General features: G+C 71.5%; 46 protein-coding genes (2 of these 46 running past the window's edge). 32 read left to right on the top strand and 14 right to left on the bottom strand.

All coding sequences use genetic code 11. The annotated features are described in order from the left end of the window. From I3V78_RS10925 to I3V78_RS10915, 3 genes are all read right to left on the bottom strand, one after another. Positions 1–2,552, bottom strand: the 5' portion of a protein-coding gene (locus I3V78_RS10925) for a Kelch repeat-containing protein (RefSeq protein WP_239576384.1). The gene continues 244 nt to the left of window position 1, outside the view; only the first 2,552 of its 2,796 coding nucleotides appear in the window; the start codon lies at positions 2,550–2,552; its stop codon lies off the left edge, out of view. A 187-nt stretch (positions 2,553–2,739) separates the two neighbouring features. Further along, the gene (locus I3V78_RS10920) at positions 2,740–3,132 is read right to left on the bottom strand and encodes a DUF2750 domain-containing protein (RefSeq protein ID WP_204486855.1); all 393 of its coding nucleotides are present in this window, start codon (positions 3,130–3,132) and stop codon (positions 2,740–2,742) included. Then, positions 3,122–4,114, bottom strand: a complete 993-nt coding sequence (locus tag I3V78_RS10915) for an FAD-dependent oxidoreductase (RefSeq protein WP_204486853.1) — start codon at positions 4,112–4,114, stop codon at positions 3,122–3,124. The genes I3V78_RS10920 and I3V78_RS10915 overlap by 11 nt, the downstream gene beginning before the upstream one ends. A gap of 171 nt (positions 4,115–4,285) precedes the next feature. On the opposite strand from I3V78_RS10915, the gene I3V78_RS10910 reads away from it, so the two are divergent. The 5 genes from I3V78_RS10910 to I3V78_RS10890 all read left to right on the top strand — a co-directional run bounded on the left by I3V78_RS10910 (position 4,286) and on the right by I3V78_RS10890 (position 8,793). Next, positions 4,286–4,669, top strand: a complete 384-nt coding sequence (locus tag I3V78_RS10910) for an Hpt domain-containing protein (protein WP_204486851.1) — start codon at positions 4,286–4,288, stop codon at positions 4,667–4,669. A 17-nt stretch (positions 4,670–4,686) separates the two neighbouring features. Then, positions 4,687–4,965: a DUF485 domain-containing protein gene (locus tag I3V78_RS10905; protein ID WP_204486849.1), complete on the top strand. Its 279-nt coding sequence runs from the start codon at positions 4,687–4,689 to the stop codon at positions 4,963–4,965. Between the two features lie 28 nt (positions 4,966–4,993). Then, on the top strand, positions 4,994–6,565 hold the full coding sequence (locus tag I3V78_RS10900) for a sodium:solute symporter family transporter (RefSeq protein WP_204486847.1): 1,572 nt from the start codon (positions 4,994–4,996) through the stop codon (positions 6,563–6,565). Between the two features lie 19 nt (positions 6,566–6,584). Beyond that, positions 6,585–8,066: an MDR family MFS transporter gene (locus tag I3V78_RS10895; protein ID WP_204486845.1), complete on the top strand. Its 1,482-nt coding sequence runs from the start codon at positions 6,585–6,587 to the stop codon at positions 8,064–8,066. A 124-nt stretch (positions 8,067–8,190) separates the two neighbouring features. Then, entirely contained in the window at positions 8,191–8,793 is a 603-nt protein-coding gene (locus I3V78_RS10890; RefSeq protein WP_204486843.1) for an RNA methyltransferase, read from the top strand. A gap of 9 nt (positions 8,794–8,802) precedes the next feature. On the opposite strand, the gene I3V78_RS10885 is transcribed toward I3V78_RS10890, so the two are convergent. Further along, the gene (locus I3V78_RS10885) at positions 8,803–9,984 is read right to left on the bottom strand and encodes a GNAT family N-acetyltransferase (RefSeq protein WP_204486841.1); all 1,182 of its coding nucleotides are present in this window, start codon (positions 9,982–9,984) and stop codon (positions 8,803–8,805) included. Between the two features lie 63 nt (positions 9,985–10,047). On the opposite strand from I3V78_RS10885, the gene htpG reads away from it, so the two are divergent. The 4 genes from htpG (at position 10,048) to I3V78_RS10865 (ending at position 16,825) form a co-directional block, all read left to right on the top strand. Further along, complete coding sequence (gene htpG / locus I3V78_RS10880) at positions 10,048–11,985, top strand: molecular chaperone HtpG (RefSeq protein ID WP_204486839.1); 1,938 nt, start codon at positions 10,048–10,050, stop codon at positions 11,983–11,985. Between the two features lie 33 nt (positions 11,986–12,018). Continuing rightward, entirely contained in the window at positions 12,019–13,605 is a 1,587-nt protein-coding gene (locus tag I3V78_RS10875) for an N-6 DNA methylase (protein ID WP_204486837.1), read from the top strand. A gap of 90 nt (positions 13,606–13,695) precedes the next feature. Next, positions 13,696–14,139 carry a DMT family transporter gene (locus I3V78_RS10870; protein WP_204486835.1) on the top strand — a complete coding sequence of 148 codons (444 nt, stop codon included), beginning with the start codon at positions 13,696–13,698 and terminating at the stop codon, positions 14,137–14,139. Positions 14,140–14,293: 154 nt separating this feature from the next. Beyond that, complete coding sequence (locus I3V78_RS10865; protein ID WP_204486832.1) at positions 14,294–16,825, top strand: putative metal-binding motif-containing protein; 2,532 nt, start codon at positions 14,294–14,296, stop codon at positions 16,823–16,825. Between the two features lie 10 nt (positions 16,826–16,835). On the opposite strand, the gene I3V78_RS10860 is transcribed toward I3V78_RS10865, so the two are convergent. The 3 genes from I3V78_RS10860 to I3V78_RS10850 are packed head-to-tail and all read right to left on the bottom strand — an operon-like array spanning position 16,836 to position 20,584. Further along, complete coding sequence (locus I3V78_RS10860) at positions 16,836–17,513, bottom strand: phospholipase D-like domain-containing protein (protein ID WP_204486830.1); 678 nt, start codon at positions 17,511–17,513, stop codon at positions 16,836–16,838. Positions 17,514–17,535: 22 nt separating this feature from the next. Continuing rightward, positions 17,536–19,821, bottom strand: a complete 2,286-nt coding sequence (locus I3V78_RS10855; protein ID WP_204486828.1) for a glutamine amidotransferase — start codon at positions 19,819–19,821, stop codon at positions 17,536–17,538. A gap of 4 nt (positions 19,822–19,825) precedes the next feature. Further along, on the bottom strand, positions 19,826–20,584 hold the full coding sequence (locus I3V78_RS10850) for a DUF4159 domain-containing protein (protein WP_204486826.1): 759 nt from the start codon (positions 20,582–20,584) through the stop codon (positions 19,826–19,828). A 55-nt stretch (positions 20,585–20,639) separates the two neighbouring features. On the opposite strand from I3V78_RS10850, the gene I3V78_RS10845 reads away from it, so the two are divergent. The 4 genes from I3V78_RS10845 (at position 20,640) to I3V78_RS10830 (ending at position 24,155) form a co-directional block, all read left to right on the top strand. Further along, positions 20,640–20,900, top strand: a complete 261-nt coding sequence (locus tag I3V78_RS10845) for a molecular chaperone DnaJ (RefSeq protein WP_204486824.1) — start codon at positions 20,640–20,642, stop codon at positions 20,898–20,900. 9 nt (positions 20,901–20,909) lie between these two features. Further along, the gene (locus tag I3V78_RS10840; RefSeq protein ID WP_204486822.1) at positions 20,910–21,623 is read left to right on the top strand and encodes a hypothetical protein; all 714 of its coding nucleotides are present in this window, start codon (positions 20,910–20,912) and stop codon (positions 21,621–21,623) included. An 84-nt stretch (positions 21,624–21,707) separates the two neighbouring features. After that, positions 21,708–22,565: a hypothetical protein gene (locus tag I3V78_RS10835; RefSeq protein WP_204486819.1), complete on the top strand. Its 858-nt coding sequence runs from the start codon at positions 21,708–21,710 to the stop codon at positions 22,563–22,565. 24 nt (positions 22,566–22,589) lie between these two features. After that, positions 22,590–24,155 (top strand): beta-ketoacyl synthase N-terminal-like domain-containing protein, encoded by a 1,566-nt coding sequence (locus I3V78_RS10830; RefSeq protein WP_204486817.1) that lies wholly within the window; start codon positions 22,590–22,592, stop codon positions 24,153–24,155. Between the two features lie 40 nt (positions 24,156–24,195). On the opposite strand, the gene I3V78_RS10825 is transcribed toward I3V78_RS10830, so the two are convergent. Continuing rightward, a complete protein-coding gene (locus tag I3V78_RS10825; RefSeq protein WP_204486815.1) occupies positions 24,196–24,921 on the bottom strand; it encodes a DUF6683 family protein in 726 nt (241 codons plus the stop codon). A gap of 163 nt (positions 24,922–25,084) precedes the next feature. Between I3V78_RS10825 and I3V78_RS10820 the strand changes: the two genes are divergently transcribed. The 3 genes from I3V78_RS10820 (at position 25,085) to I3V78_RS10810 (ending at position 27,951) form a co-directional block, all read left to right on the top strand. Beyond that, complete coding sequence (locus tag I3V78_RS10820) at positions 25,085–26,632, top strand: MBL fold metallo-hydrolase (RefSeq protein WP_204486813.1); 1,548 nt, start codon at positions 25,085–25,087, stop codon at positions 26,630–26,632. A gap of 116 nt (positions 26,633–26,748) precedes the next feature. Beyond that, positions 26,749–26,964 (top strand): hypothetical protein, encoded by a 216-nt coding sequence (locus I3V78_RS10815; RefSeq protein WP_204486810.1) that lies wholly within the window; start codon positions 26,749–26,751, stop codon positions 26,962–26,964. Between the two features lie 102 nt (positions 26,965–27,066). Next, complete coding sequence (locus I3V78_RS10810; RefSeq protein WP_204486807.1) at positions 27,067–27,951, top strand: nucleotidyltransferase; 885 nt, start codon at positions 27,067–27,069, stop codon at positions 27,949–27,951. 24 nt (positions 27,952–27,975) lie between these two features. On the opposite strand, the gene I3V78_RS10805 is transcribed toward I3V78_RS10810, so the two are convergent. Then, positions 27,976–29,073: a sigma-70 family RNA polymerase sigma factor gene (locus tag I3V78_RS10805; protein WP_204486805.1), complete on the bottom strand. Its 1,098-nt coding sequence runs from the start codon at positions 29,071–29,073 to the stop codon at positions 27,976–27,978. Between the two features lie 69 nt (positions 29,074–29,142). Here I3V78_RS10805 and I3V78_RS10800 point away from each other — a divergent pair, with 69 nt between their 5' ends. Further along, on the top strand, positions 29,143–31,575 hold the full coding sequence (locus tag I3V78_RS10800; protein ID WP_204486802.1) for a DEAD/DEAH box helicase: 2,433 nt from the start codon (positions 29,143–29,145) through the stop codon (positions 31,573–31,575). 12 nt (positions 31,576–31,587) lie between these two features. Here I3V78_RS10800 and I3V78_RS10795 read toward each other — a convergent pair whose 3' ends face one another. After that, a complete protein-coding gene (locus I3V78_RS10795; RefSeq protein WP_204486800.1) occupies positions 31,588–32,091 on the bottom strand; it encodes a helix-turn-helix domain-containing protein in 504 nt (167 codons plus the stop codon). A gap of 64 nt (positions 32,092–32,155) precedes the next feature. Here I3V78_RS10795 and I3V78_RS10790 point away from each other — a divergent pair, with 64 nt between their 5' ends. The 8 genes from I3V78_RS10790 to I3V78_RS10755 all read left to right on the top strand — a co-directional run bounded on the left by I3V78_RS10790 (position 32,156) and on the right by I3V78_RS10755 (position 42,775). Next, positions 32,156–33,388 carry a Glu/Leu/Phe/Val family dehydrogenase gene (locus I3V78_RS10790; RefSeq protein WP_204486798.1) on the top strand — a complete coding sequence of 411 codons (1,233 nt, stop codon included), beginning with the start codon at positions 32,156–32,158 and terminating at the stop codon, positions 33,386–33,388. Positions 33,389–33,460: 72 nt separating this feature from the next. Beyond that, a complete protein-coding gene (ilvA, locus tag I3V78_RS10785; RefSeq protein WP_204486796.1) occupies positions 33,461–34,675 on the top strand; it encodes a threonine ammonia-lyase in 1,215 nt (404 codons plus the stop codon). 1 nt (position 34,676) lies between these two features. Beyond that, positions 34,677–36,146, top strand: a complete 1,470-nt coding sequence (locus tag I3V78_RS10780; RefSeq protein ID WP_204486794.1) for a hypothetical protein — start codon at positions 34,677–34,679, stop codon at positions 36,144–36,146. 66 nt (positions 36,147–36,212) lie between these two features. After that, positions 36,213–38,015 carry a serine/threonine-protein kinase gene (locus I3V78_RS10775; protein ID WP_204486792.1) on the top strand — a complete coding sequence of 601 codons (1,803 nt, stop codon included), beginning with the start codon at positions 36,213–36,215 and terminating at the stop codon, positions 38,013–38,015. 59 nt (positions 38,016–38,074) lie between these two features. Further along, positions 38,075–39,007: a DUF2381 family protein gene (locus I3V78_RS10770; RefSeq protein ID WP_204486790.1), complete on the top strand. Its 933-nt coding sequence runs from the start codon at positions 38,075–38,077 to the stop codon at positions 39,005–39,007. A gap of 142 nt (positions 39,008–39,149) precedes the next feature. Then, the gene (locus tag I3V78_RS10765; RefSeq protein WP_204486787.1) at positions 39,150–40,778 is read left to right on the top strand and encodes a vWA domain-containing protein; all 1,629 of its coding nucleotides are present in this window, start codon (positions 39,150–39,152) and stop codon (positions 40,776–40,778) included. Positions 40,779–41,021: 243 nt separating this feature from the next. After that, the gene (locus I3V78_RS10760; protein ID WP_204486785.1) at positions 41,022–41,573 is read left to right on the top strand and encodes a hypothetical protein; all 552 of its coding nucleotides are present in this window, start codon (positions 41,022–41,024) and stop codon (positions 41,571–41,573) included. Between the two features lie 140 nt (positions 41,574–41,713). Then, positions 41,714–42,775 carry a helix-turn-helix transcriptional regulator gene (locus tag I3V78_RS10755; protein ID WP_204486783.1) on the top strand — a complete coding sequence of 354 codons (1,062 nt, stop codon included), beginning with the start codon at positions 41,714–41,716 and terminating at the stop codon, positions 42,773–42,775. Here I3V78_RS10755 and I3V78_RS10750 read toward each other — a convergent pair. Both I3V78_RS10750 and I3V78_RS10745 read right to left on the bottom strand, forming a co-directional pair. Continuing rightward, positions 42,772–43,449, bottom strand: coding sequence for an iron-containing redox enzyme family protein (locus I3V78_RS10750; protein WP_204486781.1), 678 nt, complete (start codon positions 43,447–43,449; stop codon positions 42,772–42,774). The genes I3V78_RS10755 and I3V78_RS10750 overlap by 4 nt on opposite strands. Positions 43,450–43,529: 80 nt before the next feature. After that, positions 43,530–44,333, bottom strand: coding sequence for a GNAT family N-acetyltransferase (locus tag I3V78_RS10745; RefSeq protein WP_204486779.1), 804 nt, complete (start codon positions 44,331–44,333; stop codon positions 43,530–43,532). A 174-nt stretch (positions 44,334–44,507) separates the two neighbouring features. Here I3V78_RS10745 and I3V78_RS10740 point away from each other — a divergent pair, with 174 nt between their 5' ends. The 6 genes from I3V78_RS10740 to I3V78_RS10715 all read left to right on the top strand — a co-directional run bounded on the left by I3V78_RS10740 (position 44,508) and on the right by I3V78_RS10715 (position 54,886). Beyond that, a complete protein-coding gene (locus I3V78_RS10740) occupies positions 44,508–46,154 on the top strand; it encodes an adenylosuccinate synthetase (RefSeq protein WP_204486777.1) in 1,647 nt (548 codons plus the stop codon). Between the two features lie 5 nt (positions 46,155–46,159). Beyond that, positions 46,160–46,816, top strand: coding sequence for a DUF7002 family protein (locus I3V78_RS10735; RefSeq protein ID WP_204486775.1), 657 nt, complete (start codon positions 46,160–46,162; stop codon positions 46,814–46,816). A gap of 79 nt (positions 46,817–46,895) precedes the next feature. Continuing rightward, the gene (locus tag I3V78_RS10730; protein WP_204486772.1) at positions 46,896–48,257 is read left to right on the top strand and encodes a peptidase MA family metallohydrolase; all 1,362 of its coding nucleotides are present in this window, start codon (positions 46,896–46,898) and stop codon (positions 48,255–48,257) included. Positions 48,258–48,385: 128 nt separating this feature from the next. Continuing rightward, complete coding sequence (locus tag I3V78_RS10725; protein ID WP_476756486.1) at positions 48,386–53,059, top strand: DUF6982 domain-containing protein; 4,674 nt, start codon at positions 48,386–48,388, stop codon at positions 53,057–53,059. A gap of 132 nt (positions 53,060–53,191) precedes the next feature. After that, complete coding sequence (locus I3V78_RS10720) at positions 53,192–53,773, top strand: isoprenylcysteine carboxyl methyltransferase family protein (protein ID WP_204486768.1); 582 nt, start codon at positions 53,192–53,194, stop codon at positions 53,771–53,773. Positions 53,774–53,782: 9 nt separating this feature from the next. Continuing rightward, positions 53,783–54,886 (top strand): NAD(P)/FAD-dependent oxidoreductase, encoded by a 1,104-nt coding sequence (locus tag I3V78_RS10715; protein WP_204486766.1) that lies wholly within the window; start codon positions 53,783–53,785, stop codon positions 54,884–54,886. A 31-nt stretch (positions 54,887–54,917) separates the two neighbouring features. Here I3V78_RS10715 and I3V78_RS10710 read toward each other — a convergent pair whose 3' ends face one another. Both I3V78_RS10710 and I3V78_RS10705 read right to left on the bottom strand, forming a co-directional pair. Further along, the gene (locus I3V78_RS10710) at positions 54,918–55,313 is read right to left on the bottom strand and encodes a hypothetical protein (protein ID WP_204486764.1); all 396 of its coding nucleotides are present in this window, start codon (positions 55,311–55,313) and stop codon (positions 54,918–54,920) included. 215 nt (positions 55,314–55,528) lie between these two features. Beyond that, positions 55,529–56,161 (bottom strand): YceI family protein, encoded by a 633-nt coding sequence (locus I3V78_RS10705; protein WP_204486761.1) that lies wholly within the window; start codon positions 56,159–56,161, stop codon positions 55,529–55,531. A gap of 196 nt (positions 56,162–56,357) precedes the next feature. Here I3V78_RS10705 and I3V78_RS10700 point away from each other — a divergent pair, with 196 nt between their 5' ends. Then, positions 56,358–56,715 carry the start of a sigma 54-interacting transcriptional regulator gene (locus tag I3V78_RS10700; RefSeq protein WP_204486759.1) on the top strand. 1,283 nt of this gene lie beyond the right edge of the window, so the window shows 358 of its 1,641 coding nt (coding positions 1–358); it begins with the start codon at positions 56,358–56,360; its stop codon lies beyond the right edge, outside the window.

The following is a 56,715-nucleotide window of genomic DNA, read 5'->3' as shown; positions in this document are numbered from 1 at the left end:
GTGTGCCAGCGACGGGGCGACTTCATGCTGCCCGTCGTCGTCCACGTGCCCGTCGCCGGGTTGTACAGCTCGGCCGACTGGCTCTTGGCCACGTCGATGCCCGCGCCGCCCGCCACCAGCACCTGGCCGTTGGGCAGGAGCGTCGCCGAGTGCCACGCGCGACCCGTGCTCAGGCCGCCCGCGCTCGACCACGTGCCCGTCGCCGGGTCATACAGCTCGGCCGAGGCCAGCAGGTTCGGGTTCTCCGCGTTGTCCTCCGCCACGTTGCTGCCACCCGTCACGAGCACCTTGCCGTTGGGCAGCAGCGTCAGGGTGTGGTAGCCGCGCGCCTGGGACAGGGCGCCCGTGTAGCTCCAGGTGCCCGTCGCCGGGTCGTACAGCTCGGCCGAGGAGAGGGCCGTGCCGTAGAACTCGCTGGTGAAGCCACCGGCCACCAGCACCTTGCCGTTGGGCAGCAGCACCGCGGAGTGGTTGAAGCGCTGCGTCCTCAGCAGGCCCGCCGGCTTCCACTTGCCCTGCGCCGGCACGTACAGCTCCGCCGAGGCGCTCGTGATGGGGCACGCGCCGCCGCCGGCAATCAGCACCTGGCCGTTCTGCAGCTTGGTGGCCGTGTGGCCGCGGTGGGCGCCCAGGGTGTTGCCCGTGGCCGTCCACACCTTGGTGCCCTGCTCATACAGCTCGGAGCTGGTGTTGTAGCCGCCGGCCACCAGCACGCGGCCGTCGTCCAGCAGCGTGGCCGTGTGCTGCAGGCGCGGCAGCGCCATGCTGCCCGTGAGAATCCAGCCGCCCTTGGGCTCGTCCAGGCCGCACGCGGCGCTCGGCGTCACCGTCACCTTGCGCGTGACGGTCGACACGTAGCCCCCCATGTCACGGCCCGTGTAGGTGATGAAGTAGACGCCCGGCACCTTGTTGTTCACCGCGCCGGACACCGTGACGGGAATCGGACCGGCCGAGCACGAGTCGAAGCCGCCCGCGCCCATCTCCACGTAGGGAGCGCCGCACGCCAGCGTCACTTCCGGAGCGCCGCTCAGCTCGACGTCCACGTTGTTGCGGTAGATGGTGACCGTGGTGTTGCAGCTGGCGCTCTGCGTGCCGTCCGAGGCCGAATAGGTGAAGGTGTGGGTGCCCACGCCCAGGTGCGTGGTGGGCGGCGCCGCGGTGGAGGACACCACCTTGCAGTTGTCGCTGTAGGACGCGGGGCCGGGCGAGTACCAACGGCCCGCGTTCACGCAATCCAGCCGCACGTTCTCCGGGCAGCGCACGGTGGGCGGCGTGACGTCGGCGGTCTTCACCGTGGCGGTGCAGCTGGCGCTCAAGCCGGCCGTATCCGTGCAGGTGAGGGTCGCGGTGGTGCTGCCCGCGCCGGTGAAGCTCGTGGGGCTCTGCACGCACTCCTTGAGGTTGTTGTCCGGGTCGTACGAGCCATCGTTGATGGAGCCCGTGGCGCCGCAGGTGGCGTTGAGCGACAGGTCGATGTTCTTGCACTTGGCCACGGGAGGACGGTTGGTCGGGCCGGTGGAGCGGCAGGACGCGGAGCAGGTGCCCGTGCCGTTGGCGGCGCCCGTGTCGCACTCCTCACCGGGGTTCACCACGCCATCGCCGCACCAGTTCTTGCGGCACACCGACGAGCACACCGTGCCCGGCACGCCGTTCTGGCTGCCCGTGTCACACTCCTCGGGGTACTGCACCACGCCGTCGCCACAGCGCAGCGGCACCGCGCCGCGCGCCAGCACGTAGGGCACGCCGTGCGAGCCGTCCGCGAAGTCCTTGCTGCCCGGCAGCCGCGCGCCGTACGTGGGGTCCCGCGCGATGACCAGCGGGGTGAAGTTGGCCTCGGGGTAGGTGTCGAACGCCTCGTGCACCGAGCAGTTCCAGTTGGACAGGATGCTGTCGGTCAGCCCGGTGAGGGCCGCGTGCGTGGCCACGATGTGCGCGGTGTTGTAGCAACCCACGCCCGTGACGGTGAAGTTGCCGAAGGGCGCCAGCACGGGCACGGCCGTCAGGGGCGCGGTCTCGTGGTAGTAGCAGGACAGGTTGACGTACATGCCCGTCTTGCCGGCCTGGGCGGCGGCGAACTTCACCGAGTTGATCGTGACCTGATCTTCCTCGTGGTAGACGGGGTCGGTGCCCATGATGACGACGTTGCCGTCGACCACCGGGCCCCACTTGGCGGTGCTCTGCTCGGCGGCGGCCAAGAGGGTGCGCGCGGTGCTGCAGGTGCGGTCCCCCAGGATGAGCGCGCGGTAGGTGGCGAAGTCCGCGGACGTCTTGGCCTTCCACTGGTCGTCGGTGGCGAACTCCACGGTGTAGCCGAGGTTGCGCGCGCTGATGGCCTCGATGCTGTTGGTGCCACCGGTCACGGTGCCCGACAGGATGAGGACCTTGTTGGAGCTGGCCAGCCCCTGCGGGCGCGTGCCCACGCTCTGGGGGGACACGGGGGTGGACATCAGTCCCTCCTCGGCGTCCGGGGCAATCCCCTCTCCGCAGGCCGCGAGCACCAACACGCTCAGGGCCATCAACAGCCGTCCTCCAAGTCCGCGACATCGCATCATGTGCACTCCAGCCTTCACGGGGGGTTTGATTCCATCGGCCGTCCGCATCGCGCCATTCCCCCGGAGGCGCGTCACGGCCGACGTCTGGCACTGCCGCCGGGCCCCGACGCGGGCGGCCCACGGTTCATTTATTTTGACATGAATAAACGGAAAGAATCGGCTCGCCCGGCGGTATTTCGTCGGCGGATCAAACCACGGGCGCACGCGTCGCGCGCAGCGCGTCCATGAGCTCGCGCGCGCTGGCCGGATGACCCTGGCCCTGGGGCGTGAAGAAGATGCCCACCGGCATGCCCTCTTCCTCGAGCTGCGGCAGCACGTTCTCCAGCAGCTCGCTCAGGGCGATGGGCCGGGGCTGGAAGCCTTCCCACAGCCGCGTGGCGCACAGGGCGGCGAACTCGGGCGCGGGCCACAGGGGCAGCACGTCCCGGCCCGCGTCGTCGAGCGCCAGCGCCCACCCCTCGCCATCCAGGCCCCACACCTGTCCCGACTCCACCACGCGCTGGAGGAAGTACGCATAGCGCCGGACCGCGGGCAACCGCAGCACGGCCTGAATGCGCTCCTGACTCTCCTCACGATCCATCCGTCCTCCCACTGCTCGCAGGATTCCCCGCCGGTCCGACATGCCGCGAGAGCAGCGCGACCACTTCCTCGGCGCAGCCCCACGACAACGTCACCCCCGCCCCGCCGTGGCCATAGTTGTGCACCACGAGGTGGGGCCCATGCGCCTCCGCCTCCAGGCGCACCGTGGGCCGTCCGGGCCGCAGCCCCACCCGGTGGTGCCGCACCTCCAGGCGCGTGCCCTCGGGCAACAGCCGCGCCGCGCGCTCGAGGATGGCGCGGGCCGCGCGCGCGTCCGGCTCCAGCGACGCGTTGCCCTCCTCGGCCGTGCCGCCGAGGATGCAGTCGTGCTCGCGGGGAATGATGTAGGTCATGCCCCGCGCCTCGTCGCGATCATCGAGCAGGAAGCGCGCGGGCCCGAGGGGCGCCACGGCCAGCACCTCGCCGCGCACGGGGAACAGGGAGGGGTCGTCCACGAGCTCGCGCGCGCCCAGGCCCGTGCAGTTGACGACCCAGGGGGACGCGGCCCACGCCTCGTCCAGCGCGCCCACCGCGCGCCGCGTCATCCGGCCGCCCAGGGCCTCGAAGCGCCCGAGGAGCCAGGGCAGGTAGCGCGGCATGGTGATGACGGGGACCGCGAAGGCGAAGCCGTCGGCGTACCCCGGGGGCCGCTCCTCGGGCGTGGCCCGGCGCAGGCCCGGCACCGCGCCGCCCCACCAGGGGTCCTTGGCCGGCTCGCGGACCAGGTCCACCCCGGCCACGCGGCGCACGCCCGTGTCGGGCGCGTCCGCCAGGGCATCGAGCACCTGGAGCGTGCGGGCCGCCCAGGCGTTGACGCGCGCCTGGGGCCAGGCACGGTACGGGTACCAGATGGCCGCGGCCACGTCCGACGTGGTGTGGGGCGGCAGCTCCCGCGCCCAAATCTCCACCGGGTAGCCGGCCTCCAGCAGCCGGACACCACAGGACAAGCCGGAGACTCCACAGCCGAGGACGATGACGCGCATGGGGGCGAGGGGCGAGGGGCCACCCTTTCTAGCGCGGATGGGCCCTGGGAAGCGAAGCCCTCCCCACGGATTTGGCGCGGGTGGCCGGTGCGGGTGTGTTCCCGACACGGGCCTCTGCCCGGGGCGCCCATTCTCTTCCGGTCCTCCGGGGCTCGGGCAGAATGCCGCCGCATGGAGCCGCAAGCCCTCGCGATGGATGTCCGGCAACTGGAGAAGCTCAGCGTGCTCCAGGACGAGCAGGCCCCCAATCTGGTGGCGGAGATGGCCCAGGGCTTCCTCGCGCGCACGCCGGCGCGGCTCGCCCGGCTGCGCGAGTGTCTGCTCGAGGGCAACGCCGGACGGCTCGCGAACGAGGCGCATGGCCTGGCCACCAGCAGTGGCATGTTCGGCATGATGCGGGTGCGGCTGTTGTGCAAGTCCCTGGAGAACCTCGTGCGAGGCTCCGGCCTGGAGGGCGCCGAGGCGCTCATCCTCCAGGTGGAGCGCGCCTTCACCGAGGCCCGGCCCCTGCTGCTCGCGCAGTTGAAGTGTCCCGAGGTGCAGTCCCCCGAATGACTGGAGAACCCGACCGCATGTCCCCTCCCCCGCACAACCCCCGTCTCGAGGAGCTGGCCGCCCGGCGCTGGCGCGTGGCGGCCGTGCTCACCACGGCCACCCTGGTGTCCTACTTCGGCTTCATCCTGCTCGTGGCGTTCAACAAGCCGCTGATGGGCCAGCAGCTCACCCCCGGGCTGAGCTGGGGCATCCTCCTGGGCGCGCTCGTCATCTTCATCTCGTGGGCGCTCACGGGCATCTACGTGCGCTGGGCCAACAACCACTACGACAAGGCCCTCGACGAGCTGCGCCGCTGAGTCTCCTCTCGCTCCACGAGCTTCCGACATGAATCCCCAAAACGTAGAGACGTCGATCGGCCAGCCGAACACGACGGCCATCGTCTTCTTCCTGGCCTTCGTGGGCCTCACCCTGGGCATCACCTACTGGGCGGCGCGCCGCACCAAGACGACCTCCGAGTTCTTCACCGCGGGCGGCGGCGTGAGCGCCGTGCAGAACGGCTTCGCGCTCGCGGGCGACTTCATGAGCGCCGCGAGCTTCCTGGGCATCGCGGGGCTCGTGGCCCTGTCCGGCTTCGATGGCCTCATCTACTCGGTGGGCTGGCTGGTGGGCTGGCCGGTGGTGACGTTCCTCATCGCCGAGCCCCTGCGCAACCTGGGCAAGTACACCTTCGCGGACGTGGTGGCCTACCGGCTCAAGCAGACGCCGGTGCGGCTGGCGGCGGCCGTGGGCACGCTCACGGTGGTGAGCTTCTATCTCATCGCGCAGATGGTGGGCGCGGGCAACCTCATCCGGATGATGTTCGGCCTGAGCTACGAGGCCGCGGTGCTCATCGTGGGCGGGGTGATGATCCTCTACGTGCTGTTTGGCGGGATGATCGCCACCACGTGGGTGCAGATCGTCAAGGCGGTGCTGCTGCTGGCCGGAGCGAGCGCGCTGGCGCTCATGGTGCTCGCGCGCTTCTCCTACAACCCGCTGGCGCTCTTTCGCGAGGCGGTGGCGCAGTACGGCCCGGAGGTGCTCGCGCCGGGCAAGCTCGTGTCCAGTCCGCTGGAGGCGGTGTCGCTGGGGCTCGCGCTGATGTTCGGCACGGCGGGCCTGCCACACATCCTCATGCGCTTCTACACGGTGCCCAACGCCAAGGCGGCGCGCGGCTCGGTGTTCTACGCCACGGGGCTCATCGGCTACTTCTACCTGGTGACGTTCATCCTCGGCTTCGGCGCGTCGGTGGTGCTGGGGCGCGCGAGCATCACGGGCGTGGACAAGGGCGGCAACATGGCGGCGCCGCTCCTGGCCGAGGCCGTGGGCGGCACGCCGTTTTTGGGCTTCATCTCCGCGGTGGCCTTCGCCACCATCCTCGCCGTGGTGGCGGGGCTCACGCTGTCGGGCGCGGCGGCCCTGTCGCACGACCTGTGGACGCACGTGGTGCGCCGGGGCCAGGCGCCCGAGCACGAGCAGCTGCGCGTGGCGCGGCTGGCGAGCTTCGGCCTGGGCGTGCTCGCCATCATCCTGGGCATCGTCTTCAAGGGGCAGAACGTGGCCTTCATGGTGGGCCTGGCGTTCGCCATCGCCGCGAGCGGCAACTTCCCGGCGCTGCTCTTGTCCATGGCGTGGCGGGGCTTCACCACGCGGGGCGCGGTGGCCAGCATGCTCACCGGCTCGGTGAGCGCGGTGCTGCTCATCTTCCTGTCACCCACGGTGCAGGTGGAGATGCTCGGCCGGGCGGCCCTCTTCCCGCTGAAGAATCCGGCGCTGGTCACCATGCCGCTGGCCTTCTTCGTGGGCTGGGTGGTATCGCTGCTCAAGCCCGAGCCCGAGGCCTCCGACCGCTTCCCCGAGGTGCGCCACCGCATGCACGTGGGCGCGGAGCCCGGCGAGAACGTGATCGCGCCGCACTGAGAAGGAGCAGCACCGCACCATGAGCCGAGAAGCCCTCGCGAACGTCCGTTTCTGGCCGTTCATGTTCGCCACCTTCCTCGGCTCGTTCATCTGCGTGATGAGCTCCAGCACCATCACCATCGCGCTGCCGGAGCTGCAGCGCTTCTTCGGGGTGGAGCTGTCGCTCATCCAGTGGACGCTCACCGGCTTCATGCTCGCCATGGGCACGGTGGCGCCCCTGACCGGCTACCTGGGGGACCGCTTCAGCGCGAAGCGGCTCTACCTGGGCGCGCTGCTCGGCTTCGCGGTGGCGTCGCTCCTGTGTGGCGCGGCGTGGGACGCGACCTCGCTCGTCGCCTTTCGCATCCTCCAGGGCGCGTTCAGCGGGGCCATCCTGCCGGTCACCATGACGCTCATCTACCAGGTGCTGCCGCGCGAGAAGCAGCCCATGGCGGTGAGCCTCTGGAGCCTGTCGGCCATGCTCGCGCCCGCCTTCGGCCCCACGCTCGCCGGCTGGCTCATCACCGTGGGCAACTGGCGCTGGCTGTTCTTCGTCAACGTGCCGGTGGGGCTGCTCGCGCTGGGGATGGCGGCGCGCCACGTGCCCCAGTACCGGCTGCGCCAGGCCGGCGCGTTCGACCTGACGGGCCTCGTCACCGTCATCACGAGCAGCCTCCTCCTGCTCATCGCCTTCAGCAAGAGCGCCACCTGGGGCTGGCACAGCCCGTGGACGATCAGCCTGTTCGTCGTGGGCACGATCGCGCTCGCGGTCTTCATCCGCCGGGAGCTCACCACGCCCGCCCCGCTGCTCGACCTGCGGGTGCTGGCCAACGCGCGCTACCTGATGACGCTCATCATCTCCATCATCATCACCACCAGCCTGTACGCCGGCACCTTCCTCATGCCGGTGTTCCTCCAGCGCATCCAGGGGCGCACCGCGCTGGACACCGGGCTCATCCTCCTGCCCGCCTCGCTCACCATGGCCCTGCTCATGCCCGTGGTGGGGCGGCTCTACCCGTGGATCGGGCCGCGCGTGCTGCTCACCCTGGGCGTCTCGCTCATCGGCGGAGGCACCTACGCCCTGGCCCACCTCACGCCGGACACCTCGCGCACCTACGTGCTCGTGTGGATGCTGGTGCGCAACGCCGGCATCTCCCTGTCCACCATGCCGGCGAGCAACGCGGGCATGGAGCAGATTCCCCCCGCGCTCAGCGGCCACGCCTCGTCCATCAACAACTGGCTGCGCAACGTCTTCGGCTCGTTCTCCATCGCCATCTTCACCTCGCTGCTGGCCTCCTTCGGCGCGCGCGAGGCCACGCTCTTGCGCGCCCGGGGGCTGGGGGCCGCCGAGCTCGAGCGCTGGTCCTTCGTGGAGAGCATCAACGACGTCTACCTGGTGGCCACCGCCATCGTCCTCGTGGCCCTGCCCCTCTGCCTGCTCATTTCCAAGAATCCAGGCCTCCCACCTCCCGCCCCGCTTGCCGGGAAGGACGCGGGCAGCCCGAGCGGCGCGGCGTCCTGAAGCGGGCGACGACACCGCGCTACAGGGACGTGGCAGCGGGTGGGAGGGGTGCCTACGTCTCAGGAGCAGTTCCGGGTTCGCGCTCGGCTGACTACCCTGAACTCCAGACACGGGAGGCACAGCCATGGCGGTCCGCACCGAGCATGATGCGCTGGAGCTCGTCCACCAGCGGGGGGTCATCACGGAGGTGCCCGCGCGGGGCACCACCTCACTGGTGGAGGCCGTGGCGGGCGGGCCGGTCAGCGGCAGCTGGCGCGCCCACGCCAAGGGTCGGTTGATGTACCGGCTCGGGCGCATCCTCCGGGCGTCGGCGGACGTGCTCGCGGTGCGGCTCGTGGAGGGCAAGGTGGCGTTCGTGGACGCGCGGCTGTGGCCGGCGGTGTACCGCATGGTCATGGAGCCCACCCGGCGCCGCCGCTCGCTGGAGGGCCTGTCGCCCCAGGCCCGCGCGCTGCTGTCCGCGGTGGAGCGGGACCGGCGGGTGCTCCTGGACAAGGAGGGCGCGTGGACCAAGGCCCGCGAGACCCTGGAGGAGCGGCTGCTCGTGCACGTGTCCGAGGCGGAGAACGAGGAGGGGCGCTTCGGCGTTGTCCTGCGCTCGTGGCGCGACTGGGTGTCGCCCACGGTGGAGCACGCCGCCCGCACCCTCACCTATGACGAGGCCATCGCCCGGCTGCGCGACCCCTGTGGGGGCGCCCCGGCGGGCCTCGGCGCCTGGGTGTTCTAGGGCGGCGCGCTAGAAGATGTCGGGCATGGCGGGGAACGGCCCGGAGAACAGGGTCGTGGCCGCGCGCAGGGTGTCGTCGCTGGCCGACAGCGCCCCCGCGAGCCGGAGCGCGTCCGGCGTGAGGTAGCCCGTGTAGAGCGGGGCGAGCGCGCGCACGTCCAGCTTCAAGTCCCCCTCCCCGCCCTCGCGCACCTGGGCCCGGCCCTGGGTGACCTCGAGCACGAACCGGCCCCCGTTCTCCGGGAACAGCGCGTCCTCCACGTCCAGGTGCAGCGCCGCCGAGACGCCCTCCGCGTAGCCCCGCGTCTGGAGCGCGGCGCGCGCATCCAGCACCCGCACCATCCACCGGTCCAGGATCTTGGAGTCGTAGGCCTGCTCGTCCAGCAGCAAGAGCAGGGGCTCGGCGGGGCCACCGCGCCACACCACCTCGGTGGCCAGGGCCCGGTGCTCGCCGAGGAACGCCAGCAGCCGCCGCCCCGCCCCGGGCGTGAGCGCCACCAGGTCCGTGAGCACCAGCTCCTGCCGGTAGGAGCCGGGCAGCGCGCGGCGCGCCAGGTAGACATAGCCCTCCACCCCGCCCGCCCCTTCCACGAGGTAGCCATAGACGAGGTCCGTGCGCGGGTGCGTCACGCGCGTCCAGACATACGGGCCCCGGTCGAGCCACCCCTGCTGCCGCCGCGCGTGCAGGGCGTACACCTCCCGCAGCCGGGGTCCGTCCTCGGGCTGCACGGCGCGCAGGGACAGGCCGCGCTCGCGCACCTCGATGCCGGCCATGCGCACCCGGTGCTCCAGGCGCGCCCCGGCCTGCTCGAAGCCCACGCGCCGGTAGAAGCCCTGCGAGGAGGGGTAGAGCGTGGCGAGCGCGAAGCCCTGGGCGCGCGCCTGCCCGAGCACCGCCTGCATCAGCCGGCCGCCGCTGCCCTGGCCCCGGTGGGGAGGCGCCACCCCCACGGCGGAGATGCCCGCGCAGCGCACCCGCCGGCCGCCGAACCACTGGCCCATGGGAATGAGGGCCGCGGTGGCGCACACCTCGCCGCCCGCGCGCAGCACCCAGGTGTCCGCGCCGGGCAGCAGGATGCGCTGGCGGATCTCCTCGGGCGGCGTCGCGAAGGCCTGGGCGAGGATGTCCACCATCTGGGCGAGCTCCCGCTCTCCCTGCGGGGGACCGAACGGAGGCGGGGTCGGGCTCATGCGGGCACTCTACTGGACAAGCGGGCCCCAATGGTTAGAGGGAGGGGAAATCGGAGACCATCCATGACCGTCGAATCCTCCTCCCCCCGGGAAACCCATCAGTTCCAGGCGGAGATCAAGCAGCTGCTCAACCTGGTCATCAACTCGCTCTACAGCCACAAGGAGATCTTCCTGCGGGAATTGGTCTCCAACGCCTCGGACGCGCTCGACAAGCTGCGCTTCCGCTCCGTCACCGAGCCCGAGCTGCTCGAGGGCGGCGCGGAGCTGGCCATCCGCATCGTCCCCGACGCGGCCGCGGGCACGCTGACCATCGAGGACACCGGCATCGGCATGACGCATGACGAGCTGGTGAAGAACCTGGGCACCATCGCCCACTCCGGCTCGCGCGAGTTCCTCGACCTCTTGGCCCAGCGCGGGCAGAAGGACGCCAACCTCATCGGCCAGTTCGGCGTGGGCTTCTACAGCGCCTACCTGGTGGCCGACCAGGTGTCCGTGGTCAGCCGCGCCGCGGGCAAGGACGGCCAGGCGTGGCGCTGGGTGTCCGAGGCCAAGGGCTCGTTCACCGTGGAGCCCGCCGAGCGCGCCACCCGGGGCACCTCCATCACCCTGCACCTCAAGGAGGACCAGAAGGACTTCCTGAGCGAGTGGCGCCTGCGCGAGCTCGTCACCCAGTACTCGGACTACGTGAGCCACCCCATCCAGCTCCAGGTCCAGAAGACCACGGGCGAGGGCGCGGAGGCCACGACCGAGACCCAGCTGGAGACGGTGAACAAGGCGAGCGCCCTGTGGCAGCGCGCCAAGAGCGAGATCACCGACGAGCAGTACCAGGAGTTCTACAAGCACCTGTCCCACGACTGGGAGCCGGCGCTCACCTGGACGCACTTCCGCACCGAGGGCAACCAGGTCTTCACCAGCCTGCTCTTCGTGCCCAAGCACCCGCCGTTCGACCTGGACAGCCAGAAGCCGCGCGGCGTGCGGCTGTTCGTCAAGCGCGTGCTCATCATGGACAACTGCGAGGAGATGCTGCCGCAGTGGCTGCGCTTCGTGCGCGGCGTGGTGGACTCGGATGACCTGCCGCTCAACGTGTCGCGCGAGCTGCTCCAGGACTCCGCCGTGGTCTCCGGCATCCGCAAGCACGTGACCAAGAAGACCCTGGACATGCTGGAGAAGCTGGCCAAGGACAAGCCGGAGGACTACCGGACGTTCTGGCAGGCCTTCGGTCCCGTGCTCAAGGAAGGCCTGGCCATGGACGTGGAGTACCGCGAGAAGATCGGCGCGCTCCTGCGCTACGAGAGCTCGCGCGAGGAGGGCCTCACCTCGCTGGCCGACTACGTGTCGCGCATGAAGGAGGGCCAGGAGGCCGTCTATTACGTCTTCGGCGAGACGCGCAAGGCCGTGGTGGACTCGCCGCACCTCGAGGCGCTCAAGAAGCGCGGCTACGAGGTGCTGTACATGACGGACCCCGTGGACGAGTGGGCCATCCAGGGCCTCAAGGACTTCCAGGGCAAGCCCATCGTGTCGGCGATGCACGCGGACCTGAAGCTCAAGGAGACGGACGAGGAGAAGCGCGAGAAGGAAGAGCGCGCCAAGGGCCTGGGTCCGCTCGCGGAGAAGATGAAGGAGGTGCTCAAGGAGCAGGTGCGCGAGGTGCGCGCGTCCGACCGCCTCACCGACTCGCCCTGCTGCCTGGTGGTGCCCGAGGGCGGCTCGCACGCCTTCGTGGAGCGCCTGCTGCGCGAGCGCGGCCGGAGCGTGCCGCGCGCCAAGCGGATCCTGGAGGTCAACCCCCAGCACCCCATCATCCAGCACCTGCGCGCGCTCCAGGAGAAGGACCCGGGCTCCGCGCAGATGCAGGAGTGGGTGGAGATGCTCTACGACCAGGCCCTGCTCACCGAGGGCAGCAGCGTGGAGGATCCCAACCGCTTCGCCCGTCGGATGACGGCGCTGATGACGCAGGTGGCCGCGGGGACGCCGCCCGCGACCGTGCCCGCCGGCACCTGAGCGCGCATCCGTAGTAAAAGGAGGGACACTCCGATGCCGCGTGTCCCTCCCGTGCCACCCGTCCTCGACGAGGAGGCACTCGTCCACCAGTTCCCCGGACTCGACCGGCGCGCGCTGGGCGCCTTCTACACCCCGGCGCCGCTCGTCGAGCGCACCCTGGCGCTCGCCCTGGCGCATGCCGGGCCGGGGCCCCTGGCGGTGGTGGACCCGGCGTGTGGCGCGGGCGCCTTCCTCGCCGCCGCGGCGCGGGCCCGGCCCGACGCGCACCTGGCGGGCCTGGAGCTGTCCCCGGACGTGGCGCGGGCCTGTCAGGCGCGCGTGCCCCAGGCGGACATCCACGTGGGGGATGCCCTGCGCGAGGGCCTGGGTCCACTGCTCGCGCGCCTGCCCGCCGTGGCCCAGGAAGTCTGGGTGGGCAACCCGCCCTACAACGGCACCTCGCCCGTGCTCAAGGACCGGGACGCCTACGCACGCCTGCGCTCGCTCCTGCCGCTCACGCTGCTGCCGGGCACGAGCCTGCGCGACGACTTCGCCTTCTTCCTGCTGCTCGCGGCCCACCGGCTCGCGCACCGCCCCGGGGTGCTCACCTTCATCACCCCCACGAGCCTCTTGGAAGCATTCCTCTACGCGCCCCTGCGCGCCACGCTCCTGCGCACGCTCACCCTGCGCGAGGTGGTGGACCTGGGCCCGGGCGTCTTCGCGGGCACGCAGGTGCGCACCTGCATCACCGTGTGGACCTCGCCGCCCGAGCCCGACGGGGTCCCCCTCTACACCCCGTACGTGCACAAGCGGGCCGCGCCCGTCCCCCGGGAAACCTTCCGCCCCTGCGCGCCCGAGTGGCGCCTGTCCCCCACGCCCACCGACGCCGCCAGCCTGGACGCCGACTGGAGCGACGCGGGCGAGCCCCTCACCACGCTCGTGCCGGTGAGCCTGCCCGGGGTGAAGACCCGCTTCGACGAGCTGCTGGTGGACGCGGATGCCCAGCGGCTGACGGAGCGGGTGGAGCACTTCGCGCGCACGCCCCCGGAGGCGCTGGCCACCTTCGCCCAGACGTGGGGCATCCCCGAGCCGCTGGTGCCCAAGCTGCGCGCGCTCAAGGACGGCCCGCCCTTCCAGGTGGAGCCCGCCTTCATCCGGCCCTTCTTCCGCTACGCCGGAGCGAGGCACCGGGGACAGCTGCCCGCGGAGGCCCGCGCCTTCTGCTACCTGGACCGTCGGCTCATTCCCCGGGGGGACCACCGGCTGCGCGGCCCGTGGGATCCACACCGCTGCGCGGTGAAGCTCCTGTTCAACGTGCGCGAGCTGCCCCTGTCCGCCGCGCTGTTGGAGGAGGAGGGCTGCGTGCATGACCATCGCCATGCCCGCTTCGCGCCGCTGTGGGTGCCCCGGCGTCTGCGCGACGAGGGCCTGGGTGTCACCCGCATGGCCCGGGGCGAGGAGGAACTGGGGCCGCTCGTGCCCAACCTCTCCCCGCGCGGCCTCGCGTGGGCCGAGACGCTGGGCGGCCCGCTCGCCGCCTTCCGCTGGCTCGTGGGCTTCCTCAACGGCCCCGAGGTGCAGCGCCGCTGGGCGCCCGTCTACGGCGCCACGCGCGTGGTGCCCGTGCCCGTGGGCCTGTAGGAAAACAAACCTCTCGGTGAATCCGCGCGTCCGCCCCCACGCGTCCTCCCGTACATCGAGGCCTCGCGCTCGATGGAAAGGATTGTCTCCATGCAGTGGCTCCTCATCCCCTTCGTCATCCTCTCGGGAGTGCTCAACTCCCTGCAGACGGGCAACAACACCCAGTTGGGCAAGAGCCTGGAGCAGCCCATCGCGGCGGCCTTCATCGTCTACACCGTGGGCATCCTCACGCTCGCCGTGAGCGCGCCCTTCCTGGGCTTCTCCTTCTCCGCGTACAGCCGCGTGGGACAGGCCCCGTGGTGGGCCTGGCTCGGGGGCATCTTCGGCGCCATCTACATCATCGCCATGCAGTACACGACGGACCGGGTGGGCGCGGGCACCTTCACCGGCCTCACCGTCACCGCGGCCCTCGTCACCACGGTGGCGCTGGACCACTTCGGCTGGCTGGGGCTCAAGGAGCACCCCGCCACGCTCTGGCGCCTCGTCGGCTGCGCGTTGATGATCGGCGGCGTCACGCTGGTGGCCCGGCACTGAAGCGCCCGGCCCCCGGCTCGCGCGCGGGGATGGGGGCCCTGAGACGTTGGGTCATGCGTTCTCCTCACGGCGGGTGATGACGCTGGGAGTGGAACGTCTCGGCAACCGTGGTTGGTCCAACAATCCGGTCCCCGGGGAGAATACACTGCGGCCCATGCACCGAGCCGGCTTGCTCCTCCTCCTCGTCCTCGCCGGGTGCGGCAAGGACCCCGGGGCCGTCCACGCCCTCATCCGTGTCGACGCCGATGTGCGCGCGAGCTGCATCGCGTTGGATCTGCTCCACCCGGATGGGACGCGCATCAAGACCCAAGAGGTGGCGCGCCCCTCCGGCCGCGACGAAGTGCGCGTCGGCGTCTTCCGGGGACAGTTGCCCGAGCAGCTCCAATTCCAGGCCCGGGCCTTGTGGGGCGGCGAGTGCGGCCAGGCCTCGCTGCGCTTCAACGGCCAGAGCCTGGCCGAGACCGCCCGCTTCGAGTCCGGGAAGATCCAGCAGGTGGTGCTCTCGCTGCAGCGGCCCGGCGCGGCCCTGGACCGGGACCGGGACGGCTTCGTGTCCGCGGAAGCGGGCGGCCCGGACTGTGACGACGACCGCGCCGAGCGCAAGCCGGAGGTGCAGGAACTCTGTGACGGCTCGGATGACCTGAACTGTGACGGCAAGCGCGGCTGTGACGACGCCACGTGCTCGGCCCAGGCCTGTGAGCGGATGCCCACCGCGCTGGCGTTCGTCGACGCGGCGCACGAGCGGGAAGCCGGCGCGTGCTCGCGGCCCCTCACGATCGAGCGGGTGGGAAGTGATGGCCTGGCGACCCGACCCAACCTCCCCACGCCCCTGACGTTGGAGAACACGCTGCCCTCGGGCGCCACGCTGCACGCGGACCCGAACTGCTCCTCCTCCCTGTCGACGCCGAGCATTCCCCCGGGCCAGTCCCGCTTCACCTTCTATGTGCGCGGCACCACCGCCGGAAACGGCCAGCTGCTCGCGTCGTCCACGGGGCTGGCGACCACCCAGGTGTCCCACGCCATCGTCCCGGGACCCGGCGTCCCCGTGCTCAAGCCCAGCCAGGACACCGCGCTGGCCGGCGTCTGCAACGCCGTCGAGATCGAATGGCGCGACGCGTTCGGCAACCTCTCCAGGGGCACGCCCAGAACGGTGAAGCTCGAGCCCGGCGCGGGAGTCTCGCTCCACCGGGACCGGGATTGCACGCAGCCGCTCGCGGCGCTGCCCGAGGGCAGCACCCACACCGTCTACGTGCGAGGCACCACGCCCACCCGCTTCGACCTCGTCGTCGCCAGCGGCAACATGGAGGCCCGACAGGCCCTGAACGTGATCGCCGGTCCTCCCAAGCGCCTGGAGTTCCCCTCGGGACCGCAGACCCTGCTGGCCGGCGAGTGCGCGAGCCCCGTGGGCGTGCGGATCCAGGACGAGTTCGGCAATCCCACGTCCTTCCCCACGGCCACCACCCTGACCCTCTCCTCCGACGCGACGGGGGACTTCGGCTTCCATGCCGAGAGTGGTTGCACGGGCTCCGCCCTGTCCTCCCTGCCCGTCCCCGCCGGGGCACAGCAGGTCAACTTCCGCTTCAAGGGCAAGACGGGGGGCAAGGTCACCCTCACCGCGTCCCAGCACTCGCTCACCGGGGTGAACCAGCAGCACGACATCATCCCGCTGGTGCGCCGAGGCCTGTGCACCCTCGCCAACAACCAGACGGGTACGAACTGCGCGTTCAGCCCCGCGCTGCGCGACCTGTCCAAGAGCTTCCTCGTCTTCCAGGCCACCACCACCACCGACAATCCCGAGGACTCCTTCGTCCGTTGCCTGCTGGAAGCCGGGCGCGTCGTGTGCAATCGCCGGGGCAACAAGGGCGAGGCCGTCATCCAATGGCAGGTGGTGGAGAAGGCCAACGGCCTGCGGGTCCAGCACCTCACCAAGGGTTGCACCGGGCAGACCACTTCCGTGACCTTCAACCCCGTCGACCTCGCCAAGTCCTTCGTCCTCTTCAGCGCCGCCCAGGACGGAGCGCAGACCGGCAACAACGACATCGCGGGCGTGCAACTCACCCAGAACAACCAGGTGGACGTCGTCCTGATGGCCAACTGCTTCAACAACACCTACAACGTGCAGGTCGTGGAGATGGACGGCGCGCTCGTGTCTCGCGGGAAGACGGGCAAGATGACGGGCAGTGCCTTGTCCGCAACGGGCCTGGACCCAGAGCAGGCCAAGGACCGGACCGCGCTGCTGACCACGCTGACGACCAAGGTCGAGTCCGACGCCAACATCTGCAACCGCATGGTCCGCGCGGAGCTCTCCACCGTCAATTCGATCGCCTTCAGCCGCTACGCGGAGGGCACGTGCGACAATGCCGACGTGGAGGCCGTCTACTGGGAGCGCATCTCCTTCCCCACGGGCTCGGTCGTGCAGGACAGCACCCTGGCCGTGGGCAACAACCAGGGAAAGGCCACCGCGACCCTCGCCTCGCCCGTGGACCCCACCCGCACCCTGCTCATGGCCAGCAGTCAGATCCACGGCGGCCAGGGCAACGGCGAGACGGGATACAAGACCCGGGACATTCCGGGCGCGGGCACGGGGCGGCTCACCCTGATCTCCCCCACCACGCTCCAGGTCGAGCGCGACGCCCTGTTCGACCTCGCGAAGTGGACCACCTACGCCATCCAGCTCGAGCCCTGAGCCCAAGCGGCTACTCCAGGGACTCCCACAACGCGTCGAAGGCCCGGCAGAAGGGCTGCACGAGCCGGGCATCCTCCGACACGAGCACGTTCTCGTGGTTCTCGGTCGCGGCCGAGCGCGTCCAGTTGTAGCTGCCGGTGAGCAGGCGCAGTCGGTCGAACACGGCGAACTTGTGGTGCATGTGCGCCGGGGTCCGGTCCAGGCGCACGGGAATGCCCGCCGCGCGCAGCCGCTCGACGTCCGAGCCCGGGTCCAACGCCTTGCCATCGTCGGACACCACGCGCAGCCGCAGGCCCCGCGCGTGCGCCTCCAGGAGCGCGCGGGTGATGCGGTCATCCGTGAGCGTGAAGACGCACACGTCCGCGCTCCCCCGCGCCTCGCCGATGAGCCGGAGGATGGTGCGCAGGGGACCCTCGCCCGGGCTGAACTGCACGTCCACCTGACCCGACTCGCGCGCGGGCAGGAGCGTCTTCACCATGTCCTCCAGCCAGGTGATGACCTCGCGGGCCCGGAAGTCGGTGACGGAGTCGCGCGCCAGCTCGAACGCCCGCGAGCGGAAGAGCGCCAGGAGCGCCTCGCTCGCCTTGCGCTCCTCCAGCACCGCCTGGAGCGCCTGCCGCTCGCTCCGGGTGAGCGTGCGGTCCTCCAGGGTGCTGCGGAGGATGGCGTCGATGTCCGCGGCGTTCATGAAGTCCCCCGGGCCCGGCGGCTCACACGTAGCCGAAGCGGCGGCGCAGGAACCACTCCCCGCCGAGCAGCGCCACGAGCGCCACCAGGTAGTACCACCGGTCCCACAGGGGCTTGTCCTTGGCCCGGCCCACCTCCACCACGGGCGGGTCGAGCAGCGGCACGTCCCCGGGCAGTCCGTCCTGGGGCAGGCGGTAGGCCTTGCCGCCGGTGTACTTGGCGATCTGCTCCATCAGCTCGGGCCGCACCGAGGCGTCCGACAGCTCGGGCCCGACGGCGCGCACCGCCACGGCGTCCTCGCCCTGGCCCAGGTCCGTCTCGCCCTTCTTCGCGGTGGCCACGAGCTTGTAGGGGCCGGGCGCGGGCGGGGGGAACTCCAGGCGCACCACGCCGTCCGGCCCCGTCTGGCCCGTCTGCACCGCCACGGGGCGCTGCGTGTCCACGGACACCAGCTCCACGCGCACCTGGGCGTCCTGGGCGGGCTGATAGTCGGACGTGCGCGACGCCACCACCACGCCCACGGGCCGGCCCGGCTCCACGGAGGGCGGATCCGCCGTCACGTTGAGCGTGGTCAGGTCCGGGTCGCGCACGAGCCAGCGCAGCGCGTTGCCCCAGAAGCGGTCGTAGGTGCGGTTGGGCGAGCCCTCCTTGTGGGCGTTGAAGGCCCAGTACCAGCTCGCGTCCGTGGCGATCACCAGGGTGCGGCCCCGGCCGTAGTCCCACACCGCCACGAGCGGCGCGTTCTTGCCGTCCGCGGTGAGGAAGGGGTGGTCCATGAGCACGGTGGCGCCCTGCTTGGCGCGCGTGAGGTTGGCGCCCGGAATGGGCGGCAGCTCGCCCCACGCCGCCTCCGTGCTCACGCCGCCCGAGGCCATGGCCGTCACCGGGTGGCGCAGGCCCTCGGGGGTCAGCCGCGCCTTGAAGGGCTCGGGGCTGGCGGGGCCCGCGCCCTCCAGCGGCAGGGCCTCGTAGAGGGTGGGCATGTTCGCCCGGCCCTCGCCGAGCACGCTGTCGCCGCCGATCATCACCAGCGCGCCGCCGTTGTGCACGTAGCGCTCGAGGTTGCGCTCGTACTGGGCGATGGACAGCGACGAGTCCGTGTAGCCGAAGTTCTGGAAGATGACGACGTCGAAGGTGTCCAGCTTCGTGTCGAAGATCTCCTCCATGGGGAAGGGGATGAGCGACAGCTCGCGCTCCTGGCTCACCACGCCGGGGTCATCGGACATGGTGCGCAGGATGTAGAAGGACACCATGTCCACGTTGGCGTCCTGGCGCAGCAGCCCGCGCAGGAAGCGCTCGTCCCACGAGGGCTTGCCCACCACGAGCAGCACGCGCACCCGGTCGCGGATGACCTTGAGCACGAAGGAGCGGCTGTTGTTCTCGCCCACAGCCTCGTCCGGGTAGACGGGCATGCTCACCGTGTAGACGAAGCGGCCCGTCTGATCCGGGGTGAAGGTGAAGCCCAGGGGCTTGACGTCGTCGGAGGAGTCGAAGCGCACGGACTTGCTCGCCACCACCTTGCCCTCCTGCTTGAGCACCACCGGCACCTCCTGGCCGGAGAAGCCCCGGGCGTGCAGCTCCACCTCCACGGTGAGCGAGTTGCGCACGAAGGCGAAGTCGTCCACCTTCACGCGCTCGACGGCCAGGTCCTTGAGGGCCTCCTGTCCCACGAGGAAGGTGGACACCGGCACGTCCAGGTCCGCCAGCGCCGCGCGCGCCCGACCCACCGCGCCCTGGGCCAGGTCCACGTTGTCCGCCCCGTCGCTCACCAGCAGCACGCCGCCCAGCTTCTTGCCGCCCTGGGCGCCCGCGCCCGCCGCGCGCAGGGCCGAGAGCAGGTCCGACGTGCCCGCGCGCGCGGGCTCGCTCGCGAGCGCCTCGGCGGTGGTGGGCGACAATTCGGGATCGAAGCCGTACACCTCCACGGTGTAGCGGTCGGCGAGCGAGGCGAGCCCCGCGGTGGCGCGGGTGACGAAGTCCGCGGCCTGGGCCGAGCGCGTGACGCCGCCGGGCTCCACGGGGAAGTTCATGGAGGCCGAGCGGTCCACGAGCACCGCCAGCCGGTTCTTCATCCGCGCCACCTGGAGGTTGCGGATGCCGGGCTCGAGCAGGAAGAAGAGCGCGGCGAGCCCCGCGCCCGCGCGCAGCAGCCACAGCACCCAGCGCCGCGCGCGCGAGGACTCCCGGCGCACGCCCCAGGCGGCCAGGACGACACCCAGCGCCAGGCCCACCGCCAGAAGCCCCAGCACCCACACGGGCAGGGGCGAGAGGCTGACGAGCTTCCAGGCATTGAAGGCAGTGGTGTCCATGAAGTCAGCGGCGCTTGTTGAGGATGAGCGGCAGGTGGACGGCGTCGTCCTTGTAGTCCAGGCAGAGGGCGTACATGCAGAGATTCACCCCCAGGCGCACGGCGAGCTCGCGCTGGGGCTCTCCGCCGGGGGACACGTCGAACTCGTAGTCGCCCGCCTCGCTGCGGCTCCACGCCCCGGCCAGGTCGTTCTGCGAGTACATCACCGCGGCGCGCTTGCCGATGCTCGCCGCCTGCAACTGGGGCTTGTTGAGCAGTCGCCCCGGGGCGGACTCCAGGAGGAAGAAGCTCTTGAAGACGACGTGCGTGGAGGGCACGTCGCGCAGGGGGCTCTGCGGCAGCACCCGGGCGAGCTCGCGGCGGAAGCTCGCGTCGAAGCCCTGGCCGTCACTGCCGTCGTTGGCGTCGGCGAGCAGGAAGCCGCCGAAGGTGAGGTAGCGCCGCAGGTTCTCCACCTCGGCGGTGCTGAAGGGCGGAAAGGCCCCGTCCCCGCCCAGGTAGAGGAAGGGGAACTCGAAGATGTCCGGGCTGGACAGGGCGAAGGGCCGGGCGTCGGGGAGCACCTCCACCGAGGTGCGCCGCTGCAGCTCCCAGGCGATTCGTCGGAGCCCCGACAACCGCCCGTCCCAGCGGCCCCCGTGACGCGCCACGGCGGGGATGAAGCGGCTCTTCTCGCCAAAGGCCGAGGCACGACCGGAGAGCAACGGGACGAGCGCCGCGCTCCCGAACAGGAGGTGGCGACGGCTGAGGGGGCGCACGGACATGGGGGACCTATATACCGTCGACTCGCCCTTGCATTCCCCGCTATACACGGGGGGCATGGCGAAAGGCGGACAGACGCCCACAGACCCCGCGTCTCCCTGGATGCGCGAGGCGTGGCAGCTCAAGGACGCGGGCGACGTGGTGGCCGCGCGCCGTCTCGCCACGCGGGTGCTCGCGCGGGAGCCGGGCCCCGAGGACGCGGCCCAGGCGCGCGACCTGTTGCGCCGGGCCACGCCGCCCCCCGCCCTCTTTGGTTTCGCGGCGCTCGCCGCGCTTCTCCTCGTGCTGCTCGTGGGGCTCGCCGCCGCGCGCTACTAGGACACCGCATTGGACGCGTACATCGAGGCCCTCAAGGCCTATCAGACCTTCAATCCCGCGGGCTGGGTGGCGCTCTACCGGGTGCTGCCCATGTGGGCCGGCATCGTGTGTGGCGCGCTCGGGCTCGTGCTGCTGCTCATGGGCGGCGGTCGGCTCTTCCGCCTCGTCGCCGGCCCGCTGGGCGCGCTCATCGGCCTGGCGTGGACGGGGGTGCTGCTCGCGCGCTTCTCCCTCACCGGCATGGACCCGCGCCTGCCCACGCTCGCGGCGGCCGTGCTCGCCGCCGTGGGCTTCATCTTCCCCCCCGCCATCATCTACCTGGCCGTGGGCATTCCCCTGGGCCTGCTCGGCGGGGAGATCGCCGGGCCCAACGACTTCATCCTCGGCTTCGCGCCGGGCCTCATCCTCGGGGGCCTGGTGGCGGTGGTGCTCTCGCGTCCCATGTCCGCCATCATCAGCTCGTGCCTGGGCGCCTGGCTGCTCGTCATCGGCGGCATGGCGGCCCTGCACCACTTCAGCGGCCTGGTGGGCGCGCTCGCCCGGCAGCCCTGGGGCATCGTGCTCGCCGCGGCGCTGTTCGCGGTGGCCGGCAGCATCTATCAAATCCTCGTGCGCCCCTCGCCCGAGGAGGTGGAGAAGCAGCAGGCCGAGCGCCAGCGCCTCAAGAAGCGCAAGGAAGAACAACGGGCCATGGAGAAGCGTTGGGATGTGACCCGGAAGTAGGCCCGGGCGTCGGGCTTTACCTGTAACAGGGCCGCGCGTAGAGTCCGCGCCCCTTCACCCTCCCCCGGGGACGAGCGACACCGAATGGGCCAGGCCAGACGCAAGGAGAAGCAACCCGAGGCCCCGGGGCCCCAGGCCCCCGCCACCCAGGACACGTCCCCCGGCGAGCCCGCGGGCCACGTCGCCTGGAAGAAGCCCGAGGGCCTGTCGGGCCGGGGCTGGGCGGTGTTGCTCGGGGTGCTGGTGCTCCTGCAGTTCCCCCTCCTCCATTACGCGCTGCTGCGGGGCGAGGCGCCCACCACCGCGAGCCTGCCCTACACCCAGGACTTCGGGGACCCGGGCGTGGTCCCGCGCGACTTCTTCTCCACGGGCGGCCTGTGGCGCGTGGTGAAGGGGCAACTCCTGTCACCCGGCGTGAAGAACAACCCGCTGTGGCTCCAGGCCGCGCTGCCGCCGAACGTGGCGGTGGAGTTCGACGTGCGCTCCGAGTCGCCCGAGGGCGACATCAAGGTGGAGCTGTTCGGGGACGGCACGGACCACGCCTCGGGCTACGTCTTCATCCACGGCGGGTGGAACAACACGCTGTCCATCATCGCGCGGCTGGACGAGCACGGCGCGTCCCTGGGCACGCTCCAGGCGCAGGCCCAGCGGGCGGCCGAGAAGCGGGGCGGGGGCGCGAGCGCGGGCCTGGTGGAGACGGGCGTGTTCAAGAAGGACACGCACATGCGCGTGGAAGCCCGTCCCTACCCGGTGAAGATCGGGCAGACGTATCATTGGCGCATCGAGCGCCGGGGCTCGCTCCTGCGCTGGAGCATCGACGGGCGGCCCTTCATGGAGTTCGACGATCCCCTTCCCCTCGTGGGAAAAGGCCATGACCGGTTCGGGTTCTCCTCCTGGGAGGCCCAGCTCTACTTCGACAACCTGAGGATCGAGCCGCTCTAGCGCTCGCCTTCGAGGACAATCACCGTGCGCAGAGTCGGAATCTTTGGCTGGGGAGTGGTCGCGCCCCGGTCGCGGAACATCGAGTCCTTCGAGAAGAACCTGGCCTCCTCGGACAGCTGGCTGTCCGCGTTCACCACGGGGTTTGGTCCCAACAACTTCCTGGTGGGCCAGCCGGACTTCGATTTCTCCGAGTACAAGCCGTGGGTGGACGCGCGCTTTCCCGCCACGCGCTTCGCCCAGCTCGACAAGAAGATGGGCCAGCCCACGAAGATGGCCATCGGCTCCTTCATCCAGGCGCTCGGCCAGAACCCGGGCCTGGAGAAGGAGCTGCAGGCGCTCGGGCCGCGCACGCACGTCTACGTGGGCACGGGCCTGGGCGACCTGCCGACCATCCACGACATCACGCTCGGCCTGCACCGCGCCCAGCGCAAGTGGGACCGGTTCTGGGCGGCGCCCGAGCGCAACAGCGTGCTGCGCCGCTGGCTGGAGACGCGCGAGCCCTTGCCGGGCCTGCCGGCGGACCCCGCGAGCGTGGAGGAGAATGACCGGGACGAGGCCGAGGAGGCCTGGTGGCACTTCTGGGCCGCCCAGTCCCCGGAGCTCGGCGAGTACCTGGCCGAGCAGAAGCAGATCGAGGGCCTGGGCGTGGAGAGCGGCAACGTGGAGGCCGCCAAGCTCGCCGTCATCAAGGAGAAGCGCACGCGCAACCAGCGCCTGCAGAAGAAGTGGGGCGCGCCCGAGCCGCCGTGGAACGCGGTGCCGGCGGAGATCCTCTGGAACATCCACAACATGCCCGCCTCGCAGATCTCCATCCTGGGCAAGCTCACCGGCATGAGCTTCGCGCCCGTGGCGGCGTGCTCCTCGTTCGGCTACGGGCTCAAGCTGGCGCTGGACGCCATCCGCTCCGGGGACGCCCAGGCGGTGGTGCTGGGCATGACGGACCCGCCGCCGCACCCGCTCGTGGTGGGCGGCTTCTACAACGCGCGCGTGGTGAGCGCGGACGGCGCCGTGTCCAAGCCCCTCACCCAGCTGCGCGGCACGCACGTGGCGGGCGGCTCGGTGGTGTGGATCCTCGGGGACCTGGAGCACTTCACCGCCAAGGGGCTCAAGCCCCTGGGCATGGAGCCCGTCACCGTGGGCGTCACCTCGGACGCCGACCACATCATCACCCCCTCCAAGGAAGGCCCCACCCTGGCCATCCACGAGGCCCTGGGCAAGGCGGGCCTGACGCCCGCGGACATGGGCAGCTGGGACTTGCACGCCACGGCCACCCCGGGTGACTTCCTGGAGATGGAGACCCTGCGCGCGGTGATGCCCGAGTCGGTGCTCGTCACGGCGCGCAAGGGCACCTTCGGCCACGGCATGAGCGCGGGCGGAGGCTGGGAGCTGACGGCCCAGTACCTCGGCTACGCGGCGGGCCAGGTGTTCCCCACGCCCCTGGGCGAGGGCGAGCTCAACAAGGAGATTGGCCGGGTGCACGGCCGCTACGTCTTCGACGCGGCGGTGGCCTCGCCCCAGGGCTGCGCCGGCAAGCTGTCCATGGGCGTGGGCGGCATCAACGCCTGCGTCATCTCCCGCCCCTGGCCGTAGCGACCCGGACCGAGGCGCCCCTCGTGGCGCCCACCGGACCTCACTCCACCCACACCGCCTCGCCCTCGGTGTGGATGCGCTCCGGGGAAATCCCCATGAGCTGCTCGAGCAGGGAGCGCGCCAGCGCGCGCGCCGTCTTCACGTCCTTGTCCCGCCCCTCGCCCGACAGCCCGAGGATGATGGAGCCCGAGAGCACGGCGGCCTCGTAGAGCTCCTGCTTCTGCCGGTCCGACAGCCGCTGCTCCTTGAGCCCCAGGGCGAAGCCGGCGTTGAGCTGCGTCAGCATGCTCTTCTGCTGCTCGGAGGACAGGCCCGCGCCCTTGAGCACCCGGTAGGCGGCGCCGAAGAGGTGGTTGAAGGCCCCGGCCAGGTTGTTCTTGAGGCGCGAGTCGTCGTTGCGGTCGAGCATCTGCTCGTACTCGCGCAAGAGCGTCAGCAGGGCCGCCTCGAGCTGGCGGCGCGTGTCCGCGTCCAGGTCCGACACGCCCGAGGCGATGCGCTTGGGCATGATGGGGTTGCCCACGGTGCGGAACGACGACACCGACAGCGGCAACAGCACGGGCGAGACGGCCTCCTCGCCCCCCTTCTCCCGCGGCGAGACGGCCCGGCCTTTCTTGGGAAAGGCGAGCTTGAAGCCCCCGTTGACGAACAGGGTGCTGTCGTACTCGCGGTAGGCACTCGGGGGCCGGGCGGCCGCGAGCCCCACCTGACCCAGGAGGGTACCCACCGTCGCGAGGACGGCGACCTTCCTGTAAACACCCTTCATGCCCCCTCCGATGGCTGGAACAGAGAATCCACCCGGCACCCTCCTCCGCCTCCAGCCCACGGTCCCGGTCGCGCGCGGAGCATCATCGGAAAGCAGGGGGCGGGCAAGCGCCCCGAATCGTCTCTCATCACTGGTACTTTCGTCCTGGTAGGACCACGAACTTATGCGTCTGTCGCTGCGCCGGGAAATCAGTCTCGCCGTGCTCGCCTCGGCCCGGAACGAAGCCGAGCACCATGAGGATCTGGGCTGCAGCATCCAGGGGCCCACCGCCCGCCCCGTCCGCCACGCCCAGGCCGCGCTCAAGCGCCGGCTGGCGGAGCTGGGACCCGAGCGGGCCCTGCGCGAGGCCCAGGCGCTGGTGCGCTGGCTGGAGGACACGCCCCGCTACGCCGCGCTGTGCACCGAGGGGCCCCGGCGCCAGGGCCGCCGGCCGCTCCGGTCCGACGTGCTCTTCCCGGACGCCACCCGGCACACGCCCCGGGTGCTGCACCTGCGGCGCGACGCGCAGGGGCTCGACTTCCCGGTGAAGGCGCGCGAGTGGCCCGCGCTCGCCGAGCTCTTCGCCACGCTCGCGCGCGGCGCCACCCCGGCCGAGCTGCGCGCCCTGTCGGCCCGGCCCGCCGCGGGCGAGCTGCTCGCGGACCTGTCCGGCGCGGGCTGGCTGGAGGAACACGAGGGCACCGTGCCCGTGCCCACCCCGGGCGCGCTCTTCGTGGGCCACAACACCGTGCTGGTGGCGAGCGCCCAGGCGCGCGTGCTGGTGGACCCGTACTTCCGCCCCGCGCACGCGCTGGACGCGGACTACCCGCCCATGCAGCCCAAGGACCTGGGGCCGGTGGACGCGGTGGTCATCACCCACTCGCACGGGGACCACTTCCACCTGGGCTCGCTGCTGCAACTGCCGCGCGACACGCGCATCTTCGTGCCCGCCGTGCCGCGCGAGAGCCTCTTCTCCACCGACTGCGTGCTGCGGCTCACCCAGCTGGGCTACACGCGCGTGGAGGCGCTCGGCTGGGGCGAGGAGCGGCGCGTGGGCGACATCACCGTGCGCGCCCTGCCCTTCTACGGCGAGCAGCCCACCGACGGCGAGGGCCTCTACCCGGGGCTCTTCAACCAGGGCAACACGTGGCTCGTGCGCGCGCCGGGCTTCTCCGCGGCCTTCTTCGCCGACGCCGGCCACGACGTGCGCGGCGACATGGAGTCGGTGTGCCACGCCGTGCGCGAGGAGGCTCCCGTGGACGTGCTCTTCTGCGGCGTGCGCGGCTTCCGGCTCGAGCCGCTCTTCTTCGGCTACACCACCCTGGACGCCTACCTCGTCGACGTGCCGCTCGACGCGCTCACCCGGCCGCAGCGGCTCATGGCCGGCCCCGAGGAGGCGCTGCGCTATGGCCAGTGGCTCGGCGCCCGGTACGTGGTGCCCTGCGCGGATGGCGGCGCCCCCTGGTACTGGCGCGAGGGCATGGGCCCCCGCTACCCGGGCTACCCCGGCACGCCCGTGAGCGGCGCCAGCACCCGGGACGAGAACCCGGACGCGGACCCCTACCCCGAGCGCCTGGCCCAGGTCCGGGGGCGCGACAAGACCCTGCCCCGGGCCCTGCTCCTGCGTCCCGGCGAGGCGGTGGGCTGGCACGGCCGCAAGGCGCCCGATGTCCTTCAATACGCGGGCTTCCGCTGGCCCTTCGGCGGTCCGCCCGGCCCCCCGGCCGCCTGAGCTGGCGTGGTCGCGGGGCGAGCATCCAGGCACGCCCCGCGCGGGCCCTCGTGCCGTCCGACGCACCCGGACGAATCCTGAGTGGCTCATTCGCCAGGCTCGACGGGAGGCACGACATGAAGGGACGCACGCGCGTGTGCAAGAAGCACATCCGGCAGGCTGGATGGAGCATCGCCAACGAGGGGCAGCGGGAGAAGGTCTTTCACTTGGAACTCCATGGTCCACGGGGGGAACGCATGAAGGTGGAGGCCGCGTCCGAGCCCCTCGCCTACCGCCACGCCGAGCGACAGGTCGCCGGCAGCGAGCCGGGCACCGCGCTCTGGGCGCGGTAGTCCCGCTGGGCAGGCGGCCAGCCGGGCGGGGGGTGTGACGCCCCGCCCTGCGCCTGGCTGCCTCCATCCCTACCTTCTCCGACAAGACCAGCGAGGGCGGCCATGAGCGACACCGACACCCAGACGGCGGAACGAGGCAGCGGGCCCCAGCCCCAGCGCGCCACCCCGCCCATCGAGCAGCGCCCGAGCAAGGCCCCGCCGCCAATGCAGGCGGACCAGCGCCCGCCCATCGAGCGGGGCGCGCACCTGCTCGCCCTGAGCGCGCTCAAGAACGCGGAGATTCCCTTCGTGGTGGCGGGCGCCTACGCGCTGCACCTCTATACGGGCATCTACCGGGACACCAAGGACCTGGACCTCTTCCTCAAGCGCGAGCACGTGGAGCGCGCCATGGAGGCCCTGTCCGCCATGTCCTTCCAGACGAAGATGCACGACCCGGTGTGGATCGCCAAGGCGTACGCCAGCGACGAGTACTTCGCGGACCTCATCTTCAGCTCTGGCAACGGCATCGCGGTGGTGGACGACCTGTGGATCGACCGGGCCACCGCGGGCATCGTGCACGGCCTGCCCATCCTGGTGGCGCCCCCCGAGGACATCATCTGGTCCAAGTCCTTCGTGTGCGAGCGCGAGCGCTTCGATGGCACGGACATCAACCACCTCATCCTCGCGCGCGGCAAGCAGATGGACTGGAACCATCTGATGATGCGCTTCCAGCCGCACTGGGAGGTGCTGCTCGCGCACCTGACCTTCTACCGCTTCGCCTACCCGGGCCAGCGCGACCACGTGCCCCAGTGGGTCTGGGAGGAGCTGCTCGAGCGCGCGCGCCACCAGCAGAACGAGCCCGAGAAGAAGAAGCTGTGCCGGGGGATGATCATCGCCCAGGGCCAGTACCGCGTGGACGTGGAGCACTGGGGCTACGCCGACGCCCGCATGGAAGAGGTGCCCACGTTCCGCGACCACCGCGCGCCGGACGACACGAAGAAGAAATAGCCGGGGGCGTCCAGGCCCCCGGGCCTACCCCTTGGGGACCGCCACCAGGTCGAAGTCCGGGATGTGCTCGCGCATGTACTCGCGCATCCGGTTGATGAGCGCGGCCTCGATCTGCCGGGCCCGCTCGCGACTCACCCCGTACTTGTCGCCAATGTCCTGCAGGGTGAGCGGCTCGTCGGAGATGAGCCGGTGGTCGAAGATGTAGCGCTCCTTGCCCTCGAGCGACTTGGCGAACTCCTGGAGCTTCTCGCGAAAGAGCACCCGCAGCTCCTCGTTGCCCAGCCGCTCCTCGGCGCCCATGGACGAGGAGGACGGCAGGAGCCGGTCGCCCCGCGTCGCCGTCGAGTCGTCCCCACCCACCGGCGCGTCCAGGGACACCTCGTCGTGCCCGAGCCGCTGGTCCATCTCCACCACGTCCTGCTCGGTGACGTTGAGGCGGTCGGCCAGCATCTTCGGCGTCACCTCGAAGCCCTGCGCCACCAGCTTCTCCTGCTCCTGGCGCAGCTTGAAGAAGAGCTTGCGCTGGGCCTCGGTGGTCCCGAGCTTCACCATCTTCCAGTTGTCCATGATGTAGCGCAGGATGTAGGCGCGGATCCACCATGCGGCGTAGGAGCTGAGCTTCACCCCCCGCTCCGGGTCGTACTTCTTCACCGCCTGCATGAGCCCGATGTTGCCCTCCTGCACCAAGTCCAACAGGGACAGGGGGTTGCGGTGGTACTCGTGCGCCAGCTTCACCACGAGTCTCAGGTTGCTCGCCACCAGCCGGTAGGCGGCCTGGACATTTCCAGTGTCACGGAAACTCCGGGCGAGCGACACCTCCTCCTCCCGCTTGAGCAGGGGGTGGCGGTGGACCTCGTTCATGTAGGCCTGGAGGGGGTCCGTCCGGGTGACGGCCGCATCGCCCGCGCGCACCAGGGCCGAGGAGGGCGCCCGGGCGGAGGGGGTGGCCTCCTCCAGCTCGGCGTCCACCTCCTCCAGTTCCTCCAGGAGGGGTTCCAGGGCCTCCGGCTCGACGGTTTCGGGCTCCTGCGCCTCGGATTCCGAGGGGGTCGGGGCCTCGGCGGGCTTCTTGGCCCGGCCCCGGGAGCCCGTCCCGCCCGTTTTCTTCCTCCCAATCGCCATGAGGGGTTCCTTAAGCAAAGTGCTCCGATTGTTGCCAGAGGGTAATGCAGGGGTTATGCCCCCTGCCTGATGAGTGACATCGAAACCCCGGAGCAGCCGGGTACCACTGCCGAAGCCTCGTCCCGCCCCGCCGAGTACGTGGCGGACGTCAGCTTCGATGACCTGAACATTTCCGAGCTCCTGCGCCGTGGCATCACCGAGCGGGGCTACACCCACCCCACCCCTGTCCAGGCCAAGGCGTTCGGGCCCGTGGTCGCGGGGCGGGACCTCATCGTGCGCAGCAAGACGGGCACGGGCAAGACGGCCGCCTTCGGCCTGCCCCTGCTCGAGAAGCTGTCGGCCGAGGACAAGCGCGTGCGCGCCCTCATCCTCTGCCCCACGCGTGAGCTCGCGCTCCAGGTGTCCGAGGAGCTCAGCGCCCTGGGCAAGTACAAGGGCGTGAAGGTGGCGGCCATCTACGGCGGCGCCTCCATGAAGCAGCAGGAGGACGCGCTCGAGGAGGGCACGCAGATCATCGTGGGCACGCCCGGCCGCGTGTTCGACCACATCAACCGCGGCAACCTCAAGCTCGACGCCTGCACCCACGCGGTGCTGGACGAAGCCGACGAGATGCTCAACCAGGGCTTCTACGAGGAAGTCACGCGCATCCTCGACCGCCTTCCCAAGGACCGGCAGGTGCTGCTCTTCAGCGCCACGGTGCCCACGGACATCCAGAACCTCATCGCGCGCTACACCACCAACGCCGAGACGCTCCTGCTCTCCGGCGACGTCTTCACCGTCGAGCACATCCACCACATCCGCTACGACGTGTCGGACGAGTACCCGAAGCCGCGCAACCTCATCTACGTGCTGGAGGCCGAGGAGCCCAGCAACGCCATCATCTTCTGCAACACCCGGGATGACACGGCGCTGGTGACCGCGGTGCTCAACCGCAACGGCTTCGACGCGGACCTGCTCAACGGCGACCTGCCGCAGAAGGAGCGCGAGCGGGTGATGGCCAAGGTCAAGCGCGGGGAAGTGGCCTTCATGGTGGCCACGGACATCGCCGCGCGCGGCATCGACATCTCCGGCCTCGAGTACGTCATCAACTACTCGCTGCCCGAGGACCCCGCCGTCTACCTGCACCGCGTGGGCCGCACCGGCCGCATCGGCAACAAGGGCACGGCCATCAACCTCTTCTCCGGCCGCGAGCTGGCCACGTACACCACGCTGGAGAAGAAGTTCGGCATCAAGTTCGAGAAGAAGCGCATGCCCGCCCCCGAGGAGGCCGTGCGCCTGTGGGCCGAGCGCCACGTGCGGGAGATCCGCGACGCCGCCTCCGGCTCCATCTTCGAGGGCTTCCTGCCGCTCGTGTCGCACCTCAAGGGGCGCGCGGACTCGGACGACCTCATCGCCTTCCTGCTCAAGTACTTCTTCAGCCACCTGCGCATGGAGAAGGCCAAGGCCGCCGAGGAGGCGACCGGCCAGGCCGCGTCCGCCCCCTCGCGCACGTCCGAGCCCCGCCGCGACAAGCGCGGTGAGCGCGAGCGTCCGCCCCGCCGCGAGGAGCGCGGGGGCGAGCGTCCGCCCCGCCGCGAGGAGCGCCGCGCCGAGGGTCCGGGCGAGTCGCGCCGCGAGGAGCGCCGCGACGAGCGCACTGGCGACAAGCGCCGCCGGGATCGCCCCGACCGGGCCCCCGGGCGCTCGCTGGAGGCCGCTCCGGGCGAGGTGAAGCTGTGGATCAACCTGGGCAGCGAGGATGGCCTCGGCCCGGGCAGCATCGTCACCGCGCTGGAGGAGGCGGGCGCGCCGGCCAACACCGTGGTGCGCGCGGACCTCAAGCCGGGCTTCGCCTACGTCTTCGTGTCCGAGGGGGACCTGGCCGCCTACGAGGCCCTGTCCGGCAAGCAGTACAAGGACAAGACGCTCAAGGTGGAGAAGAGCCGGCCGCGCGGCGAGCGCGACCCGAACCGCCCCCCGCCCTCCCCCGACGCGGGCCCCGGCGAGGCGAAGCTCAAGTTCAACCTGGGCACGGATGACGGCCTGGACGAGGCGGGCTTCATCGCCGCCCTGGAGGCCGCGGGCGCTCCGGCGGGCCAGGTGACCCGGGCGCTCCTGCGCGGCCACTACGGCTACGCCTACGTGCCCGAGGACTCCGCCCAGGCCTTCGAGTCGCTCGAGGGCAAGGGCCACGGCCAGAAGACCCTCAAGGTGGACCGGCACCGGCCCCGCGGCACCCGCGAGCGTCCGCCCCGGCCCGAGCGCACCGAGACCCCCGAGCAGCCCGGCCAGGCCCGGCTGTGGGTGGGCCTGGGCCGCTCCGACGTCGCCGACGAGGCCACCGTCACCAGCACCCTGGAGTCGCTCGGGGCGCCGGCCGGCAAGGTGCAGCGCGTGGAGCTCAAGTCCACCTACGCCTACGTCTTCATCGCCGACGAGGACGTGGCCGCCTTCGAGGCGCTCCACGGCAAGTCGTACGGCGAGAACAAGACGCTCAAGCTCGAGCGCGCCCGCCGCAAGTAGTCCCGCCGGGCGTCAGGGTGGGGAGGGCCTCGTCGCCTTCACCGCCCGGCGCTCGCGGTGGTAGTGCGCGCCGCACAGGCCCCGCGCCAGCACCACCCGCCCACACGCCTCCACCCGGCACCGGGGGGGTTCAGGGGCGGCGGGTCCCGGGGCGGCGCGCGCCCCCGCGCCGAAGAGCACCCGCGCCACCTCCAGCATCTGGTCCACCTCTGCGCGTGACAGGGAGCGTTCCCGCGCGAAGTCCACCAGCCGGTGCACCCCCGCCGCCTCGTCCTCCTCGGTCCGGAACAGCTCCGCCAGGGGCACGCCCAGGGCCAGCGCCGCCTGCACCAGCGTCTCGGAGCTGGGGCCGCGCTCCCCGCGCTCCAGCAGCGACGCGAAGCTCACGGAGATGCCACACCGGGAGGCGAAGTCCTCCTGGGTGAGCCCCCGCCGCTCGCGCAGCGCGCGGATGCGCCGGGCGAGCGCCTGCAGGGGAACCCTCGGGTCCGGCACCGACGGGGAACTGGAGCGCATGGCCAACCCATGTTAGCGCAAGCCCTGGAGTTCCGGGCCTCGTGCCCAGGAGGACCACCCGCCCATGCCGCCCGCCATCGAGGGAATCCAACACTACTTCCGCAAGGCCGCGCGCATCATGGACGTGGGCGAGCGCATCGAGACCCTGCTCGCCACGCCCCTGCGCGAGGTGAAGGTGCAGGTGTCCATCGAGCTGGACACGGGGGAGATCCGCACCTTCCACGGCTACCGCATCCAGCACGACAACAGCCGCGGCCCCATGAAGGGCGGCCTGCGCTTCCACCCCTCCATCACCCAGGAGGAGTGCGTCACGCTCGCCTCGCTGATGACGTGGAAGACGGCCGTGGTGAACCTGCCCTACGGCGGCGCCAAGGGCGGCATCGCGGTGGACCCCACCCAGCTGTCGCTCAAGGAGATGGAGCGGCTCACGCGCAAGTACGTGGACCAGGTGCAGGACCTCATCGGCCCCACGCGTGACATCGCCGGCCCGGACGTCAACACCAACCCCCAGGTGATGGCGTGGATGATGGACCAGTACTCGCGCTTCCACGGGCACTCGCCCGCCATCGTCACCGGCAAGCCCCCCGAGCTCTACGGCACCCGCGGCCGGGACGCCGCCGCCGGCCGCGGCCTGCTCTACATCACCCGGGAAATCCTCCGGGACACCGGCATGCCCATGCGCGGCACGCGCTTTTCCCTCCAGGGCTTTGGCAACGTGGGCAGCCACACCGCCCAGCTGCTCTGGCAGGACGGCGGCGTCATCATCGCCGTGTCGGACGTGTACGGCGGCGTCTACAACCCCCAGGGCCTGGACGTCCCCGGCCTCTTCGAGCACGTCAAGCGCACCGGCACCGTCACCGGCTTCGGCGGCGGCCAAGCCTGCTCCAACGAGGACGTGCTCGCCTCGGACTGCGACGTGCTCATCCCGGCGGCCATCGGCGGTGCTTTGAACCGCAACAACGCGGGCCAGGTGCGCGCCCGGCTCGTCATCGAGGGCGCCAACGGCCCTACCGAGCCCGAGGCGGACGAGATTTTGGAGAAGCGCGGCGTGCTCGTGGTGCCGGACATCCTCGCCAACGCGGGCGGTGTCACCGTCAGCTACTACGAGTGGGTGCAGAACCTGCAGCACCTCTCCTGGGAGGAGGAGCGGGTGAACGCCGAGCTCGAGCGGACGATGAAGGAGGCGTACGACCGGGTGGCGCAGCTGGCGCGCTCGCGCAAGGTGACCCTCCGTACCGCGGCGTACATTCTCGCCATTGGCCGGGTGGGCAAGGCCACGGTGCTGCGCGGAATCTGACCCGCCGCGACCGCCCGCCCGCCCGCCTCTTTCGCGCGGGCCGGGCTTCGGTTATGGGGCGCCCACACGCCCATGGTGACGCTCCAGGACATCGAGGCCGCGCAGCAGCGCATCGCCGACTCCATCCACCGCACCCCCTGCCCGCGCTCCGAGCACTTCAAGGATTTGACGGACTGCTCGGCGCTGTACTTCAAGCTGGAGAACCTCCAGCTCACCGGGGCGTTCAAGGAGCGCGGCGCGCTCAACACGCTCCTGTCGCTCTCCGCCGAGGAGAAGGCCCGCGGCGTCATCGCCGCCTCGGCGGGCAACCACGCCCAGGGGCTCGCCTACCACGCGGGTCGCCGGGGGGTGTCCAGCATCATCGTGATGCCCGAGCGCACGCCCATCATCAAGGTGACACGCACGCGCAGCTACGGCGCGCAGGTGGTGCTGCACGGGGCCAACTTCGACGAGGCCTTCGCCGAGGCGGTGCGCCTGCAGGAGCGCGACAACCGCGTCTTCGTGCACCCCTTCAACGATCCCCGCGTCATCGCGGGCCAGGGCAGCATCGGCCTGGAGCTGCTCGAGCAGTGCCCGCAGATGGACTTCGTGCTGGTGCCCGTGGGCGGCGGCGGGCTCATCTCCGGCGTGGCGTGCGCCCTCAAGGAGACCAACCCGCGCATCAAGATCATCGGCGTGCAGGCCTCGAGCATCGCGAGCATGAAGGCGTCGGTGGACGCGGGCGCGCTCACCGAGGTGGCCTCGGGCACCACCATCGCGGACGGCATCGCCGTCAAGCGCCCCGGGGACTACACCTTCGGGATGATCCAGCGCTACGTGGACGACATCCTCACCGTGGACGAGGAGGAGATCGCCAACGCCATCCTCCTCTTGCTCGAGCGCGAGAAGACGGTGTCCGAGGGCGCGGGCGCGGTGGGGCTCGCGGCGCTCATCAACGGCAAGCTGCCCGCGGCGCGGGGCCGCAAGGTGGTGGTGCTGCTGTCCGGCGGCAACATCGACGTCAACCTGGTCAGCCGCATCATCGAGCGCGGCCTCGTCAAGGGCGGCCGGCTCGTGCGCCTCATCGTGCGCATGCCGGACCGGCCGGGCATGCTCGCGAGGCTCACGGCGGAGATCGCCCAGCAGGGCGCCAACGTGGTGGAGATCTACCACAACCGCGCCTTCTCCAAGGCGGGCCTGGGCGAGGTGGCGGTGGAGGTGACGCTCGAGACGCGCGGGCGCCCCCACATCGAGGAGCTGATGGGCAGCCTCGGGCAGAAGGGCTGGCAGGTGGTGGAGGAGACCTGACATGGACACCCTCCCCCGCCGCGGCGCGCTCCTGGGGGGCGCGGCCGCGCTGCTGTTCGCCCTGCCCTGGCTCACCTACTGGAGCGCCATCTTCCGCCGCTACGGCATGCGCGACGACTACGCCATCCTGCGCGAGGCGCTGGAGGAGCCGGGGAAGATCGTCCGCGTGTGCTCCACCTTCGGGCGGCCCCTGTACGGACTCTTGCTGGAGGCGTCCCTGCGCGGCGCGGACAGCATCGGGGACCTCTCCGAGCTGCGCCTGCTCGCCGTGACGGGCCTGGGCCTGCTCGCCGTGGCCGTCTTCCTCCTGCTCGTGCGCGAGGGCTGGGCCTGGGGCCCCGCGGCCCTGTTCGCCGCCTTCCTGCCGCTCACGCCGTCCGCGCAGGTCATCGTGAGCTGGGGCATCTGCTGGCCGCACACGGTGGCGATGCTGCTGGGCGCCGGAGCCTTCGCGCTCGCCCCGCGCCGCTGGCCGTTCACGGTGCTGGGCCTCGCGGCGGCGACGCTCACCTATCAGGTCAGCGGCCTCGTCTACGCCGTGCTGGTGGCCGCGGCGCTCGTGGCCCGGCGCGACACGTCGCTCCCGGAGACGGGACGCTGGCTCGCGCGGCACCTGGGCCTGCTCGCCCTGGGCCTCGGCCTCGCGTACGTCACCACCCAGGTGGCCTTCCGCTCGGGCTGGATGACGCCCTCGCCGCGGCTCACCTTCGAGCGGCACTTCTGGGACAAGGCCGTGTGGGTCGTCACCCACGTCCTCCCCAACGGCCTCGCCCTGGGCGCGCTCAACCGCACCACGGGCGCGCCCCCCGTGGGCTATCCGCTCATGGTGGGGGTGAGCCTGGTGCTCGTGGCCGGGGGCGTCGCGCTGGAGGGCCGTCGCGAAGGCCTCGCCGCCAGCGGCCGGTGGTTGCTGGGCCTGGTGTTGCTGTCGGGTACGGCCTGCTCCATCAGCTTCCTCGCCGGCGAGCGCTGGCCCACCTACCGCACCCTCTTCGCCCTCACCGGCGTGTGCGGCGTCTTCTTCGCCGCCTCGCTCGTGAACCTCGGGGCGTGCTGGCCCGGGAGGGGACCGCGCGTGGCCTCGGGCGTGCTCGCGGGGCTCGTGGCGGTGAGCGCGTGGCTCGCGCACCGCCAGACGCTGGAGCTGTTCGTCGAGCCCCAGGGCCGGGAGCTCGCGCTGATGGAGGAAGGCGCCCGGCAGGTGGTGCCCTCGGCGCGCCCGCGCGTCTTCGTGCTCACCGCGCTCCAGTCGGACACCTCGGCGCCTCAGCGCTACCTGGACGAGTTCGGCTCGGTGTCCGTGGACGCCGAGTGGGTGGCCAAGGAGATGTGGAAGGCGGTGGTGCGCGAGCGCTTCCCCCAGGAGCGCGACGTGAGCCGCCTGTACCGCTTCGCCACGGGCCGCGTGGCGCCCGAGCGTCGCCAGTACGACATCCTCGTGGACATGCGCCGCCTGCGCCGGGGCCCCTGAGCGCGGAAATCCGAGGACGTGACGCCCGGGGTTCTGTTACAGTGAACCACGTCGGAGGTCACGTCCATGAACGAGGCAGGACAACCGCACGGGGCGCCCCGGCGGTGGAGGACCGAGCGGCCCCCACCGGGGCTGGAGGACGCGACGCCGCCCGCGCTCGGCGAGCACGTGGACGGCTACCGGCTGGAGGCCCGGCTGGGCGCGGGTGGCCAGGGCACGGTGTACCGGGCCCGGCGCGCGGGCCGGCTCTACGCGCTCAAGTTCCTCCCCCTGGCGCGCGGCGGGTGGCCCTGGCGGGAGCTGGAGGTGGGGCTGCGGCTGCGGCGCCTGGGGTCGGCATGCGTGCTCGGCCATGGCCAATGGCCCGCGGACCACCCCACTCACCTCTTCCTGGTCCTGCCCTACGTGAGGGGTCGTCCGCTGGAGGCCTGGGCTCGGGAGGAGAACCCCTCGGCGCGCGCGGTGGCGCGGGTGATGCGCGAGCTCGCGCGGCAGGTGCGGTACATCCACCGCGCGGGCGTGGTGCACCGGGACGTGAAGGCGTCCAACGTGCTCGTGCGGGACGTGGATGGCGGGGCGGTGCTGGTGGACTTCGGGGTGGGCACGTACCTCGGGGCGCCGCACATCACCCATCCCCTCGCCCTGCCCGGCACGCCGTACTACCGCAGCCCCGAGGCCCTGCGCTTCCGCCGCGAGCACGTGGGCGAGTTCTCCCCGGCGCGGCCCTCGGATGACCTGTGGGCGCTGGGCGTGCTGCTCTACTGGCTGCTCACGCACAGCTACCCCTTCGAGCCCCGCTCGGCCCTGGAGGACGAGGGCGGCCTCGCGGACCGGATCCTCCAGGAGACGCCCGAGCCGCCCCATGTGCGCAACCCGCGCGCGCCCCGGGCGCTGGGCGAGCTGTGTCTGCGCCTGCTGGACAAGGCGCTCGACGCGCGCCTCCCCGACGCTGGCGCCCTGGACACGGCCCTGGAGGCCCTGGAGCGGGCGGCGGACCCGACGTGGGACGCGCCCCTGTGCCAGCCGTGGTCCCCCGACACCGCCACCACGCCCCAGGACGGGCCGCTCACGCCGGGAGACCGGAGGGACAAGGCCCTGCGCCTGCGGGACTACGCGCGGCGCCACGCCCGGCGAGGCGCGCCCCGGCCCCGGGAGGAGGCCTCCACGGACGCGGGCGGGCACGAAGCACCCCCGCCCGCGCGACGCATCACCCGGCCCGTTCTGCTCGGAATGGGCCTCATGCTGCTGCTTCTCGCCCTGACCGTTCTCGTCTCGACGTCGGAGGTGACCACGTCGAGCGAGCCACCCGAAGGTCACCCCACGCACAGCGCCCACGCGGCGCCCACCCAGGACAACATGCTCATGAAGACCTTTCGACTGACCCAGGCCTGCATCTCCGCCTGGGCGCTGGGACAACTCGCCTGCGCGACCCCTCAGGCGGCCAGGCCTGTCCTGCCCCCTGAAGAGGAGTGCCCTCCCGAGGCCTGGCTCTACATGCGGGAATGGGGAGTCGGGCCCGGAGGCAAATACCTCGCGACGTTTCCGAACGAGAGCCACGTGGCACCTGTCGTCGTTCAGCCAGACGCGCCCCTCGCCGCGCTCGAAGCGTGGGGAGAGCACCTGCCTCAAGAGACCGTCTTCACGGGTCGACTGTATTTCTCGGAGGATCGGGCCTATGGCCGCTATACGCGGGCCCAAACCCCGGACGGAAAGGTCTATCCCGTCTGCATGGAGATTTGGGATCAGGTCCCCTTTCGACGCGGTATGCCCATCGAGGCCGGTAGCAAGCCTGGCGCCATCAAGATTGTCTCGACCGTCTATCTGATGGCGGTGGCTCGCTTCGACGAGTACACCGCCCACCGGGATTGAATTCGAGGACTGACGTCGGAGGTGCCTGATAAGGTGTCCACCCAGGAGGTCACCTCTGCATGCCCGTCCCGCTCGCGATGCTGTCCTGGCTGTTGCTGACAAGCACACCTGAACCGGCGGAAGCTCGGCCCGATGCGGGAACAAGCTCGACGGGTTCACGTTCCTCCGGGACCACCGGAGCGTCACGGTCACCGCGAGAAATACGCATCAGTCCAGGGCGGGGACTGCTGCTGATCTTCGACGCCCCCCTCACTCGGGACGGAATCGTATTGGAGGCGCGAGAATCCTTCCGGCACGTGACGTTGTCGGCGGATGGCCTGCTGCTCACCCTCTTGCCCTCGCGTGAACTGCGGATGGGAAGGCGCCTGACCTTGACCCTCCAGTTCGTGAACGAGGCCGAGCCCAACCCGCTCGATCTCGTTCTCGTGGTGTCACCTCAATCGGAGCCGCAGTGGGAGGTCTCCAGACGCCTCGCTCCTTCCGATCGCGCTCACACAGAAGCCGAGGAGAGCCGCACGCGGCTCCAGGAATGCCAGACGGCATTGCTCCTGGCGACAAAGGAACAGGACAGACATGAAGGTCTGATGCGAATGCTCATCCAGGGCCAACTCTCGTCGGCGGGAATCGCCAGCATGTCCATCACAGCCCACCTCATCATCGGTCAACCCGAGACATTTCGCGTCCGCAACGCCGTCAGCTATCGGGCCGCGGATGGGAGCATGCGCATGCCCAGGATGCGCCTGGCCGTGGATCTCCAATTGACGAATCACGGTTCGACCCCCTGGACCCCCACCCAGGCCCGACTCGTCACGCCGACCGGAGAATGGCCCGCCGAGGTGTGGTCACCCCAGCCCATTCTTCCCAAGAGCACCGGGCGGGTTCTCATCGAAGTCGACCTCCCAGGAAATGCGACCCCCGGCCCAAGCACCCTCAAGCTCTGGAATCAGGAAGCCACACGAACGGCGACGATTTCGGGCGTGCGCTTCCCGTGACCGTGCGACCGAGACCTACCCGCTCACACGTCTTGAACCCGTGCGCCACGGCCACCTCAGCGGCCCTCCCCCTCCGCCGGACGACCGACCTCCGCCCGATGACGGACGCTCGGCCGCGCGGGATCATGGGATAAGCGAGAGAATGAAGAAGTACGTCTCGTGGAGCCTGCGCATTCTCGGCGGCCTCCTGCTCGTCGGGCTCCTGCTGATCGTCACCCTGCTTTTCTTCGGCAACAACATCCGCAGGTTCATGGGCCTGGCCACGACCAGCATGCCGGGAGAGGAGTTCCAGCCCCCCCGCGAGCCCAGACCGTTGCAGGACTTCAGCAGGAACTCCAGCAAGCGATTCAAGCCCTCCGAGGCCCTGGCCACCGACGAGCCCGTCCCCGGGTCCCCGCGCAGGGCGGGCAGCACCCACGAGGAGCCCCCGTCCAACCCCTACATCTGCGTGAGCCATGACCGCTTCTCCACCTTCGCGGTGGACGTGGACACGGCCGCCTACACCCTCTTTCGCCGCTCCATGGCCGAGGGCCGCCCGCCGCCGCGCGACGCGGTGCGCGTGGCGGAGTGGGTGAACTACTTCCAGTACCGCTACCCCGCGCCCCAGGAAGGGGACTTCCACGTGGACCTGGAGGGCGCGCCCTCGCCGTACACTCCGGGCTGGCACCTCATCAAGGTGGGCGTCCAAGGGCGCGTCGTCCCCGCCGCGCAGCGCAAGCCCGCCCACCTCGTCTTCCTGGTGAACACCGGTGACTCCATGTCCAGTCAGGACAAGCTGCCGCTCGCCCAGAAGGCCCTGAAGCTGCTGGTGCGGGGACTCAACCCCCAGGACACCGTGGCGCTCGTCACCTCCGCGGGCGGCGTGCGGGACGTGCTGCCCCCCACCCCCGCCACCGAGCGCGACACCCTCTTCACCGCCATCGACTCGCTGAGCGCCAAGGGATCCGCCACCCTGGGCAGTGGTCTGGAGCTCGCCTACCGGCACGCGGCGAGGCACGCCCGCCCCGACCGCGTCTCGCGCGTCATCGTGCTCACCGACGGCGATGCCCACCTCGACGGCACCTCGGCGAGCGTGCTGTACGAGAACATCCGGGGCTACGTACAGGAGGGTGTCACCCTGTCCACCGTTGGCTTCGGCCTGGGCGGCTCCCGCGATGGTGTGCTCGATCGCCTGGCCGCCAAGGGCAACGGCCACGCCTACTACATCGACAGCGAGGACGAGGCGCGCCGCCTCTTCCAGGACAAGCTCTCGGGCACGCTGGAGGTCATCGCCCAGGACGTGAAGGTGCAGGTGGAGTTCAACCCCGACGCCGTCAACACCTACCGGCTGATGGGCTACGAGGACCGGGACCTCGCCGACAAGGACTTCCGCGACGACAAGGTGGATGCCGGGGAGATTGGCGCCGGGCATACCGTCACCGCGCTCTACGAGGTGAAGCTCGTCGGCACGCACTCGACCCTGGCCCTGGTGCGGGTGCGCGCCAAGCGGCCCGGCGGCGTCGAGGCCGCCGAGCAGCGCTTCCTCCTGGAGCGGGGCCAGGTGCACGACTCGCTGCAACGCGCCTCGGCCAACCTGCGCTTCGCCGCCGCCGTCGCGGGCACCGCCGACATCCTCCGGGGTGAATCCCACGCCGAGAGCTGGAACCTGGCCGCCGCCGAGGTCCTCACCGAGGCCGCCTTGGACGGCATGAGCGACCGCGCCGAGTTCCTCGGCCTGCTGCGCCGCCTGCGCGGGATGGTGTCCCGCCCCGTGACCCGCGCCACCCCCTGAAGCGACCAGGACGGCGCCGCGCGTGGCGCTCTCGCGGTGGGGCGCGACGCGGCGCTTCAGCGCCCCGATGGACTCCAGCCGAGCCCGCCACCTGGGTCATTCTTTACCGCTTTACGGCTTTGACCTGTCTGACGGTGAGCACTTGATTTCATTGGAAGTGTTATTTACCGTTGTGGCCACCCCGCAGCACGGGTCCACCACCGAGAGGGAGTCGCTTCAATGACGATGTCGCGCAGGTTCTTCATGGGTACGGGAGTCATGGGGGGCGTGTCCCTGGCCACGGGACTGGGACTCACCGGGACCGCCTCGGCCGCCAAGACCTGCGCCGCCGTGGAGCACGGGCGGGAGGATGAGTTCATCACGGAGACGGCACAGTCGATCGGCAAGTTCATCGAGGAGCAGCCCGAGGCCGAGGGCCTGCGGGATCTCGAGCAGTTCATGAAGAACCACTACCCCGTGGAGTTCGGCTCGGAGGACGATCGGATCCTGCAGGGCGCGCTCTACATGGAAGCGCGGCGGCTCTTCGAGATGCGCGCCGAGCGGCCCTCCCACGAGAAGCTGGTCGAGGGCCTGTCCTCGCCGATCGACGTGAGCCCGATGAACCCGGATTACTTCCGGCGGATGCTGGAGCGCACGAAGGCGCGCATCGCCTGTGATCCCCTCTTCGCCGAGGAGCACGCCGAGGCCGCGGAGCGGTTCATTGGCCTCACCCTCGGGATCAACTGCCACGGCCGCTGGTGGCTGTGTGGCGGCATCATCGTGGTGGTCGTCGTGGTCGTGGTCATCCTCCTCTAGGGCCGCGGAGTCCCTGAGAACGCGGGAAGGCAGGTCGGGTGAGACGACCCGATGCCTTCCACCCGTCGAGCGGCGCGCGCTATCGTCCCGGACCGGACGAGGCCCGGGGGGCCCATCTCTGACACGGGAGACGCCGCGCCATGAGCCGTTCGCCGAAGCAGCCACTGCTCGACCTGACGTGTGGGCTCGTCGAGTCCCGGAGCCTCGCGCAGTTCCAGGAGCGCACGGAGTCGCTCCTGACGCGGCTGTTCGACGCGGACCACGTGGCGTTCTGCCAGATGCATCCGGACCTGCCCACCGGCTTCGAGTGGCGGGCGAGCACCACGGGCCATTTCCTCCAGAGCTACCACCAGTGGTACCCGGACGACTTCGTCTTCCAGTCGCTCTCGCAAAATCCCAACACCGCCTGGAGTGACCTGGAGATGCTCCGGGGCAAGAAGCTCCACGACACGGAGACGTATCGGCGCAGCCGGGAGTCGCACCTGCGCCTGCGGCACGTGCTCGCGGTCCTGCTCGTGCCCGAGCACCAGGTGGGCAGTGGCGCGGTCGCGCTGTACAGCGACCGCGTCCGGGCCTTCTCCGCGACGAAGCAGCGCCTGTTGCAGCAACTCACCCCCGCCCTGTCCGGGGCGTTCCAGAACTTCGCGCGCTTCGGCGCGCTGTCCGCGCACAGTCAGCTGATGGAGGAGCTGCTCCGCCAGGAAGGCGCCCACGCCATCGTGCTGGATGCCCGGCGGCGGGAAGGCTTCCGGACGGAGGCCGTCACGGCCCTCCTGGAGCGGTGGTTCCCCTCCCGCTCGGACCGGGACGAGGACGGAATCCCCCGGGCCTGGAAGGAGCGGATGGACGCGTTCCTGGCGGGGAGTGCCGTGGTCACGTCCACCCCCCTCGTGTGGCGGGAGGAGCGGGGGACGAGCTCCCTGGAGGTGTGCTTCACCCGACTGCCGCGCATCGAGGGCCGCGACCTGTGGGAGCTCCGGCTCAAGGAGCTCCACGCGATCCCCGAGGCGTGGCGACGGATCCTGACGCCCAGAGAATTCGAGGTGGCGACCCTCATCGCCCAGGGCCTGTCCAACCAGGACATCGCCACCGCGCTCGCCATCAAGGAGGGCACGGTGAAGGACCACGTCGAGGCGTCCTTCAAGCGCTTGGGGGTGACCTCGGGCCGGACCGGGCTGCTCGCCCTGGCCCGACGCTCCTAGGCGAAGAGCCCCAGGTAGAGCACCCGGGTGGTGCGCGCGGACAAGAGCAGCGCGTCCCGCGCCTCCGGCTCCTCCAGGGAGCCCAACAGCGACGTCAGCTCCGCCACGTGCCCCTCATCCGTGGGGCCATGCGCCCTCAAGAAGGTGACGGCCTTGCGGATGTTGGGGATGGTGTCCGCCGCGAGCATCCGCTCCACGGACTGGCTCGCGCGGCTCACGGACAGGTACTCCAGCACGTAGGCCGTGCCGAGGAACGCCTCGGGCCGGCCGCAGCGCGAGGTGAAGCGGTTCCACGCCACGTAGGCGGTGGTCGCGGGGTTGGGCATCTGCCGCTCGACGCGCTCGGCGGACCAGCCCAGTTGCCGCAGGTCCGACAGCAGCCAGCGCTCGTGCCCGCGCTCCTCGTCGGCCTTCTGCTGCAACAGCTCCCCCAGCCAGGAGTTCGGGTTCAGGCGCTTCATGCGCCGCCCCGCCTCGGCCATCAGGGGCGTGCTCCACCGCGCGTAGTGGTACGTCTGGATGAGGTAGTGGACGTAGCGGTCCTTGTCGATGCTGCCGTCGAAGAGCCGCCGGGCCTCGGGGTGCGCGTCCAACTCCGCGAGCAGCGTGCGCGCCTCGTGCTCCAACAGGGTGAGCCAGTTCATCGGGGAGGGGTTCTCGGTGGGCGTGTGCATGGACGTCTCCTGTTCGGGCCCCGGGAAGGGGACCGTGGGTGGTGAGGTGAAGAGGTGTGGGGGGAAAAGTCGGGCGCGACTCAGCCGCGCGAGGTGCGGGCGGTCAGCTTGTCGAACAGCGCCCGGGTGCTGGCGGGCGTGGCGTCGAGCGCCGCGACCAGGGGCAGGGAGAAGCGGCGGAAGCCCGCGTCATAGAGGGGCTCGGCGATGAACCGCGCGCCCAGCTTGCCGGAGAAGAGCGACAACACCCGGGGCAGGCGCAGGCCCTCCAGGTGCCCCTGGTGGGCGCGCGCCCGCTCCTCGGGGGTGTAGAGGGGCGCGGTCGGGACCTCCGGCGACGGAGGCGAGACGAGCGTCCGCGCGCGCCACCGGGTGCTCAGCAGCCCCTGGTGGGCCGCCACCTGGTGGAGGAGGCGCGCGTCCTCGGCCGAGTCCGTCTCCGTGTTGGCGGAGGCGATCCAGTGCGTCACGCCCCGCAGGCGGCTCTCCTGATAGAGCCCGGCGTGCAACCGCATGAGGACCGCGGAGTGGCGCCAGTCCTTGAGGATGCAGAAGCGGGTGGTCTCGGCGAACACCAGGCCCGGCCCCGCCAGGTCCGTGAGGTCCACCTTGCTCTCCAGATCGATGCCCAGCCGGTGTCCGGTGGCGCGGGCCACCTCGGGGTTGGGCAGCAGCAGGCGGGCGGTGGCCACGGGCACGTCCTCCGCGTAGACGATGACGTGCGCGGTGGTGGCCAGGGTGTCGAAACCATTGTTCTCCCGAGGCACGCCATGGGGCGTGCGTCCGAGCAGCTCCAGCTCCTCGCCGAAGACTTTCCAGCGCACGCGCAGCGCATCATCGAGCTGCCGCTGGGTGGCGGCGATGTGACAGGTCAGTGTGGCCATGAACCCCTCCTGACGGGTCGGCGTCGTGCCGAACCGTGCATTCAGGAAACTGTTCGGGGCCCGAGGCGCGAGTGCGCCGCGGCCGTCGTTTTTTCCCCTCTGCGGCCCCCCCCGAAAGGGGTATGGGCCCCCGGCACCGTCTTCCCTAGCTTCTTCGACAGCGGGGAGGTGCGCATGTCGTCGAGGGAGCGGATTTTGGTCATCTCGGGTCCGATAGGCGCGGGCAAGTCCACGCTCGCCGAGGGACTCGTCGCGCGCCACGGAGCGCACCGTGTCAGCTCCCGGGCGTTGTTGCTCGCGCGTCTGGAGGGACGCGGCGAGGACCGGCGCTCGCTCCAGGAGGCGGGGGCGGCGCTGGATCGGGAGACGGGCGGGCGCTGGGTGGCGGACAGCGTGAAGGAGCTCCTCCAGCGCGCGGAGGTGCCCCCATCCCTGCTCGTCGTGGATTCCGTCCGTGTCGCCGCCCAGGTCGAGTCCCTGCGAGAGGCCCTGGGCTCCCGGGTGCTCCACGTGCACTTGACCGCGCCCGAGCCGGAGCTCGCGGCGCGGTACGACCAGCGGCGTGCCCACGCGGCGTCCGATCCCGAGCGCACCTCGTTCGCGGAGGCCCGCGCCGACACCACGGAGCGCGGCGTGGAGGCGCTCGCGACGCGGGCGGACCTGGTGTTGGACACCCACCGCCATCCCACCGAGGCCGTGCGCGTCCAGGTCTCCGCCCTGCTCGGGTTGTACGGCCGGGACGCGGAGCGGCTCGTCGACGTGCTGGTGGGCGGCCAGTATGGCAGCGAGGGCAAGGGCCAGATCGCCGCCTACCTCGCCCCCGAGTACGACGTCCTCGTGCGGGTGGGGGGGCCCAACGCCGGACATCGCGTGTACGAGGAGGGCGTTCCCTATACCTTCCACCTCCTGCCCTCGGGGACGCGGGTAGCCCCCCGGACACGGGTGGTGCTGGGTCCTGGAGCCACGCTCGACCTGACGGTACTTCAGCAGGAGATCGCCGACTGTCGGCTCGAGCCGGGGCGGCTCTTCATCGACCCCCAGGCACTCCTCATCGAGCCCGAGGACGTCGCGTTCGAGGAGGCGTCCTTGCGCCAGCAGATCGCATCGACAGCACGAGGCGTGGGGGCCGCGGCCGCGCGCAAGGTGCTGCGCACGGCGGCGCGGCTCCCGGTGCGCTTCGCCCGGGACATCCCGGAGCTCGGGCCCTACCTGCGTCCCACGCGGGAGGTGCTGGAGGACGCCTACGCGCGGGGAGGCCGGGTGCTCGTCGAGGGAACCCAGGGGGCGGGCTTGAGCCTGCACCATGGGGACTACCCCTACGTGACCTCGCGGGACACGACGGCGAGCGGGTGCCTGGCGGAGGCCGGCATCGCGCCCGGGCGGGTGCGCAAGACGCTCCTGGTGTGCCGCACCTACCCCATCCGGGTGCAGAACCCAGAGAGAGGGACGGAGGAAGGGACGGGCACCTCGGGGCCCATGGTCGCAGAGCTGTCCTGGGAGGAGATCGCCCGGCGCTCGGGCCTGCCGCTGGACGAGCTGCGCGCCCAGGAGCGGACCTCGACGACGAACCGTCAGCGGCGGGTCGCCGAGTTCGATTGGGCCCTGCTGCGCAAGGCCGCCGCGCTCAACGCCCCCACGGACGTGGTGCTGACCTTCCTGGACTACCTCGCCGCGGGCCACCGCTCCGCCCGACGCATCGAGCAGCTGACTCCCGAGGCGCACCGCCTCATCGAGGGCATCGAGCGGGTCGCCCAGTCCCCCGTGTCGCTGCTGTCCACGGGCTTCGGGTTTCGGAGCATCCTCGACCGGAGGGCGTGGTGAGCGGCATGGACGCGAAGGCCTTCGCCGAGCGGTTCCCCCAGCTCTTCCACATGGCGGAGGCGGGCAGCTGGCCGAGCATCCAGCGCCACGGGTTGTTGAGCACCTCGGCGCTCCTGGAGCTCTTCGAGGTCCAGGGCGAGCGCCGGGTGGCCCTGGAGGCGCGGCATCGGCCCGAGTCGGTCGCGCTCCAGCACCCCCGGCACGGGACGGCGGTCGTCCGGGACCAGAAGCCCATGGATGACCAGGGGCTCGCGCGGAGCCTGGGTGGGGGTTTGTCCCCGACGGACTGGTACCGGCTGCTCAACGCCCGGGTCTTCTTCTGGGTCAGCGCCGAGCGGCTCACCCGGCTGCTCGGGGCCCGAGCGTACCGGGACAAGCGGCAGACGGTGCTGACGGTGGACACCGCGCGGCTGCTGGCGCGTCACGAGGCGCGTGTCCTGCTCTCCCCCATCAACAGTGGGGCGACCAAGCCGTTCCCCGCGCCCCGGGGGCCGGACACCTTCCTGTCCCTGGCGCGCTACCCGTTCGCCTACTGGGACCAGAAGAGAAAGCGCCGGGAGCCGGTGGTGGAGCTGACCGTGGAACATTCCGTGCCCGACATCCGGGAGCTCGTGCTGCGGGTCGAGGACTACGAGGCGGGCCACCCCGTCGCGACCCCATAGCCCGAGCGGGCGGGAGTCAAGGGGGGAGCGGGCCGCTCGCCCTCGATGGGGCGGCTCGGCCATAATGGGGGGTACCCCGATGCGTGCACTCCTCCTGTCCGCCCTGTTGTCCGCCGCCCCGCCGCCCTCCGCCGCCCAGGCCCAGAAGCTCGCCGAGCAGGAGCAGTGGGACGAGCTGTACCTCGCCTGGGCCGCCGTCAAACCCCAGGGCTACTCCGCCCCCGACCGCCGCGCCGTCGCCCTCGCCCTCGGCAAGGGCTGTGACGCCCTGTCCGGCACCGATGCCGTCATGGCGTATTCGCTGGGCGAGCGCGCCGTGCTCTTCGAGGAGACCGTGCCCGGCCTGCGCTGTCTGGCGAAGACCTCGCTCGCCACCGAGCAGCGCGGCGGCGCCGAGGAGGCCCTGCGCCGGGGCCACAAGCGCTTTCCCAAGGAGGGCGCCTTCGCGCTGGAGCTCGGGCGGCTCTTGCTGGAGGACAAGGATGCCCAGGGCGCGCTCGAGGTGCTCCAGCGCATTTCCCCGCGCGCGCCCGAGGCGGAGCAGGCCCGGGAACTCCTGGAGAAGGCCCGAGGCGCCTCCAGCGAGGAGCGCGAGGCCCGCTCCCAGGCGCGCGCCATCGAGCGGCGCTTCTCCGGCGAGGGGGACAGCGCGGGGCTGCCCCCCGCCGCCCCGAGCACCTCCGGACTCTCCTACGCGTCCGGCGTGGGCGAGGACGGCATGCGCACGCGCGCCAACAGCCGCTTCATCGTGAAGTACTTCAACAACGCGCGCGACTTCAGCCAGCGCGCCGAGTACGAGGGCCGCATCGTCGCCGCGCTCGACGAGGCGCATGGCCACACCCGCCAGGTGCTCGGCGAGGCGCGCGAGGCGCCCGTGGACGTCGTGCTCTACACCCGCGAGGAGTTCCGCACCCACCAGGGCGCCGCGCTCGCGCGCACCGTGGCCGGGCTGTACTCGGCCGGCGCCATCCGCATCAACGACGCCGCGGAGCTCACCCGCCAGACCAAGGCCACGCTCGTGCACGAGTACGTCCACGCCGTGGTGGATGACCTCGTCCAAGCCGCGCGCGGCGGCCAGCACGTGCCCGTCTGGCTCAACGAGGGCCTGGCCGAGTACGTGGAATGGCGCTACCTGGGCCACGACAAGCCCCCCGTCCAGATGGCCAACCGCCTGCGCGGCGCCGCCCAGGCCGACCAGCTGCCCTCCCTGGAGCAGATGTCCGGCCAGTCCCTCATCTCCCTGGGGGATCCGGGGCTGGCGTACGCGACCTCGGCCATGGCCGTGCGGGAGCTGATGGCCGACGGAGGGCCCGGCCGCCTGCTCAGGCTCATCCGCGAGGTGGGCGAGGGCGCCCCCTTCGAGCAAGCCCTGCGCGACCGCTACGGCCGGACGATTCCAGAATTGAACGAGGCCGTGAAGGCCGCTCTCTCGCGCAGGTAACAGGCGGGCGGAATCCACGGACGCGAAGTTTACCCCCCTGTCCGAGTCTCCTAGAGTCCGGCTGGGAAATTTCTTGCTTGGCGCTGCACCGGGAGCACCGGTTCCCCCGGTTCGCAGCGAGGTGACGGATGTCCGACACACGCGCGGCGATGAGGGAGTACCGCTTCTTGAACGAGAAGCGGGCACGGGGGAGTTTCTCTCCCGTCGAGGAGGCTCGTTGGAACGAGCTCCGGGGCCAACTGGGAGACCCGGGGGCCACGGGGGCGGAGCCGATGGTCGCGGAAGCCGCGCCTCAGGGCTACTACGGCGAGGACGGCCAGTGGTACGCCTACCCCGCCGACTACACCGCCCCGCAGCAGCCCCAGGGCTACTACGGCGAGGACGGCCAGTGGTACGCCTACCCCGCCGACTACACCGCCCCGCAGCAGCCCCAGGGCTACTACGGCGAGGACGGCCAGTGGTACGCCTACCCCGCTGACTACACCGCCCCGCAGCAGCCCCAGGGCTACTACGGCGAGGACGGCCAGTGGTACGCCTACCCCGCCAACTACGACGCCCAGCAGCCCCAGGGCTACTACGGCGAGGATGGCCAGTGGTACGCCTACCCCACGAGCGATGACGCCCAGGCCCAGGCGCCCGCCGCCGAGACGCTGACCGCCGAGGAGCCGGTGGCCGAGGCCGCGCAGTTCGAGGCGCCCGCCCCCGTGACGCCGTTCGTGCTGCAGACCACCCTCGAGGTGGACACCTCCGCCCTGGACCTGTCCGCCGCCGAGCCCGACATGCCCGTGATGGAGGCGGAGTCCTCCTGGGCGGACGTCGAGCCCGAGCCCGCGGAGCCCGCGCCGCTCGAGCCCATGGCCGAGGAGGTCTTCGAGGTCGCCGACACGGACCTCGCGCCCGTCAGCGCCGCCACGCCCCTGCCCGAGCCCATCATCGAGTCCGTCGACATGGGGGACTGGGAAGACAGCCCCGCGCCCGAGCCGGAGCCCGTCCTGGCGGCGCCCGAGCCCGTGCAGGAGCTGGGCGAGGACGACTTCTCCTCCCTCAACAACGATGAGAGCGCCGCTTCCGCCGTGCCCCCCCGGGCCGCCGCGCCGCGCGTGGAGGAGCTGAGCCCCACCCAGACGCTCGACATCCCCGCGACCGACATCTCGGTGCTCGACGCCTCGGGCCACCTGCCTCCGTCCGAGGAGCCCGTGCAGCCCGTCTCCGAGGAGTGGGAGTCCACGGCGCCGTCCTCCGCCGACGCCTGGGAGGAGGGGGACGTGCCCCGCGCGTTCGACTCCGACGAGGACGGCCTGGCCGACGCGGATCGCATGGAGGTCACCGCCTCCTACGCCCTGCCCTCCTACCCCTCGAGCGTCACCCCGCCTCCGCCGGCGCCCGCGCCGCTCGCCCTGGAGGAGAGCCCCACGTTCGATGTGTCCGAGCTCGAGGCCTCGCCCGAGCCGCGCGATGCCTACCCCGCGGTGGAGACGCCCTGGGAGACGCCCGTGGACGAGCTCTCGGCCAGCACGCCGGTCGCGGAGGCGCCCACCTTCGACATGGAGGCGCTCGGCGCCGAGGTGGAGCCCGAGCCGGCGCACGTGTCCCCCCACGTCACCACGCTGGAGCTCAACCCCGTGCAGGTGGGGCCGGACCTCGTGGCGGATACCGTCGAGGTCGCCGACTCGTTCGATCCCGAGGCCACCCAGCCCGGTCAGTGGGGCATGGCGGAGGAGACGTTCGACTCGGGCAGCCCGAGCGATCCGGTTCCCCTGTCCAGCGCCTCGGACTACCTGGGACACAACCTGCCCGCGGGAGGAACGTTCTCCGACGAGCCCGTGCCGCTCGAGGACATGGACACGGGTTGGAGCGCAGATCAGGCCTATGAATCCGGAGAGCGCCTGCAGTTGGAGAGCGCCGCGGAGTTCATGAGCACGCCGGAGTTCATCTCGGCCAGCGCGACCTGGGGCCACCAGCCCGGCGCGGAGGCGGAGCCCGAGCCCACCGAGGCGCACGCCGCATGGGCGGAGCCCGCCGAGGCGCAGCCCGTCCTCGAGGCCCAGGCCGAGTGGGCCGCCGAGGAAGTGCCCGCCGCCGAGGAGCAGCCCGTCCTCGAGGCCCAGGCCGAGTGGGCCGCCGAGGAAGTACCCGCCGCCGAGGAGCAGCCCGTCCTCGAAGCGCAGGCTGAGTGGAGCACGCCCATCGAGGAGCAGCCCGTCCTCGAGGCTCAGGCCGAGTGGGCCGCCGAGGAAGTGCCCGCCGCCGAGGAGCAGCCCGTCCTCGAAGCGCAGGCTGAGTGGGCCGCCGAGGAGCAGCCGGTCGCCGAGGAGCAGCCCGTCCTCGAGGCTCAGTCCGAGTGGGCCGCTGCTGAGGAGCAGCCCGTCCTCGAGGCTCAGTCCGAGTGGGCCGCTGCTGAGGAGCAGCCCGTCCTCGAGGCTCAGTCCGAGTGGGCCGCCGAGGAAGTGCCCGTCGCCGAGGAGCAGCCCGTCCTCGAAGCGCAGTCCGAGTGGGCCGCCGCTGAGGAGCAGCCCGCCGCCGAGCCTCAGGCCGAGTGGGCCGCCGAGGAAGTGCCCGTCGCCGAGGAGCAGCCCGTCCTCGAGGCCCAGTCCGAGTGGGCCGCCGAGGAACAGCCGGTCGCCGAGACTCAGTCCGAGTGGGCCGCCGAGGAAGTGCCCGTCGCCGAGGAGCAGCCCGTCCTTGAGGCCCAGTCCGAGTGGGCCGCCGCTGAAGAGCAGCCTGTCGCCGAGCCTCAGTCCGAGTGGGGCGCCGCCGAGGAGCAGCCTGTCCTCGCCGCTCAGCCCGAGTGGGCCGCCGAGGAGCAGCCGATCGCCGAGGAGCAGCCCGTCCTCGAGGCGCAGTCTGAGTGGGCCGCCGCTGAAGAGCAGCCTGTCCTCGAAGCGCAGTCCGAGTGGGGCGCCGTCGAGGAGCAGCCCGTCCTCGCCGCTCAGCCCGAGTGGGCTGCCGAGGAAGTGCCCGTCGCCGAGGAGCAGCCCGTCCTCGAGGCCCAGTCCGAGTGGGCCGCCGCTGAAGAGCAGCCTGTCGCCGAGCCCCAGTCCGAGTGGGGTGCCGCCGAGGAGCAGCCTGTCCTCGCCGCTCAGCCCGAGTGGGCCGCCGCCGAGGAACAGCCTGTCGCCGAGCCTCAGTCCGAGTGGGCCGCCGAGGAGCAGCCCGTCCTCGCCGCTCAGCCCGAGTGGGCCGCCGAGGAGCAGCCCGTCCTCGAGGCTCAATCCGAGTGGGGCGCCGTCGAGGAGCAGCCTGTCCTCGCCGCTCAGCCCGAGTGGGCCGCCGAGGAGCAGCCCGTCGCCGAGCCTCAGTCCGAGTGGGGTGCTGTCGAGGAGCAGCCTGTCCTCGCCGCTCAGCCCGAGTGGGCCGCCGAGGAGCAGCCCGTCGCCGAGCCTCAGTCCGAGTGGGGCGCCGTCGAGGAGCAGCCTGTCCTCGCCGCTCAGCCCGAGTGGGCCGCCGAGGAGCAGCCCGTCGCCGAGGCTCAGCCCGAATGGGCCACCGCCGAGGAGCAGCCCGTCCTCGAGGCTCAGTCCGAGTGGGGTGCTGTCGAGGAACAGCCCGTCCTCGCCGCGCAGCCCGAGTGGGCCGCCGAGGAGCAACCTGTCGCCGAGCCTCAGTCCGAGTGGGGCGCTGTCGAGGAGCAGCCCGTCCTCGCCGCTCAGCCCGAATGGGCCGCCGAGGAGCAGCCTGTCGCCGAGCCTCAGTCCGAGTGGGCCGCCGAGGAGCAGCCTGTCGCCGAGCCTCAGTCCGAGTGGGCCGCCGAGGAGCAGCCCGCGAGCGATCACTGGACGGCCCCGGCCGAAGCCGGAGAGGCGGCGCACGCCGGCTGGGAAGCGCCCGCCGAGCCCCAGCCGTGGATGAACACCGCCGCGCAGGCCGACTGGTCACCCCAGGAGGCCACCGCGTCCTGGGAAGCGCCCGTCGAGGAAATGCCCGTGGAAGCAGCGGGGGAATGGGCCGCCCAGGAGCCCCAGGGCGAGTGGAACGCGCCCGTCGCGGCGACGGATGGCCAGTGGGCGCAGGACTCGGAAGCGAGCGCCTGGGGGCAGGACGCCCATCAGGCCGCGCCCCTCGAGGAGCTGCCTCCGCTCGAGACCGACGTCGCCGTCATGGAGCCCGAGCCCGCCTACGCGCCGCCTCCGCCTCCGCCCGAGGAGCCCGCCGAGGCCTTCGCCCAGGCCCCCGAGCCCCAGGACATCGATGTGACCGAGGACATCGTGGAGGAGGCCCCGCTCCCGGTGCCCGTCCCCGTCGCGCCGCCTCGGGCGCCCCTGGCTCCGGCCGCCGCCGCGCCCCGGCCCGCGCCGGTGGCTCCGCCGGTGTTCACCCCGCCGGCCACCCCCACGATGGTGCCCGGCTCGCCCCTGCCCCGCGCCTCGCGCGTCGCCATGGCCGCCGTGAAGGCCCCCACCGCCGCCCCGGTGCCGGTGACGCCCGTCAACGCCTTCATCGAGGGCGAGCACCGGGTCATCATCCACACCGTGGAGGGCCAGGTGAAGCGAGGCGCCATCCGCGACGTGAACCTGCTCGACGAGGCCATCCCCCTCGAGCAGCAGGCGGGCTTCGCTCCCGAGCGCATCGCCATCCAGCGCGTCAAGGCCATCTTCTTCATGTTCGCCACGGGCGCGCGTCCGCCGCAGCCCGAGGGACAGAAGATCCGCGTCACCTTCAACGACGGCCGCCAGGTGGCGGGCTTCTCCAGCGACTACCAGGGCGCGGGCCAGGGCTTCTTCGTCGTCCCGGCCGACACGCGCACCAACACCTCGCGCATCTTCATCTACCGCGCGAGCGTGCAGGCCGTGGCCGAGGGCTGAGCCCGACGCCGGACGTCCGCTAGCCCCCACTTGCCCCCGCCCAGGCCTCGCGCCGGGTGCGAGGGCGGGGGGGCGCCCCTATCTTCGCGGTGGCGCTCGGCCAGCCAGGGGCGCTCAAGGGGTGCCGCCGCGATGGAACTCTCGGATTCCGCACGGGCCTACCTGTTCTTCCTCGGACTCATCGGGGTGGAGCGGGTCGTGGAGCTCGTCCTCTCCACGCGCAACGCCCGGCGAGCGCTCGCCGCGGGCGGGCGGGAGGTGGGCCAGGGCCACTACCGGGTGATGACGGTGCTGCACACGGCCTTCCTCGTGTCGTGCGCGGCCGAGGTGGTGGGCTGGCCCCGGGCCTTCCCCGGCGTGCTCGGGTGGGTGGCGCTGGGCGGCGCGGTGCTGGCGCAGGCGCTGCGCTACTGGGCCATCACCACGCTGGGCGAGCGCTGGAACACGCGCATCCTCTTCATCCCGGGCGCGCGGCCGGTGACGAGCGGCCCCTACCGCTTCGTGCGCCACCCCAACTACGTGGCCGTCATCCTGGAGATGGCGTGCATTCCGCTCATCCACGGGGCCTACCTGACGGCGCTCGTCTTCAGCGTGGCCAACGCGGCGCTGCTCGTCGTGCGCATCCGCGCCGAGGAAGCCGCGCTCGGCCCCGAGTACCAGCGCGCCTTTGGCGCCCGCCCCCGCTTCGTGCCCGGCGGCGCCCATGAGTCCTGAGGCCCGGCGATGACGGACGTGGCCATCGTGGGCGGTGGCCCGGCGGGGCTCGCGGTGGCCATCCACGCCGCGAGGAAGGGACTCGTCACGCGGCTGTTCGAGCGGCAGGGCCTGCCCCGGGACAAGGCGTGCGGCGAGGGCCTGCTGCCCGCGGGCCTGCGGGAGCTCGAGGCGCTGGGTGCGCGGGCGCTGCTCACCACGGAGGACTGCGCGCGCCTGGAGGGCATCCGCTACCTGCAGGAGGACGGCACCACGGTGGAAGGCCGGCTGCCGGCGCCCGGGGGCCTGGGCATCCGGCGGCTCGCGCTGGAGCGGGTGCTCGCGCAGGTGGCCCGCGAGGCGGGTGTGGACGTGCGCGAGCACTGCCAGGTGACCAACGTCGAGCGCACGCGCGAGCAGGCCCGGCTGACGCTCGCCAGTGGGGAGCGGGTGGAGGCCCGGCTGCTCGTGGCCGCGGACGGACTCGCCTCGCCCCTGCGGCGCGCCCAGGGCCTGGAGGTGGCGCCCCTGCCCCATGCGCCCCGGCGCTTCGGGCTGCGGCAGCACTTCCGCCTGGCGCCGTGGTCCCCCTTCGTGGAGGTCCACTTCGCGTCGGGCGTGGAGGCCTATGTCACGCCCACGGGCGACACGCGCGTGGGCGTGGCCTTCCTGTGGGAGGACGGACGCGTGGAGGGCCGGGTCGGCTTCCCGCAGCTGCTCCAGCGGTTTCCCGCCCTGGAGGCGCGCATCGCCGGCGCGCCCGAGGACTCGTCGCCCCGGGGCGCGGGGCCGCTCGCCCAGACGGTGCGCGCGCGGGCCCTGGATCGCTTCGTCCTGGTGGGGGATGCCGCCGGGTACGTGGATGCCATCACCGGCGAGGGCCTGACGCTCGCGCTGCGCTCGGCGCGCGAGCTGGGACAGCGGCTGCCGGAGATCCTCCAGCGCGGGGCCACCCGGGAGTCCTTCCGGGCCTATGAGCGCGCCGTGCGGCCACACTACCGCCGCTACGTCGTCTTCACGCGCATGCTGCTCACCCTGGCGCGCCGACCCTGGCTCCGGGCGCGGGTCATCCGCCAGCTCGCCCAGCACCCCGCGCTCTTCGAGACCCTGGTGCACCGGATCGTGGATCCGTGACGCCGGGGGCGCGCGGGGGAAGAAGCGCCGGCTACTTCTTGTGCGTGGGCGCGCCGGGGCCCGCTTCCTTGAGCCAGTTGGCCAGCACGAGCGCCGTGGGCTCGTCGATCATCGTCGCGTAGGTGGGCATGCCGGTGCCGGGGATGAACTTCTCCGGATTGCGGATCCACTTGGCCAGGTCCTCGGGCGAGCGCGTGGGCGCCTTGAGGATCTTCTCGTGGTAGCGCGCGCCGGGGGCATGGCACAGCGGGCAGCCGTACTTGGTGAAGAGCACCGCGGGGTCCACCTTGGGCGCGGGCGGCTTGGCGGCGGGCGCCGGAGCGGGCGGCGGCGTGGCGGCGGGCGCCGGAGCGGGTGGCGGCTTGGCGGCGGGCGCCGGAGCGGGCGGCGGCTTGGCGGCCACCAGGACGGGGGCCGGGGCCTTCACGGGCTTCGGGGGAGGCGTCGATCCGTTCGCCCCACAACCCCACAAGGCACCGGTGAGCACGAGGGCACCGGAGAGCGCTCTCCAGGTGGAGGGACGCGGCGAATGCTGGCTGGTCATGACGCGCGACGATGCCGTATCCGCCCCCGCACGACAAGCGGGGCCCCGTCGCCCGGGGCCCCGCCAGGACGGCCGTCTTGATGAAACCGCGCGAGGGACTACTTCTTCGCGGGCTCGGCCGCCGCGGGCGCCGCGGCCGCGGGCGCCTCCTTCTTCATCTCCAGGTTCAGCGTGATCTTCACGTCCTCGCTCACCGCCACGCCGCCCGTCTCCAGCGCCTTGTTCCAGGACAGGCCGAAGTCCTTGCGGTTGATGGTGGTGGTGGCCTCCACGCCGCGCACCGTGTTGCCCCAGGGATCCTTCGCCTCGGCGGTGGGGCCCGTCACGTCCAGCACCACCGGCTTGGTCACGCCGTGCAGGGTGAAGTCACCCGTCACCTTGAGCTTGTCCTTGCCGGCCTTGGCCACCTTGGTCGACTTGAAGGTGATGGTGGGGTACTTGGCGGCGTCGAAGAAGTCCGCGCTCTTGAGGTGCTCGTCGCGCTTGGGCTCGTTGGTGTTGATGGTGGAGGTGTCCAGCGTGGCCTCCACGGTGGACTTGGTGACGTCCTTCTCGTCCAGGTTCAGGCTGCCGGACGTCAGCTTGATGGCGCCCTTCACGTTGGACACCATCATGTGCCGCACGGAGAACTCCGCCGTCGAGTGGGACGGGTCGAGCGTGTACGTGGCGGCGAACGCGAACGAGGGAACGAGGACGGCGGCGGCGACGACGGACTTGAGGAACAGCTTCATGGTGTGTCTCCAGCGCGGGGCGGCACGAGGGCGGCCAGGCGTCGCCGCGGCCCCACGGCGCCTTCCTATAGCAAGCCCCAGACCAGGACGCACAACGTTGTAAATCCTCGGAATGACTCGGACCGCCCCACATCGGCTCGCCACGGGCCTCTCAAAACGATAGGGAAGAGGCTCATCCTGAGAGGGAGGCCCGGACGTGGCGGTGAAGCCGGAGTTGGATCTGCGCGAGTTGCTGACCTTCGAGCCCCAGGGCGGGCTCATCCACTTCGCGGGGCAGCGGGTGGTGTTGTGGGATCCGGTGGGCATGGGGCTCTTGCGCCGCGAGCTCATCGACACGCTGGGCATGACGGCGGCGCGCGGCATGCTCACGCGCCTGGGCTACGCCCACGGCTGGCGCACGGCGGAGGCGATGCGGGACGCGCTGCCCTGGGAGGACGAGGCGCAGTGGCGCCGGGCGGGCGGACGGCTGCACACGCTGCAGGGCCAGGTGGTGCTCGAGCCCGTGGAGCGGCGCGAGTCGGACGGCCCGGCCCCGTTCGCCGAGGCCCTGTGGC

The sequence above is a fragment of the Archangium primigenium genome, assembly GCF_016904885.1.
Lineage (GTDB): Bacteria > Myxococcota > Myxococcia > Myxococcales > Myxococcaceae > Cystobacter > Cystobacter primigenius.
This window is presented reverse-complemented; position numbering and strand designations above follow the sequence as displayed.

Excerpts from the sequence above, each read along its gene's own strand:
- I3V78_RS10920 (WP_204486855.1), bottom strand. The coding sequence starts at position 3,132 with ATGGATCGTGAGGAGAGTCAGGAGCGCATTCAGGCCGTGCTGCGGTTG.
- I3V78_RS10915 (WP_204486853.1), bottom strand. The coding sequence starts at position 4,114 with ATGCGCGTCATCGTCCTCGGCTGTGGAGTCTCCGGCTTGTCCTGTGGT.
- I3V78_RS10910 (WP_204486851.1), top strand. The coding sequence starts at position 4,286 with ATGGAGCCGCAAGCCCTCGCGATGGATGTCCGGCAACTGGAGAAGCTC.
- I3V78_RS10905 (WP_204486849.1), top strand. The coding sequence starts at position 4,687 with ATGTCCCCTCCCCCGCACAACCCCCGTCTCGAGGAGCTGGCCGCCCGG.
- I3V78_RS10900 (WP_204486847.1), top strand. The coding sequence starts at position 4,994 with ATGAATCCCCAAAACGTAGAGACGTCGATCGGCCAGCCGAACACGACG.
- I3V78_RS10895 (WP_204486845.1), top strand. The coding sequence starts at position 6,585 with ATGAGCCGAGAAGCCCTCGCGAACGTCCGTTTCTGGCCGTTCATGTTC.
- I3V78_RS10890 (WP_204486843.1), top strand. The coding sequence starts at position 8,191 with ATGGCGGTCCGCACCGAGCATGATGCGCTGGAGCTCGTCCACCAGCGG.
- I3V78_RS10885 (WP_204486841.1), bottom strand. The coding sequence starts at position 9,984 with ATGAGCCCGACCCCGCCTCCGTTCGGTCCCCCGCAGGGAGAGCGGGAG.
- htpG (WP_204486839.1), top strand. The coding sequence starts at position 10,048 with ATGACCGTCGAATCCTCCTCCCCCCGGGAAACCCATCAGTTCCAGGCG.
- I3V78_RS10875 (WP_204486837.1), top strand. The coding sequence starts at position 12,019 with ATGCCGCGTGTCCCTCCCGTGCCACCCGTCCTCGACGAGGAGGCACTC.
- I3V78_RS10870 (WP_204486835.1), top strand. The coding sequence starts at position 13,696 with ATGCAGTGGCTCCTCATCCCCTTCGTCATCCTCTCGGGAGTGCTCAAC.
- I3V78_RS10865 (WP_204486832.1), top strand. The coding sequence starts at position 14,294 with ATGCACCGAGCCGGCTTGCTCCTCCTCCTCGTCCTCGCCGGGTGCGGC.
- I3V78_RS10860 (WP_204486830.1), bottom strand. The coding sequence starts at position 17,513 with ATGAACGCCGCGGACATCGACGCCATCCTCCGCAGCACCCTGGAGGAC.
- I3V78_RS10855 (WP_204486828.1), bottom strand. The coding sequence starts at position 19,821 with ATGGACACCACTGCCTTCAATGCCTGGAAGCTCGTCAGCCTCTCGCCC.
- I3V78_RS10850 (WP_204486826.1), bottom strand. The coding sequence starts at position 20,584 with ATGTCCGTGCGCCCCCTCAGCCGTCGCCACCTCCTGTTCGGGAGCGCG.
- I3V78_RS10845 (WP_204486824.1), top strand. The coding sequence starts at position 20,640 with ATGGCGAAAGGCGGACAGACGCCCACAGACCCCGCGTCTCCCTGGATG.
- I3V78_RS10835 (WP_204486819.1), top strand. The coding sequence starts at position 21,708 with ATGGGCCAGGCCAGACGCAAGGAGAAGCAACCCGAGGCCCCGGGGCCC.
- I3V78_RS10825 (WP_204486815.1), bottom strand. The coding sequence starts at position 24,921 with ATGAAGGGTGTTTACAGGAAGGTCGCCGTCCTCGCGACGGTGGGTACC.
- I3V78_RS10820 (WP_204486813.1), top strand. The coding sequence starts at position 25,085 with ATGCGTCTGTCGCTGCGCCGGGAAATCAGTCTCGCCGTGCTCGCCTCG.
- I3V78_RS10815 (WP_204486810.1), top strand. The coding sequence starts at position 26,749 with ATGAAGGGACGCACGCGCGTGTGCAAGAAGCACATCCGGCAGGCTGGA.
- I3V78_RS10810 (WP_204486807.1), top strand. The coding sequence starts at position 27,067 with ATGAGCGACACCGACACCCAGACGGCGGAACGAGGCAGCGGGCCCCAG.
- I3V78_RS10805 (WP_204486805.1), bottom strand. The coding sequence starts at position 29,073 with ATGGCGATTGGGAGGAAGAAAACGGGCGGGACGGGCTCCCGGGGCCGG.
- I3V78_RS10800 (WP_204486802.1), top strand. The coding sequence starts at position 29,143 with ATGAGTGACATCGAAACCCCGGAGCAGCCGGGTACCACTGCCGAAGCC.
- I3V78_RS10795 (WP_204486800.1), bottom strand. The coding sequence starts at position 32,091 with ATGCGCTCCAGTTCCCCGTCGGTGCCGGACCCGAGGGTTCCCCTGCAG.
- I3V78_RS10790 (WP_204486798.1), top strand. The coding sequence starts at position 32,156 with ATGCCGCCCGCCATCGAGGGAATCCAACACTACTTCCGCAAGGCCGCG.
- ilvA (WP_204486796.1), top strand. The coding sequence starts at position 33,461 with ATGGTGACGCTCCAGGACATCGAGGCCGCGCAGCAGCGCATCGCCGAC.
- I3V78_RS10780 (WP_204486794.1), top strand. The coding sequence starts at position 34,677 with ATGGACACCCTCCCCCGCCGCGGCGCGCTCCTGGGGGGCGCGGCCGCG.
- I3V78_RS10775 (WP_204486792.1), top strand. The coding sequence starts at position 36,213 with ATGAACGAGGCAGGACAACCGCACGGGGCGCCCCGGCGGTGGAGGACC.
- I3V78_RS10770 (WP_204486790.1), top strand. The coding sequence starts at position 38,075 with ATGCCCGTCCCGCTCGCGATGCTGTCCTGGCTGTTGCTGACAAGCACA.
- I3V78_RS10765 (WP_204486787.1), top strand. The coding sequence starts at position 39,150 with ATGAAGAAGTACGTCTCGTGGAGCCTGCGCATTCTCGGCGGCCTCCTG.
- I3V78_RS10760 (WP_204486785.1), top strand. The coding sequence starts at position 41,022 with ATGGGTACGGGAGTCATGGGGGGCGTGTCCCTGGCCACGGGACTGGGA.
- I3V78_RS10755 (WP_204486783.1), top strand. The coding sequence starts at position 41,714 with ATGAGCCGTTCGCCGAAGCAGCCACTGCTCGACCTGACGTGTGGGCTC.
- I3V78_RS10750 (WP_204486781.1), bottom strand. The coding sequence starts at position 43,449 with ATGCACACGCCCACCGAGAACCCCTCCCCGATGAACTGGCTCACCCTG.
- I3V78_RS10745 (WP_204486779.1), bottom strand. The coding sequence starts at position 44,333 with ATGGCCACACTGACCTGTCACATCGCCGCCACCCAGCGGCAGCTCGAT.
- I3V78_RS10740 (WP_204486777.1), top strand. The coding sequence starts at position 44,508 with ATGTCGTCGAGGGAGCGGATTTTGGTCATCTCGGGTCCGATAGGCGCG.
- I3V78_RS10735 (WP_204486775.1), top strand. The coding sequence starts at position 46,160 with ATGGACGCGAAGGCCTTCGCCGAGCGGTTCCCCCAGCTCTTCCACATG.
- I3V78_RS10730 (WP_204486772.1), top strand. The coding sequence starts at position 46,896 with ATGCGTGCACTCCTCCTGTCCGCCCTGTTGTCCGCCGCCCCGCCGCCC.
- I3V78_RS10725 (WP_476756486.1), top strand. The coding sequence starts at position 48,386 with ATGTCCGACACACGCGCGGCGATGAGGGAGTACCGCTTCTTGAACGAG.
- I3V78_RS10720 (WP_204486768.1), top strand. The coding sequence starts at position 53,192 with ATGGAACTCTCGGATTCCGCACGGGCCTACCTGTTCTTCCTCGGACTC.
- I3V78_RS10715 (WP_204486766.1), top strand. The coding sequence starts at position 53,783 with ATGACGGACGTGGCCATCGTGGGCGGTGGCCCGGCGGGGCTCGCGGTG.
- I3V78_RS10705 (WP_204486761.1), bottom strand. The coding sequence starts at position 56,161 with ATGAAGCTGTTCCTCAAGTCCGTCGTCGCCGCCGCCGTCCTCGTTCCC.